This window comes from Micromonospora sp., assembly GCF_048594385.1.
Taxonomy (GTDB): domain Bacteria; phylum Actinomycetota; class Actinomycetes; order Mycobacteriales; family Micromonosporaceae; genus Micromonospora; species Micromonospora wenchangensis.
In genome coordinates this window covers 1-56,182 of the sequence record NZ_JBMDWU010000178.1, presented here as the reverse complement: position 1 = coordinate 56,182, position 56,182 = coordinate 1, and the positions used below count along the sequence as shown (strand labels likewise).

Genomic DNA, 56,182 nt, shown 5'->3' with positions numbered 1-56,182 from the left:
GGGGTTTCGTGTGGGCGGGGGGGGGGGGGGGGGGGGGGCGCGCGGCGGCGGCCCCCCCCGCCGCCACCTTCGCGGCCGCAGGTTTACGGGCTCGACGACCAGCGAGGCCCATCTGTTGCAACTCGGTCGCAGTCCATCCCGCCGCGGCAACCTTGTCGCGCGCGCGGTCGACCGCCGCGACCGCTTCCGCGTGCTTGCGCTGCGCCGCGGCGACAGCCTCAGCTGCTTTCAACTCGGCTTCCCGGGCCGACTTGAGGTCCTTGACGCCCTGCACGCGGGCGTTCCAGAGACGCTGGGCAACGTCCAGCGGATCGACAGTCTCAGTGCTCATGGCGCGCACAGTAGCCCGCCCCGCGTGTTGAACCCAAGGGTTCGGCTGCGATCGCAACCGCCCACTGACCGAAAGGCCCGAAATCAGCTTGAGTTCGGTGAGCAAGCTATAGCCTGGGGTAACCCCAGGCGCTTCGATGCTCGCCCTGCCGGGCGTCGCTGTGTGACACTTCGGGTGTCCCGGACCTCCCCGGGGGAGTCGCTGCGCTAGGCGAAGAACGGGCAACGAGAGAGAGACCGTCGTGACCGACCATCCGGACGAGGCCGGCGTCCGTCGCCTGCCCGGGTCAGGGTGGCGACGGGATCGGCAGGAGACTGGTCGGCGACCCAAGAGCATCCGGGTCGGTGTCACTACCGAGGAACACGCCGTCCTCGAGGTCCTGGCCGCCAACGCCGGCGTCAGCATCCCCAAGCTGCTGATCGAGTCAGCCCACGCCGCAGCCCGAGGCGGGCAGACCGTCAGCCAGCACCGCGAGCAGCTGTACGAGCTTGTCGCGATCCGCCGGCTGCTGGCCAACGTGGCCAACAACGTCAACCAGATCGCCAAGGCAGCCAACAGCGGGGGACTGGACGGCGTCGAGGACCAGGCCCGCGCCGTGTTCGCCACCGTCCGCCGGGTCGCCGACCGGATCATGGACGTCGTCGACGAGGGCACCGCCCGGTGATCCCGAACATCACCAAGGGCCAAGACTTCCGGCCCCTCATCCGGTACCTGGTCGGCCCGGGCCGCGCCAACGAGCACGTCATGCCCCACCTGGTCGGCGGCGACTCGGCGATCATGACCTGGTTCGGCACCGACGAACTGTCCGCCCGCGACGCCTCCAAGCTCGCCCGCGAGCTGGCCGTCCCCAGCCGGGTCCGCGGCGCCGCCCCCAAATCCGGGCCGGTATGGCACTGCTCCCTGTCGATCAAGGCCACCGACGGGGCCCTGACCGACGACGAGTGGTCCCGCCTGGCCGGCAGCTTCCTAGACAAGATGCAGTGGTCCGCGCAGGCATCCGGCCGCTCACCGATGCCATGGGTCGCCGTGCACCACGGGCGCAGCACCGCCGGCAACGACCACATCCACCTGGTCGTCAGCCTGGTCCGCGAAGACGGCACCTTCGTCAACACCCACAACGACTACAAGCGCGCCCAGACCGCGTGCCGCGAGCTGGAGAAGGAGTTCGGTCTGGCCGAAGTCCGCGGCCCCGGACTGGACATCGTCGAGCGCGGCGAGACCGCCGCCGAGCAGCGGCTCAGCGCCCGCACCGGCCGGGAACCGAGCCGGGTCACGCTGGAACGGGCGGTCCGGGCGGCCGCGACGACGGCCACCAGCGAAGCCGAGTTCGTCCGTGCCGTCCGCGCGATGGACCTGCGGATCGCCCCGTACTTCGCCGCCGGCCGCAACGACGTCGTCACCGGCTACAAGGTCGGGCTCAAGGGTCCGGACGAGCGCATGTTCGGCGGCGGGCACCTGGCCCGCGACCTCACCCTGCCCCGGCTGCGGCTGCGGTGGGCCGACACCCCCGAGGCAGCGATGGATGCTGCCGCGGAGTGGCGCAAGGTCAACCGCGACCCCGCGGCCCGGGCGACCCGCCCCGATCGCCCCTCGTTCGACGAGATCCGCGCCGACCGAATCAACCGACAGATGTGGGAGCTGCGGGAGCGGCTACGCACCGTCGATCCCAACGACCAGCACACGTGGGCTGAGATGGCCCACGAGACCGCCGGGATCCTGTCCGCCTGGTCCCGCGCCCGGGAGGGCGACCAGCCCGGCCCGCTCGCCGACGCTGCCCTTGCCGTCCGCCGCCTGGCCCAGACCCGCGTGTACGTGTCGACCCGCCGGGCGCCTCGACCGTCGACGACCGGCGCCGCGCTACTGGCCATGACCTTCGCCCACGGTGGCCGCGGCAAGGTTGCCGAGGCGATCTTCCTGCGTCAGATGCTCAACACCCTCAAGGCCATCCACGACGCCGCCGTCGCCCGGCGGGAGGCCTGCACCGCCGCCCGCATCCAGGAGAACGTCCGCGCCGAGCTCGTCGCGCTCGTCCGCGAGCTCCCCGTCATCCCCGAGGCGCTGCTTGCCGGCGCGCCTCCCACCGTCGCGGCCGCCGCCGCGGCTTCGAGTCCGCCGGCACCGCTCGGACCGCCCATCCCGAACCGGCTCGTGACCGCCGAACGACGCACCCAGGCCCAGCAGACCCCGTCCATCGAAAGGTGACCACCACACCATGACCTACCCCGGAGACGGAGACGGGTTCGACGAACTCATCGACGGCGTCCACCGCGCCACCGGCACCGCGGCCATGCGCGGCATCGAACACCTTGCCCGCTCCCGACAAGACGCCGCCTACCGCGACCGCACCGCCCAGGAACAAGCCACCCGGGCCTCGCTCGGCCAGGCCCGAGCGGAAGCCGTCCGCCGCGGAGCCGGTGCGCCACGAGCGGCTGAACCGGGCGCCGGGGGCGGCGAGTGGAACCCCGACGACCAGGGGGTGGGATCGCACCAGCCGGTGGCTGAGGGGCAGCAGGTACCCCAGAAGGAAGTCGAACGCTGGATGCGGGCGAACAAGCCCGAGGTGTACGACGCGCTGAACTACGAGGCGAGTGCGTCGGACAACCTCGGCGACGCCAGGCGAAGCGCTGAGCGGACGATGCGGTGGCACTACGACCAGGCTCACAAGCCGCCGGCTGCCCCCGGCAGCGACGAGTACATCGCCGACTGGACCAAGAAGAACCGACCCGCCGACTGGGAGCGGATCAGCCAGCAGTACGACGCCGACTTCCGGTCGGACGCCTTCGCCCAGTGGCCCGAGGAGAAGGCCGCCGCGGAGCGCCGGCGGCTCTACGACGAGGCGCGCCAGCAGGAAGACCTCGCCGTGATCGAACGGCGCGAGTCCGAGGAGGCCCGCCGCGTAGCCGGTCTGCCCGAGGTCGGCACCGACCGCCCCGGGAACCTGACCGCCGTCGACAACCAGATCCGGGATGCCGCCGGGTCAGGTCGCGAGCCGGGAGAACGGGACCGAACCCACGACCGCAACGCCGACCAGCTGTGGGACAGCCACGAAGCCCGCCTCGAACGCGCCCAGCGACTGAAGGACGCCGCCGGCCCCGAACCCGACCACGACACCATCCAGGCCGCCATGATGGCCGACCTCGCCTTCGGCACCGCCCCCCAGTCCTCCGTCGCCCCCAAGGACCCCAAGGCCCCCCGCCGTGCCGCTCCGGCCAAGACCCGTCGCCGCGGACCCCGCGCCGACCGGCAGCGGGACCAGGGCCTCACTCGTTGAGGGCAGCCACACATCGGTAGAGATAGGTCAAAGTGGCCAGATGACGATCTCGATCAGTACCGACCGTGCCTTGCGACGGCCAGGCGAGCTGCAGCAGTTGATCAACGCCGTCTTGCACGCAAACGCTGAAGACGAAAGCACCTGGATCGAGTGGAAATCCGAGGTCGATATCACTTCACCCGACGGGGCGTGCAAGGTCGCTCGCGCGATAATCGGTTTCGCGAATCGTCTGCCTGAAAGTTCCCGACGGATCTGCGATGGCCTGGCCTACCTCATCATTGGCGCCGCGCCTGGCAATCTCGCCGGTACCACAAGGATAGATGGAGCGATTCTCGAACCCAAAATACTGAGATATCTTGGTGATGAGCACCCGGTTTGGAGCTATCACTACATAGAGGTCGAAGATAAGAACATCCTGGTTATCCTTGTAGAGTCTCCGCAGACGGGTGACCCCATTTATTCCCTGGCAACGGAGTTCAGCAACTATAGATCGGGAACCGTCTATGTGAGAAACAAAGCAGATACCACGCAGGCCACCTATTCGCAGCTCCGACAATTACAACGACGTCTGGTGAGCGGGCGACGAGACGGGGCGACGACTGACCTCCGGGTTAGCTGCCGTGCGAGTCCGGAGGATGGCTTGCTGGTAATCGACCCCACGCCGGAAACAGTGGACGACTGGATCGCCGCCAGGCGACACCGACTGATAGAGCTGCACCAACAGTCATCGGCGCTAGTGGAGACGGGGCCGATCGACCAGTACCTCGAACAGTGCCGGAAGCACCTCAACGAGGCAACCAAGTTCCACCTATCCCAAAACGGCCTTGGCTTCATCTCGGTATGCCTCACTAATGAAGGCGACCTTCCCGTCGATGATATCGAGCTGACGCTGCGGTTCGACGAAGAACTCTGCGATGTTCTAAGTTCCTCGGAAGTAAAAACCCTCAAATCCTTCCCGCCGGCACCTAGGCCGCGTCGGGTGAGTTTCGATGGCAACAGACGGCCCTGGGGTGGTGTTGATCTGACGAGCCAGATCAGGCAGCAGGTTTCCATTGGCCCGGCGTTCGACCCATCCGACTTATATCCTAGTGATGTTGCTATGGAACAGAACGTTGTAGATATCAATTACAGAACTGTTCGCCAGGGAAAGACTGTGGAATCTGACAAGTTTTTTGTGTTCTTGAACCAGGCTCCTCCGTCCGGTTTCTTGACGGTTCCTTGGACTATGACCGCGCCGAAAGTACCGGGACAGTTGGAAGGTGAGCTGCAGATCCCTGTAGGCGAAAGACGGGGTGTTCTAGTGCCCGCGACGATCACCCTCCGAGCCCCGAAGTCTGCGCCTGGTTCCTAGCTGCGAGGGTCATCGAGCGCTTTCCGGGGCCGACAGCTCGGCTGCGGCGGCGGCCCAGGTTTTCGCGGTGCGCCGGGAGAGCGCGCCGCCGTAGCCGACGCCGGTGGCCTGCGGTTCCAGCGCGCGGATCGCGGCCAGGGTCCGGGCGGGGTCGGCGTTGCGGGCGACGGCGATGGTGACGCGGCCGCGGCTGCCTGAGCGCCAGGCGACCAGGCACGGCTTGCTGTCGTCGATGCGCAGTGAGGGGTCGGTGGTGACTGCGGTGTTGCGGGCGATGACCCACGGCAGCACCACCAGGAGGGCAAGGATGGCGACGGCGGCGGTGGCGAAGGCCACGAGGTAGGTCAAGGCCTCCGGCTGGTCCAGGTACCCGGTGAGTTCGATGGCCGCCGCAGTGCAGACCCCCGCACCGATCAGTCCCACGAAGCCCAGCGCCAGGCCCCCGTTCTGGAACCCGATCGAGAGGAGCTGACTTGCCGTGGGTCGCTGCGGATTGTTCAGGCTGCTGACGCGGGTCTGGGCGATGCGGTACAGCAGGAACCCGAGCCAGGTGAACCACAGGACCGCGGCGACGAGAACCCCCCAGGCGTTGTACGCCTGGGACAGCACGATGGTGGTGTCCATCAGGGTGTGCACGATGATCAGCGGGGCCAGGCGGCGCAGGTAGACGAAGGTCAGGAAGAACGTTCCACCCCAGATCAGCGCCCACGGCGCCGAGGCCCACCCGTGGTACAGGTGGAACGGCCATCTCATCAGCACCGAGAGGGCGAAGATCGCGGGCAGGGGCCAGCCGGCCCGCCGCAGCAGCAGCAGCAGCGCGACGATCACGATCTCCTCGACCACCCCGGCGTTCAGCGACCGTAGGACCCCCAGGAAGGCCCAGGCGTTGTCGACGGTGCCGCCGTGGTCAGTGAACCCGCCGTCGATGCCGGTCTTGACCGCGCCGGCGATCCCGAGGCCGTAGACCGCGGCGTACATGGCCAGCAGCGAGGGCACCGGATTGGCCCCCCGCGCGGGAATCCCGGTCATCGGCCGGCTGATCGACCAGAGCCGGGCCACCAGGTACAGCAGGACGCCGGCGACGACGATCTCCCCGATCCAGAGGGGGACCTGGGCGACGAAGCTCGCCGAGGCGTAGTCGTCGGCCGGCATCTGCCCGGTGCCAAGGATCTGGATCGCGCGGATCACCCCGCGGCCGAAGAACGCCAGGTAGGCGCCCAGGACGATCGTCAGCGCCAGCCACGGAGACAGTGAGGGGCCGGTGCGGTCGTCCTCGTCGAGGCCGGACAGAGCGCTGGGTGTGCGGCGCAGCTGGCGCATCACGGTGTCGAACATCAGGGGTGGGTCCTCGCTGTCGGGAGCGCTGTGCGGCTCCGGTTCCTGCTGGTCGTTGCTGTGTCGGTGATCGTCGACGTGCGGGGGGTCGGGCGCCCAGCTCGTCGACCGGAATGTGGACAACTCCGCCGGCTGTGCATACCGGGGGTCAGAGGAAGGCGGCCAGCTCGGGAGGTGGGGAGTGCACCGGCAGCGGTTCGAGTCGGTCGCCGCGGTGACCGGTCTCGATCGAGCAGCCCTCCAGGGGCCCCTTCTCGGCCAGGATCAGCGGCAGGTGGTGATCGAGGTGGTCACGCAGCCACGCAGACATCGCGGCGCCCGGTTCGAGGCGGGCAGCCTCAAACCCGCGCCATAGGGCGGACATGCGGACCAGTACCTCAGGGTGTCGCCACCATGCCGGGCACCAGGTGCCGCCGGACCCGCTGTCGCTGATCTTGCGGCGATAGGTGGGGATCAGCCACCCCTCCACCCATGCGGTCGCGGTGGCGAACAGCAGGGCCGGCGGGTCAGCCTTGTCGTCGCTCGACGATGTGGCCCACGCGGTGTCCTGGCGATCTTGTGCGGTCGACGGTGGCGGGACGAGGTCGGTCGGGTCGAAGATTGAGCCCCACTCGCCGGCTGCGGTCACCGCGCTGCCGGCAGGCTCGCCGGACCTGTGGCGGCGACGGTCGACTCGGCCGCCGACTGATCGGCGTCGGCCAGGGTCTCGCGCGCGGCCGGATCGAACCGGGCGATCGAGGCGCGGATCTGTTCGGCGTCCGGGCCGGTCATCCACGGCAGCGTCCGGCACAGTGCGGGCCGGGTGCCGGCGGCGATGACGACGGCCCGTCCCTTGGGCAGCGCAGCGAGGTCGGAGACGTCCATGATCCGTTCGCGGGACATCGACCGGGACCGGGAGACACCGCTCTTCGGAGCGGTCGAGGTGCTGATCGTCGGGGTCTCGTAGTCGCCGATAAGCGCGGACACCATCTGCAGGAAGGTGTCTCCGCTGACGCCGGAGCCGACGACCTTGACGGTCGCTGCGCCCCAGAGCTTTTCCATGCCGCCCTTGCCCCAGACCTCTTCGCCCTGGCTGTAGGACTGCAACCAGGTGCCGACGGCGATGCCACGAGATCCGAAGTGGGAGTAGAGGTTCGGCAACTCGGCCCACCGACAGACATTGGCGGCCTCGTCCAAGATGATGACCATCGGGACGCGGAGCCGTCCGCCGGGGCTGGCCGTGGCGAACCGTTCGGCGGCCTCGGTCACGGCGATGGTGAGCGCGGTAACGATCGGGCCGCTGCTGGCCGCGCCCTCCTTGGACAGCGCGTACAGGGTGCCGCCAGACCGCACGAACTCATCGGCCCGGAACCGTGGCCGCCGGTCGTCCTCCCCGGGCACGCACCAGCGCATCGCCGATCGGCTGGTCAGGAACCGCATGACCTCCTGCGCGGTGGAGTACACGCCGAGCCGCTGCTTCTCCGGTGTCTCCTGGATCGAGCGCAGCGCGGCGGCGTTGAGGTCGTAACCGGCGCGCTTGAGCAGCAGCACCGGTTCGTCGTCACGGGACTTGGTCAGCCACAGGTAGACGTCGGTGATGAGTCGGTTGGCGACGGCGGCGGCCAGCAGCAGGTTGGCCAGCAGGTTCTTACCGGCGGGCTCGAAGTAGCCGTCGGTCTTCGCGTCGGCGGCCCGACCGAAGGTGAAGAACAGCGCGGCCAGCTGGATCGACTTCTCGTCCATCCGGTCCGGGACGGCGGTGATGAAGTCGAGCAGGTTCCAGTACCAGTCCGGCGGTTCGTCGCAGACGCCCTGCATGTCGAAGACGTGCACCGGGCCCTTGCCCATGCGGACACCTCGGGTGGCGTCGACGATGTCCCGCTTGTTGCTGGTGACCACACAGCAGCCCGGGGCCTGCACGATCGCCGGGATGCACCGTGACGACGTCTTGCCCTGGCGCGGCCCCCAGATGTCCAGGGATACGTCCTCCCAGCCCTGGTAGAGCGTGCGGCCGCCGGCGACGGTGCACGCGATCTCTAGGCCAACGGAGCCGGTCACACCGAGTCGGGTGGCGGTGGCCTGCGCGGTCCGCTCGCTCAGCGGTTCGAGGTCCTGACCGCGGCCCATGAGCCGAGCGGCCTGATCGCCGCGTTTGGCCTTTCCGGCCCGCCGGAAGGCCACGACGAACCCAGCGACGACGACCAGGGCGAGGACGGCCAGCAGCGCCGCCAGTAGCCACGTCGCGGCTGCCGGCCAGGCGACGGTGCCTTTGATCAGGCCGAACAACAGCTTGACCGGGTTCGCCGGTGGCGGCTCCGCGGCGTCGTCCGACAGGCTCGCGCCGAGGTGGACGGCCCCGTACACGGCGCCGACCACCGCGAGGCCGGCCAGGATGGACAGCGGGCCCGCCCATTGGGATAGGCCGCCGCCGGCTCCGCCCGGGCGGCGCTTCGCACCAGATGCCATCAGATGTGCTCCCTGCTCATGGTCGGTCGTCGACGATCCGGGGTGGTGGGCGGAGGTGAGGTCACCGGCCGAGACCGCCGTCGCAGTCGGCGGGGCCCTGCGGGGCCCTACCGGCGGTCGGTCAGGCGGTGGTCTTGGCCCACCGCTTGTCGGTGTTGTGGATGCCCTTCTCGGCGTCGGTGAGGGCCACGCGGACCGGGATGCCCGGGCGGGTACCGACCTTGATGAGGAACCGCCCACGACCGGGCGGGTCGGCCTCACGGCCGAGCTTGGGGTCGAAGCTCGGCGGGGTCGACCAGCCGGTGACCATCAGCTGTTCGGCGTCCGAGAGCTGCACTCCGGCGCCGGAAAGCAGCGGCATTTCCCGCAGGGGTAGACCGGCCATGACGACCATGCCGGAGCGCTCGACGAACCCGGCGGCCTTCATCCGCTCGGCCTCGGTGGCCAGCGACATCATGTCGGTCATGGTGTGCGAGCACATCGCCTGACCGACGCCCTCGGAGCGGTTGAGGCGGGTGAGACCGTCGACTCTGTCGACCATTTCGGGCCCGGACCGCAGGGCCCGCCACAGCTCGTCGAGGACGATGAAATAGTTGCGGCGGGGTTCCAGGCCGGCGTCGGCGAGGATCTGAGAGTTGTTCACCGACGCGAATCCGTTGGACCAGCAGGCCAGCAGCGCGGCGGCCTGGAGGTCCCGCTCCCCGTCCCGGATGGAGTGCACGTCGTACACCGCCGGCCGGTCGCGGCGCAGCTGCACGGTGGTCGGCTTGGAGAAGATGTCGGACACCGGGCCTTCGGGCCGCATCATCGCCAGCAGCCCGGATTCCAGGTCGACTGTCGCGTCCTGGTACCGGTTGATATCGCCACGGTCGATGGCGACGAGGCGCAGATCGTCGGGTGCGTCCTTAATGAGCTGGAGCAGATCGGGCAGCACCGGCGGGGCGCCCTCGTCCGCGCGGTCGGACACCATCTGGATGGCGCGGCCCAGGATGTTGGACTCCTGCACCCGGATGGGCTGCTTGCGGACGATGGTCAACAGGGCCTTGACCATTTCAACCCGGCGGGACTGGGCGTCGGCCTCGACCTCTTTGCGGCGGGATCCGGTGAGGCGGGCGGCGATCTCGGCGGACTCGCCGGGGTCTAGGACGTTGATCCCGCCGCGGCCGCGGCCCACGGTGATGACCTGACCGCCCAGCGCCTGGATGAGGTCGACGTAGTCCGGCTTGAGGTCGGCCAGGATCAGCGGGATCACCCCGAAGCCCGTCAGTCCCAGGGCCATGCGCCTGATCAGCGTGGACTTGCCCAGACCGGGCAGCCCGAGCAGGAACATCGACGGGTTGGAGATCAGCGCTCCGCGCTGGAACCACGAGATCGGGTCCCCGCACACGGTGTCGCCGGTCTGGGTGTTCTGACCGAGCGGAACCCCGGTCATCGGGCTCCCGGATCCGGCCGAGAACGGCCACAAGCCGCACACCTGGACGGTGGTTCCGCGCCACTCATCGGGCGCGTCGATCAGTTCGGCGCGGCCGCCGCCCCGCCCTGACCAGCCACGCGGCCCGGGCCGTACGGGCCGATCCGGATCGACGGCCAACGCTGCGCGCTTGGCCTCGACCCACTGCCGGACCGTGCGCTTGGCCGGCGCGGCCTCCGGCTCTGCCCGGGTCTCCAGGGTCCGCAGCCGTACGGTGCCGTCCAGGCCCGCCGGCCGCTCCGGTGCAGTCGTCATGCCGCCGACCCCGGATCCCGATCGGTATCCGAGGCGCCGAACCGATCGACGTCGGGCGCGGTGGTCGGGTCGGTAGCGGCCGCTAGGTCCGGGCCTTCCGACGGTGCGGACTTCGCTACGTAGCCGAAGATGCCGACCTCGCCGCGAGCGTCGACCACAATGGGCCTGACCAGCGCGGACTTGCCGTATCCGACGCCGCCGAGAACGTACGCAGACGCAGCGTGGAAGGTGATCGGCTCGGCCGCGCCAGCGTCGATGAGCTGCTGGGCGCTGACCCCGGTCGGGGGTTGGTCGAAGTAGAACGTCATGTCGAGGGGTCTCCTAGATCATCGACCGCAGCGCGGCGGGAACCTTGAGGTGCGCGGGTAGGACCAGCCCGAGCGGCAGCGCCGCGGCGAACGCGGTGTCCTGCGAGCCGTAGGCGGGGCGCAGCAGGATCCGGGCGCTGGCCGACAGGCTCTCGACCGCGGCCCGGGCGGTCGGCAGGTTCTTGGGGTCGTCGACGGTCGCGGTCACGACCATCCCGAAGTTGACCAGCCCGGCGCCCCGGGCCTCCTCGGAGGCGGTCGCGGTGGCGGCGGCCTGTCCGGCCAGCGCCCGGGCGGACGGCCGAGTGGAGTTCTTGACGACGAAGTCGGCATTCCGCTTGTCGGCCTCGACGATGCCAGCGGACACCCCGGAGGGGATCGGCCGGTACAGCAGCGCGACCCGCTTGCGGGCGATGTCACGGTGCGGGGACAGCAGCCCGGTCAGACACGACGACAGGCTCAGACCCCGCGGCGCCTGGGACATGACCCACGACGTCGACAGCGCCCCGTCGTGCCGGTAGGAGACGTCGGTCGCGTCGTGCGCGGACGGGCCGACGTCCGACCAGTCCAGGTCGACCCGTTCACCGTCGGCGTGGGCCTGGTCGAACAGGGGCGCGGTGACCGGGTCGAACGCGATCCGGACGATCTCGCACAGGTCGTAGGCGTCGACGGTGTGGCTGGCGCCGGCCCCGGTGGCGCTCAACGTGGCGGTCAGGTGGGGCAGGCGGGACGCGAGTTCGCCGGCGACGGCTTCCGGCTTCTGCCGGTTCCCCGAGGCGTCGACCCCGCGGACGGTCAGGGTGATCCAGGCGCGGATGGCGGCCGATCCGCGCGGGTAGATGTCGACGACTTGCCGGAGCATCGACTTGGCCAGCAGCGGGGCGTCCTCACGCAGGTTCAGGTTGACCTCGCGGCGCAGCCGTGCCCCGGTATCCGGTGCGGTCTCGATGATCACGGCGGCCGCGGCGACGTTCGTCTCGTTGGCCAGGTTGGCCAACCAGTTGCCCCAGTGGGCCACCCACACGTCGATCTGGGCCTGGTCGACCAGCGCGCCGCCGTCGGGCTGAACCTCCAGCACGACCGCGTAGTGGTTCGTGGTCGGCATGTGAACGAGAGCGAATCGGCGGCCGTAGGAGTCGGTGTGTTCCGACAGCCGGGAACGCGCGGCCACCCCGGGTAGCTGGTGGCGTCCCCATGGAGTGCGACCCAGCGGCCCCGACCGGTAGACGTTGGCGCCGGCCTTACGGGCCTTACGCCAGGCCAACCGCGTCCCCAGGCGCTGGCCGAGGTTGCGGCCGTGCTTGTCGCGCATCAACAGCAGGCCTAGAACGATCAGGAACGGGATCACAACGATCGCCGCCGCGATGATGTTGAACAGCATCATCGTGATCAGCATCGTGAGCATGCCGGCGAAGATGACGAGCGTTCCGAGCAGGCCGAACGATCCGAGGCCGGCCGAGGCCGGCTTGCGCCAGTGCCCGTAGGTCCGGACCACTGGCTCAGTGGTGGTGCTCATGTGCGGGTCTCCTAGATCCGTGCGCCGCGCGGCTGGTCGTCGCTGTCGAGTTCGTCTTCCAACCGGGAGTCGCCACTGCGGGACGGTCGACGGTCGACGAACTGTCGGGCCGTGTTGGCCCACTGATTGGCTCCGCTCGCGCCGCCGGACGTCGTCCCGCCGCTGCTGGACGAGGAGCCGGTGCCGGTCGAGGTCGCCGAGGTGGACGAGCTCGAGGACGAGTCCTGGGTCGTCGACCCGCCGGTCTGGCTGGTGCTGCCGGTCGCGACCCCGGATCCGGCACCTGCGCCGTTGGAGTCGTCGGCGCCGCCCGAGGAGCTGCCCGTGGCCGGTGTCGTCGCGGCATCGACCGCGCCGCTACCGGAACCACCCCCGCCGTCACCACTGCCGCCGCCCTCGCCGCCGCCTTCCGCGGAGCCCGGGCCGGTTCCCATGGCGCTACCCGAAGGGCCGGCGTCAGCGCCTCCGCCACCGCCTCCGGTGGGTCCTCCGCCGCCGCCCCCAGTGGCTCCGCCGGCAAGGCCGCCTCCGCCGCCGCCCGCGCTACCGCCGGCCAGGCCGGCGCCGCTGGCGCCGCCTCCGGCGGCGCCTCCGCCGGCTCCGGCGGCTGCGCCGGCTCCACCGGTGGCCACCATGACCGCGCCGGTGGCCACGGCGCCGACCGCGCCGGCGGCCATCATCCCGGCCGACACCTTGCCGGCCACCGACGCGGTGGCCGGGACGGCGAGCTTCATCAGAGCGGGCAAAGCGAACAGGGCCAGCAGCATGAGCGTGACTCCGGCCAGCACCTTGATCAGGCCGTCACCGGAGTTGATCGACTGGTCGCCGATCAGTCGGAAGGCCAAGGCGTAGATGATCGAGGCGACCGGCTTGTAGAGGATGAACGCGACGATCCAGGCGACGATCTTCTGGAACTGCTGCTTACCCATCTCGGTGTTCGTGGCGGCGGCCGCGGTCGGCAGGAACCCAGCGAGCAGGATCAGGACCACGCTGCGCATCAGCATCAGGATGATCTGAATGCACGAGGCCAGGACGGCGATGATGCCCAGGATCACGACGATCAGCACACCGCCGCCGCCGATCGCGGCGAAGGCCAACAGCTCGGTGAGGTTGGCGCCGAAGTTGTCGCCGGTCGAGTCGCCGATGATCCAGTTCGAGAACTGGTCGGCCGCCTCAGTGGACGCCGCGATCACGGCGATCCCGAATCCGCAGACGCAGATGAACTGAACAAAGCTCCGCGCGGTGTCGACCCCGGGGTCGGCCTTGCGGGTCAGGGCCATGCGGCCGGCGCCGATCAGGATGGAGACGACCGCCAGGGCGACCGTGTACCAGCCCAGGCGCGAGACCAGCCAGCCGACAACGGAACTCGGATTGCCCGCCATGTCGCCGACGCTGATCGACGGGACGTTGACCCAGAACGTGCCCAGCGTCTTGACCACCGCCGACACCGCATCGGTGATGAGGCCGGTCAGCCACTCCACGAGGCCACCGAACACGGTCGAGAACGCCGAGGAGATCGCCTCGCCCACCCCGTCGACGATCTGCTGGCCGATGCACTTGACGCTGTCGACGGGGTGCAGAGCTGAGACTTCACAGGCCATGTCACGCCGCCCATGGCTTGTACTGCTTCTGCGAGATGATCGGGCTCATCGACCCCGCTGTCTGCAGCGAGTAGACCCACTTCCAGTCGCCGTCCTCCCAGACGACGACACCGGTCAGCATGGACGGCTGGTAGGTGCTGGTGCCGGGCTGGCCGATCCCGAGTGCGACCGCGATGGTCGCGCGATCCGGGGCGTAGTCGATGTACTGGTACCCCAGGACAGTCACCTTGTCGGTGGTCGAGGGGTCGGTCGGCATCTTGGACCCGGCTTCCGCGTCTTCCTTGGTGGCGTCGACCAGGACCTGGTCGTAGAGGTTGGTCCGGGATCCGCGCTGCTGCACGATCGCGACCTGCGAGAACTGGTCGGCCTTGGTGTTGGTCAGCACGACCGCGTTGACCAGCGCGAACAGCGCGCCGGTGGGGCTGTGTGCGTAGCAGTTGCCGATCCCGTCATCGCTGATCACCCCGGGCCCGTAGATGGGGCTATTGGGCGCGGCCATCGAGCCGACCGTCGCCCAGGACGCCGCGGGCGGGGTCACCGGAAGGGTCTGGTCCCCGTCGGGCAGACCGCAGATGCTCGGTCCGCCGGGAAGCTGCGTGGTCGCCGGGGCTGTGCTGGTGGTCGGAGCCGCGGAGGTGGTCGGCGGCCCCGACTCCGTGACCGGCGGGGTGCTGGTGGGCGTCGCTGCGGCCGCCGCGGGCGGCTGATCGGAGGGTCGACCCGTGATCAGCAGATACCCCAGGGCGGCCACCACGAGCGCCAGGAAGATCGCGGAGACCTTCCAGGCGGTCGACGAGAAGGGCGTGGAATCGTCGGCGGTGGACGGGTTCTGGTTGTTGGTCACGGGTCGACCTGCCGTCAGACCAGGGCGCCGACGAGCGCGCCGGCGGTGCCGCCAAGGATGCAGGCACCCATGACCCAGCCCAGGTTCGAGCCGTGCTCACCGCCGCCGCCCTGGCGATGCTGGATCGCCATCTTGGCTGCGCAGATCAGCAGGCCCACGACGCACGCGGCGAACACGATCCACGCCACCCAATTGACGACGGTGGTGATCTTGTCCGATCCGGGAGGGGCCTCGCCCTGACCCGGGTCCAGGACCGCCAGGTAGATGGCGGACTTGAGAGTGCTCATCGTGCAAAAGCTCCTTCACGGGTGGAGGGCGACGCCTGGTGGGGCGTCGGATTGGCGACGGCCCCGATGGCCGCCGCCAAGAACGGGTTCTCCTCGTCCTGTCCCAGCAGGTCCGGGTGGTCGACTCGGTCGTCCTGGTCGGGCTGGTCCGAGTGCTCGACCTGGTCGGGGAGCTCCAGGAGAGGTTCGATCTCGCCGAGGAAACGGCGGAACGGACGCGGCAAGCCCGCCGCATCGGTGGGGGCCGCGGAGCGCCAAGACGGCACCCACGGCAGTGACCACGTGCGGGGAACGCCGCCGGCGACGACCTTGATGAAGTCGCCCAGCAAAGGCGGGAGCTTGCCGGGGGCGTCGGCCAGCAGCACCAGACCGAGTAGGTCCACGTCGGGCAGCTCGCCGGCGGCCCACTGTGCGGCGGCTTCCTGTGCCCCGGTCAGCCCGTGCAGCGACGTCCGCGCGCACAGCAGAACCGGGTACTTCGGGCCGAGGGTGGCCAGCTCTGGCCATCGGTGGTCGGCAGCTCGGGCGCCGGGGATCAACGAGGCGATCGTCGATTCGCCGGCGCCGCCGGTTGCCCCGACGACTAAGAGGCGAGCCCACGGGCGAGGCGCCGTCGGCAACCCGCGCCGAGCGGGGAAGCCGACCGCGCTGCCTTGAACAGAAGTGACGCCCGTCACGGTTTGGGCATCGTCATCACGCTTCTGGGGCGCCTTCTTGCCCACTATCGTGCCTTTTCGGCCCAACATCGGTGACTCCTTGCGTTCGTTGGACAGCGCAGCGCGCGCGGCGAGACGTTAGCTGTCTTGTGCCTGATCGTCAACGAACTAGGAACTACATGGCAGATCGTGTCAAAACCGGGTGTTGTTAGGCGAACGTTGGTGCTCTACCGTCACGCTCGGCGCTTCTGGACCGCCGTTAACGCTGTGTGATTGGATCGCGCGGCGGCCAGTCGTTCGGCGTGGCCCGGATCTACGAGGGGTGACGACCGGTGGCTGACGGATCAGATGCGCTTGACCGCCTTTTCGCTGATCAGCCCGACTGGCTGACCATCCCGGAGGTCGCCCGGCTGGTCCGAGCGACCCCCAAGACGGTCTATCTGTGGATCAAGGCCGGGCATCTCACGGCCTACAAGCTGCCGGGCAAGCACATGGTGTTACGAGAGGACCTCATGCAGTGGCTGCGGTCGACCCGGCAGGAGCCGGGTGACGTCGTCGGCCCCGAAGGCGACGACGCCGACATCGGTACCGATGCCGATGGGTAACCAGCTCGGCAAGATCGCCATCGCCGGCGTCCTGGTCTTCACCGGCATGGTCGCCGCCCCGCTCGTCGTGGTCGGCGCGGTCATCGACAACTCCAAGAACATCCAGTCGCCCAGCATCCAGATCGCCCCGGGTGTCACCGACGGTTTCGGTGCGCTGAACACCGACGAGGTCCCCAAGGACTTCGTGCCCTGGTTGGCCAAGGCCGGTGCCCTCTGCCCCGAGATCCCGCAATCCCTGCTCGCCGCGCAGCTCTACCAAGAGTCCGGCTTCAAGGTGGACGCCAAGTCGGTCGACGTCCCCGGAATGCACTCCGGCGGCGCCGAAGGTCCCGCGCAGTTCATGCCCGGAACCTGGGCCGAGATCGGCCAGGACGACGACGGCAACGGAACCGCATCGCCCTACGACATCGGCGACGCCGTCATGGCCCAAGGGCGCTACATGTGCCAGCTCGTCGGCCAGGTCAAGCAGCTCATCGCCGCCGGCAAGCTCCCCGACGAGGACCCCGTCACCTTCGCCCTCGCCGGCTACAACGCCGGCCTTGACGCGGTCGAAAAGTACGGCGGGATCCCGCCTTTCGCCGAGACCCAGCAGTACGTCCCCCAGATCGCGCAGCTCGCGGCCACCAAGTTCACCGCCGTCGGCGGCGGCGCAACTACCCCGGGCACCGGCGGCGGCACCGTCCAGCCCGGCCCTGCCGGACCCCTGAACGCTGCGATCCTCAACGCCGCGCTGCCCTACGAGGGCTGGCCCTACGTCTGGGCCGGTGGCGGCGCGCAAGGCCCCGACGGCATCGACGACATCGACGGCCGTGGCCCTGGTTTCGACTGCTCCGGGCTCACCCAGTACGCGGTCTACAAGGCCACCGGAGGTCAGGTCCTGCTGCCCCGTGTCTCCCGCGACCAGGGGCGCGTCCAGCCCCACGTCGTCGCCGTCGCCGAGGCCGACCGGCAGCCCGGCGACCTGATCGCGTTCAAGTTCGACACCCGCAACGGCGGCGGACCCACCGACTGGGACCACATCGGCATCTACTCCGGGGACGGCAAGATGTTCAACGCACCCGAGAGCGGCAAGAACATCGGCTACGCCGATCTCACCCGGCCGTTCTACGCGGCCGCGCCGCACGCCTACTTCCGGATCGTGCTGTGATCGCCCGGCGAACCGCAGGACGACGCATCAGCGCCAGCATCCTGGCCGCCGGCCTGCTGCTCGCCGGCTGCGGCAGCACCACCCCGGGCAACGCATCAGCGGCCAGCGGACCAGCGACCGCCGCGGTCACCAGCAGCCCAGCCGGCACGGCCAACGAGACCCAGCCGAGGGCATCGACGACGGTCGCACCTCGAGGCGGCGTGATCGACCCCGCAACCGTCGACGAGAACAATCCCAACGCCATCGCCGTGGCTGCCGTTATCACCCTCTACCGGTGGGACAGCCGCACCGACTTGTCGCCGCTGGACGCCACCCAGCGCGCCGCCGCCTGGTTCACCCCCGACCTGGCCAGCGACTCCACCACCGGGCCGGCTCGCGGGAACGCCGCCTGGGTCGAGCTGGTCGACCACGACGGCTACACCACGGTCACTGCGGTCCCGGCCAACGAGTACGGCCAGCCGCCCAACACCGACACCCGGGCTCTGACCCAGGTCTCGTACACCGTGACCAGCATCGGCGCCGACGGATGGACCACCACCAGTGACCCCACCGTCCTGCGGGTCCGGCTCGCCCGAACATCCATCAGTGAGCCCTGGCGGGTCAGCGGCTTCGCCGTCTGACCGCCACCGAAGTGCAGGAGAACCCGATGACCGACACCGCCCGCACTGGCCGATGGGCCGCCCGGCTCGCCCGACCACTCGCGGCGGTCGCGATCGGTGCGCTCGCGGTCTGTGTCGTCGCAGCCGGCCGGCCGGGCAGCACCGTCGCCGGCGTCCCCAGAGTCGACGCCGAACAGATCGCCGAGGTGACCTTCCCGTGGCGGCATCTGACCGTCAGCAGTCCCTCCGACGGCCGCGTGCAAGCCGTGATCGACGACGGTTCCGGGCGGCCGACCTACACCCCCAGCATCGGGATCGAAGCCGACGCCAGTTCCTACACCGAGCTCGGCCCCAACTGTCCTGCTGGTAGTGCGTGCGACCTCACGTGGCGTATCGGCCGCGACCTGACGGTGGTCGTCACCGGCCCCTGGCACGGGTTCGAGTGCGCGCTCCGCGGCGGACCGGACACGCCGGCACAAGTCGACTGCGCGGACCCCGCGGTACCCGGGTGACCCGACTACGCACCCCTTTCGCCAGCAATCGGAATTCACCCGTTGAGCCCGTGGGGTAGCTCTAAAGAGTTATCGCGTCACACAGAGTGCCCTAGACGTTCGGGGTTCCTGGGCCGAGCGTGAGGACGGGAACACCCCTGAACACCCTGGGTGAGGGTGGCAAGTAGCCCAGATGTTTGCCGACTGTCGCTCCGACGATCAATCATTATTTAGGTTCCACAACCCAACGCATCCGAACGCAATCAGCCGGTATGCTCGGGCTCCGATCAGCAAGGGCCCCGTCCAACCAGGTCCGCTCAACCGATCCCGAAGGGCTGGGCATGGCGAGTGACGACGACGCGCAAGCGTTCCTCCTCCACCGGTACACCCGGCGGGAAGCGATCGCCGACGGATTCCTGATCGATGTCACCGACCAGGCCCGAGCCGAAGGCCTCGGCCTGCCGACCGCCGTCACCGTCGCCGTCTGGGAGGAATGCATCGAACCGGCACCCGAAGCCCGCAGAGGGTTCACGGCCAGCGACGAGGAACACCACGTCCGACTCACGACCGTCCTGACGGCCGCCGCCCAGGCCATGACCCCCGATCAGCAGGCACCGGCCCCCGCCGGCACCACCGGCTCGAGAACAGCCACATTCCAAGCCACCGCCGTGCAGGGGCCAACGATGGTCGAACTCCGCGTCGCCCTCACCATGGAAGGCGACAACGGCCAGCCAGTGCTCACGATCATGCGCAGCGATGAGGACTGACCCCATGACGTCCGAAGGGACTGGCGGCCACCACCGTGAGCCTCACCAGAGCTCGCTTCGGAACGGAGAGCCCGACGTGGCCGGCGACACCTTCTCCCTGCGACTGTCACCCGAGCTGCACCGGCAGTGCGTGGACCGTCAGATCCGCTGGGAGAAGCCCTCGCTCGCCGCCCTCGTCCGCGAGGACCTGGAAACCTTCCACGCCGCGCTACGGGCCGAGCTCGCCCGCATCCCCATGACCGTCAACACCGCCCGCACCCTCGCTGGAATCGTGCCGACCCGCGCCGACCAGCAAGTAGCTGGACCGCTGCTCATCGGTCTACTCGTCGACGAGCGATCCGCCGCCGCCCGACGGGGCGAGAACTGGGATAGCGACCACGACATCGACGGCGACCAGCTGGTCAACACCCTCGCCGCGCTCGGCCCCACCGCCGACCTCGCCCTGCGGGATGCGTTCCTGCGCTGGCACCAGACCGAAGGAGCCTCCCCGACCGCCGAGAGCTTCACCGCATGCGGCCTGCGCATCACCAACACCGACACGCCTGACCAAGGAGGGCCACCCGCGTGAATATCCTCGCGCCACAGACCCATCCCGAAGGCGCATCGGAGCCAACAGACCATGCCAGACCCACAGGACCGTCCCGGTCTCACCGAGCGACCTGTGCCCGGCCGGCCCCCCCTGCCCACCGGGCAGGCCAGGACCAAGCGCCTGAACATCTACGTCACCCCCGCCGACGCCGCCCGGTTCGAGGCCGCATGGGCCAACATGCCCTACCGCGAACGGCCCGCCAGCTTCTCCGCCTTCTGTGCCCAGGCCATCGAGACGCAGGTCAGGGCAGTGGAAACCGAGCACAACGGCGGGCAGCCCTATGTCGATGAGGCCACCACCGCGCAGTAGTCGCCGGGTCCTCTCCGGCACCGTGCAGCCACGACGTCCCCGCAGTCCGGCGGCGGAACTGATGACCCGTCATCCGGTAGCACTGACCGCCTCAGCCGGCCCCGGGACGGGCGCCTTCGCCCCGGTCACCGGTCCGATCCGACCTACCCGCGGAACTCACCGGCCCTGCGCAACACGGTTCTGGCCCGCCGGCGCGTCGTAGCAGGCCACCACCCGACCTCCCCGCACCCATCGCCCACTCCGACAAGGAGCCATCACCCGTGGTCAGTCGTAGCTCAAGCACGCCCTCGACCGGGCTCACCGCCCGCGTCACCCAGCCAGGAACCGCCGTTCTGACTAGCCAGCAGGGCGAGCGCAGCTTCACCGCCGCCACCACGAAGACGGCGATCGGTGACCTGCTGCGCTACGTGGCCGCCGAAGTCGCCAATGACGGCAGACCGATCCGAGTCGAGACCTACGACGAAGCCGGCGATCAAGTGCCGCTCCTTGTTCACCACGACGGCACTGTCCAGCAGGCACCGGCCGATCTCATCAACTCCTCCGTCGGCGGACCTGCCGACGACCAGCCAGCATCCGCTACCTCCGAGCCCATCGCCGCCGTGGCGACGTCGCCGGCCGGTGGCGGCCAGGCTGCGATCGAGCTTGCCTCACCCACCCAGGACAGTCCGGCCCCGTCCGCCATCCGCTCGCCGGCGACACCCGACATCCACCGGCCCCGGCCGGCCGCACCCAAGCTCGGCGTCCAAGGCCTGATCCACCGGGCCACCAAGGTCAACCTGGGCCTGTCCAAGCGCGAACGGACGTACAACCAGCTCGTCGCACGCATCCGCACCCCATTGCCGCAGCTCCACCGGTGCGCGTTCATCAGCCTGAAGGGCGGTATCGGCAAGACCACGTCCGCCGCAGGGTTCGGGCACACCTTCGCCCACTACCGGCCCGACTCCGTCTTCGTCGCCGACATGAACCCCGACGCCGGCACCCTGGCCAAGCGCACGGTCGGTGCGCCCCTAGCCGGGGTCAAACCGCTCCTGGCCGCCATTCAGGCCGGCCAGGTCAACAGCCTCACCGACCTGTCCCGGTACACCCGCGCCGCCGGCCGGCTCACCGTTCTGCCCGGAGACCCCGACCCGCAGGCCGGCCAAGCGATGGACGCCGACGACTTCCGCACCGTCATGGACGTCGTACAGCGCTACTACTCGCTCATCCTCATCGACACCGGCGACGGCGTCACCCGACCCATCACCCCCGGCATCCTCGACGGAGTCGACTCCGTCGTCGTCGCCGCCACCCACAGCAAGGACGGCGCCGAAGCGGCCATCGAGACCCTGGACTGGCTCAGCGGGCACGGCTACGAAGCGCTCGCCAACTCCGCCGTGGTGACTCTGTCGGCCAAGGACCGGGTGTCGAAGGAGATCGACAAGGCCGCCGTCGCCAAGATCCTCGACGCCCGCGCCGCCGCTCTCATCACCATCCCGCCGGACAGCCACCTCGCCGACGCCGGCGCCATCGACCGCGACCGCCTCGCCCCCGCCACCCGGCGCGTACTCATGGAAGGCGCCGCCGCCGTCGCCAGCCACTGGGCCGACATCGACCAGTACCCCGGCCACTGACCAGCCAGGAAGGAGCACCCCATGCGCTGGCCCCTACACCGCCGCACCGCCGCACCGCCGAGCCCACGGCCGGAACCGTCGGCGAACGGCGGGCTGGACTCTCGTACGCCGGAGGAGCTGCGAGCCGAGTTCCACGCGCTTTGCTCGGCCGACCAGGCGCTACTCGCCGATGTTCGCGTCGGGTGCGGGGCCCGCGACATGCCCCTCCAACAGCTGGCTGACCTAATCCGGGCCGTCAGGGATCGTCCGTCTGCAACCGCCTCCACCGGGCTGCCTGACCAGGCCCAACCGGCCGACACCTGAGCGGTGCAGAGACACATGCGAATGCCCAGGCGAGCTGGACTAAAACGAGACGATCTCGGCGTGTCGCCTTGTTTCTGTAACACCGCACGCTTGGATAAGCCCATGGCGATGAAGACCGGTCGTCCCAGCAAGGGGCAGCGAGACGCGTTCATAGTGCGTCCGCCGACTTCGCTCGGCAACGAGATCCGCGCGGCCGCTGACAGCCAGGGCATGACCTACCAGGACTACCTGCTGACCCTCGTCGCTGTGGCCATGGGAATGCCGGAATACGCGCCCGCGACTCCGCCGCGGGCCGAGCAGATCAGCTTGCCGTTCAACGACCGCTTGACCGCTTGACCGAGTAGCCGGCCGGGACAACCTGGCCGGAGATACAGCAAAGCCCCACACCCAGAAACTTTGGCCGGTGTCTGGTGTAGGGCTCTGCTTCGACGTACTGAGGAGAGTCTACTTGACGCCCCGACGATGGGGCACGGCACTGACGGCCGCGATTCTCGCGCGCCCGGGTGACGTGTACCTGCACCCTGCTACCGCGAGTGGCCGCCGCATCACCGACCGGTGACCGCGGCCGGCGGCTACGCCGCCGCCTGGGATCTCACGCGTGTTCTGTCGCCCCGCCCGCGGGTACGGCTCGCCGACGTCGACGAGCGCGACGGCCGACCACTGAACCGTTACGGGACCGAGCTGCCGACATCGGCGTCGGCGCCGGACCGGCCTTGGGCGATGTATCTCACCGATCGACAGGGCCGCTACCGGCTGCTCGCGTTCGACCTCGACACGTCCCGGGGATCGGTGGAGGCCGACGCGGCCGCGTTGACCGAGATCCTGGCTCGGGCCGGGATCCGCGCCGTGCGATGCATCAGCGGTCCCGGCGGCGGCCGCCACCTGTGGGTGGGTCTGGCCGATCCCGTGGCCGCCACGGTGGTCCGACGGATCGCTGAGGCCCTGAGCGCGCTGCTCCCCACCCTGGATCACGGCCTGCTGGTCAACCCGCGCACGGGCTGCGTCCGGCCGCCCGGTGCGCCGCATCGCAGCGGCACTGAGTCGATGGTGATCGCCGGCGACATCGCCGATCTGACCGACCCAGCCCGCCGCGTACCGGCGGCCTGGGTCCTGCGCCTGGCCGATCTCGTTGAGGAAATGGCCGGTGTCACCGCGGCCGAGACCGCCGCGCGCACCGGCCGCGTCGTCACGGCCGCGGTGGCCACCGACCACACCCCTACTGACCTGCAGCGACGTGTCGCCCTGGACGACGATGGTCAGCCGTTTCTTCCCGGTGCTCGCCGCCCGATGGCGGCCGTCTCAGCCGCCGCTCTCCGCGAGCCGGTCCCGGCGGGCGCGGATGCATCCCGCGTGTTGGCCCGGATCCTGGCCGGAGCCGCGGCCGCGCACTGGCGCCTGGCCGATCTCGTTCCGCTCGTGGCCACGGCACCGGGCATGGAGCACGTCCGCACCGGCCGGGCCGGCGGCCGGCGGCAACCGCGGCCCCCGGGCCAACAGGTCCAGGTCCTTCGTGCCCAGTGGAACCGGCAGGTCGAGCACGTCGCCAGCCAGCCGCGCCGCGCAGGTGCGGCCGCCGGCGACCCGACGTTCGAGGCTCGTGAGCTGGCAGCCATCACGGCGGTCATGACCGTCCAGCGGCGCGCGGACTCGGCGCCCGGTCGGTGGGCTCGTCCGGGGGGACCCACTGACCGCCGGGTCCTGGACGCACTCTGCGACCAGATCCTCGCGGCCGTGGCCACCGACATCGAGGCCGACTGTCGCCGCCTGGCCATCCTCACCGGCATCGCCAAGTCCACGGCCACGGTGGCGCTGGGGCGACTCGTGGCCGATGGCTGGATCACCCGCACCGGGGAGTCGGAGGGCCGGGCTGCGGCGCGCTGGGCCATCCCCACAGTCGTCGAAAGACCTCAAGCTGAGTTGTCCACAGGCGATCCGTGTCTACCCCGGTCACAAGCGGTCACGCGCCGCCCCGCGCCCCCCTCACGGGCTTCCGTGCGCGCCGCTCTCGGCCGACGCCTGACCGACCAGGCCCACGATGTCTGGACTCCAGCAGGTCTGGGCCACCACCACGCACGCACCCACACAGCCCTGACCAGCACCGCCCAGACCATCAGCGACGTCATGGCCATCACCGGGTACAGCCGCTCACGCACGATGCGGCACCTCGACGATCTCGCCGGCCACCGTCTGGCCTCGGTCGACCGCGCCGGCCGCTGGCGACGCCCAGGCCGCGACCACCGCAGACGCGCCGCCCGCGATTTCGGCATCGACGGGACCCTGGCCGCCAGGGCAGCCAGGTACGCGATCGAGCGCGAAGCGTGGTGGTGGTGGCTCGATGAACTGGCCTGGCGCCGAGCCGGCAAGCGCCAGCAGCGCCTATCCCCCGGAGCCGGTCAGATGCAGCTTGTCGCGGCCGGCGGCCAACTGATCCGAGAACACCACGGACCCCACCCCACCAGCGGCGGCCGCGCCGACTTCACCGCCGCCCGTACGTACCTGACGAGCGCGGCCTCATCCCGACGCCGTGCCAGCTGATGGAAGAGAGAATCGAACCGTGCGTCGATCCGAGACGGTGTTCGCGTTCCTACACGTGTTGGTGATCGCCGCCGGCCTGGCTCTGTTCGTTCTCGCGACGTGGACCCTGAGCCGCGTCGCGGGGGCCGTTCTCGCGCTCACCGGCCTGTGGGGCATCGCCTGGACGATCGTCGAGAGCCGGCGGCGTCGACGGCGAGACACATCGTCCGCCGCGGACGCCGCGCCGCCGGCCAAGTAGCCAAGTCGGCGCGGGATCCCCATTCATCGACTCGCGCGGCCGCTGCACGTCTTCGTCGTCGAGGTGCTGTCGAGCACCGCCGCGACCGCCTTCTGGACTGCGTTCCACAGGTCGACCTGCGCCGCGAGCAGTGCCCGTCCATCGTCGGTCAGCGCGTACGTCCGGCGCTGACGACCGTCGACCCACTGTTCATCACGAGTCACATATCCGGACCGATACAAGCGATGAAGCGCCGGATAAACCGTGCCTTCCGGAAGCTCGATCACCCCGTCGGAGCGGTCCCGCAAACCTCGGATCAGGCCGTAGCCGTAGACATCACCGGCGCCGATCGCCGTCAGCAGCAGCATGTCGAGATGTCCCCGAAGCGCGTCCCCGTCCATTTCCTCCACGGTACGAATCGAGGGTCGAACACCATTAAGTATCGGCGGATGAAAGACCGAACCAGCCAATCGGGGCTTACCGAACCGTCACCGTGACGCAGTCCGTCGGGACGACGGCTCGGCCCTGACGCCGCTCGCACGGCGGGCCGCCAGCCCGGTGGGTCGACGTGGTCACCTTGGGGTCCGTCAGAGGGCGCGAAGCCTACGGGCGTGGGGGCCCCGACCAGTCAAGGGACGCGAGAGCCGGCCCGCCGATCCGCCTGGGCCGACCCCACCCCAGAGGGGACCCCGAGGTCGACACCACCCGGACCAGCGAACCGCCCCCCGCTCGAAGCCCTTGACTGCCCACCCGCACACCCGTGATCGCTTTCCGCCTCAGCCGAACGAGCAGGGGCAGGAAGGCATGACGCCATGTCCCAGCACAACCATCCGCGCCAGCCCCAGCAGGTCCTCACCACCGTCTGGGCCGCCGGCTCGCAAGACATCGCCATCAGCAGCCACGACGACAAGCAGAACTCCTGGGTCGCCGTCCGGGTCGGCCAGGTCGTCACCTACGCCGTCGGTCTCGAAGCGCCGGCGAGCATCGCCCGGATCTGGACCGTCGCCGAGGACCTGGCCGCCGCCCTACTCCCACCGACCTCGCCCACGCTTCCGCACGTCGACGGGCCGAGCGTCGTCGTCCGCCTCACCGGCCACCAGCCCACCCGGGACAAGGCCTTCCCGTACGACGGACGGGCCGGCTCCGGGTACATCGTGGTCGGCGGCATCCTGTGGCGCCCGGTCGATCGCGCCGCCCTCAGCGGCATCGCCGCCGCCTGGCGCCGCGCCGGCGCCATCGCTCGAGTCCTCACCAGCGGCTGACCGACACGTCCGGGCGGGAGCTCTCCCCAGCTCCCGCCCGGGCCGGCCATCCGTCCACACCAAGCGGAGCTGTCCACAATTCAGCCGACGATCTGGGATCCCGCAGATCCGGCATTTCACGATGCATCCCGAACAGCTCGCACCAGTGAGAAGGGATCCAAGCCATGTACGGCTTCACCATCACCCACACCGACATCGACCAGCGCTACAACAACGCACCCGACGCCCTCGACGCACTGTTCGACTACCTCCGCGGCCAGCTCGTCGGCGCCGCCAACCCACGCAGTATCGACTGGGTGTTCCACGACCCCGCCGGTCCCCGCCTGGACGGCACCTGCGGCAGTGGCGGCCCGCGGGACACCCTCGTCGAGGCCAACCTCGCCGCGCTGCACCACGGCATCGCCAGCGACTTAGCTTCCGAGCTGTACGAAGCAAGTCGACTCCCGGCCCCCTGAACGCTTGGTGCGCTTCGCAAGTCAGTCGATGGGTGGCACTACAGTTCGCCCGGCGGCAGCTCTTCCGGCTCCGGCCAGCTCACAAGATGAACGAACTCAGCCGACTCGACCGGTTCGCCGCCGTCGCTGCGGATCAATAGCGCAACCATTCGAAACTGCCCCTCCGACACGCGTCTCGGCTCCTCACCGCTGTTCCGGTCGATCCAGACCGAGAACACCCACTTGCGCTCAGCTCCAGTGTCGAGAACCACGTGCATGTCAAACGGATCCCAGTCCCAGCCCTGGCTGACAGGCGCCGACCGGGCATCAAAACCTAGACCAGCCAGCCGTTCAACGTGGGACAGCCCGGCAGGGCCCGCACCCAGGTTGTAGCGCTGCCGATCGTCCGCGTCGGCGAACCCAAGCGACACCGAGCTGACGCCAATCGGGCCCTTCTCGGCCTGGACGGTCACCACCGGGTACCAGACGTTCAGCGGAGCACCCTGGGTCGGATACGCAGCGACGCTGTCGCTGACCAGCAACCGGACACGAGGTGCGTCCGCCTTCCGCTTGGCCCGGGCCGAGAGAATGTTCCAACCGAGATTGGCCACGCCCAGGGCGAACCCCAGCAGGCCCAGCACGACCGTCCATCCCATCTGGTGCAACCCCCTACCGTGCGTGGGCGAGCGGGGTACGTCCCCCGCTTCACCACCGAGGAGCGGCCTGCGGCCGCGCTGTCCGGCCGGCCCCAACCGCGGGGGCCGACCGCCTCTTCGGCGGCCCGACAAGTCGGAGGCTACGGGCCCGCTCCAGGGCTACGGGCCCGATGAACCCGGCCAATCCGTCCGGGCGAACCGTTCCCCCGCTCCGCTCCTCCACGGTCCGTTCGCTACGCCCCGCACGGACCAGCCGGAACCCCCGGACCGCCGGCTCCGCCGGCCCCCTCCGACGGTCCCCCGATCACTACGCGATCGGGCCGCCGAAAGAACGGGGGCCCAAGAAGACGGGAGTCACCACCATGAGCGAAGTCGCCAAGGTCCCCACACCGCACCGACAGACCGCGATGCTGTCGCGGTGAACTTCTTCCTCTCACCCGGGTTCGGAGGACTCTGCGCCGTCATCGGCGCCGCGATCGCCTACCTCGCAGCACGAATCGCTACCCGACAGAAGGCCCGCACCGACACCGACCAACGCCGCCACGCCGAGGTCGACCGCGCCTGGGACCGCTTCGTCTGGGTCATGGACCACCGCACCGAATTCACACCCAGCCTCATCGCCAACCTGCTCGCCCAGACCATCACCAGCGCCGAACGCCTCAACGACAACAACCTCGTCGACATGGCCGGCCAAGTCGCCGCGGAACTCCTCGCCGCCGGCGACCCCACCCCCGCGATCGGTCCATCGACAACAACGCCCATAGCAGCGGACAATGAACCCGACGACCAGGAAGGGACGTGACCCCGATGTCTGCACCGGCCAAGGTCCGCAACCCATTCGACGGCCTAACCCGTGAACAGCACGAGGACGCCATGCGCAAGCTGGCCGAGGTCGTCGACCAGGCCAAGACCATCCTGGGCGAACCCACCCCCGAGCTGGCCAAGCAGTACCTCACGCCGGCCGCCCGAGAACGGGCCCGCTCACGCGACTGAGGTCGACCACCGATCTACCCCACGATGTCCCCGCGCACAGCGCGGGGACATCGTCTATCCGAGCACCCCGTAGCTCTGCGGATACAACGCGAACGTTAGAACAGTCCAACGTTCCGCCATCACAACGTCACCGGCGCTTACGTCCCGGGCCTGACCCGGTCGGCTGAGACGCCAACAGGTCCCGCACCTGCTCAGGCGTCATCTCCTGCTGCAGCCGTCGCAATGCGAGCCGTACGACGGCGCTCTTGGACACATCCACCCGTGGACGGCTCACTAGTCCGGCGATCCGAGCGGACTCCAGGTAGTCCAGTTGCTCATCGCCAAGGTGAACCGTCGTCGGGCGAGCCACACCCCCCGCGACCGACGCCGAAGCTGCCGAACCTTGCTCGGACGCCCCCGATGTGACCTCCGCCGCCGGCCGGGCATTGGACTCGGCGTTCTGCGCACCCGGCGGCGCGACGGGATCCGCAGTTGGACCCTCCGACTCGCTCGCCTTCCCAGCCTCTGCTGGAGCCGCTACCGGGTGCCTGGGCGGCGGCATCGTGCGCCGAACCCGCCGGCTCTCCCGAGCCTGCGACAGACTGGCCAGACCATCCGGAAGCTCAGGCATCGGTACGCACCTTGATGTAGGAGACGAGACTGTGCAGGGCAGCGACGAACTCGCTGTTGGCCTTCGTCGGCGGATCCTCAGACGTGATGGCCACCCGCTTCTTGCGGGTCTCAATCCCCCGCACGTACGGCACCGGCTCCGCCACCACCACCGGTGTGCCCTGCACGATCGAGCCGATCCGTCGGATCTCTGCCGCACCCGGGACTCGAGGCACCATGCTCGGCACCAAGATCAGCGGGTAGTCCGGCATCTCCCGAACCATGCCCTCCGTAGCGTTCAGATCCTTGGTCTTCAACGGCGTCGGAACCACCACCGCGGCCGCGGCCGCAAGAGCCCCATCGCCCGACGGCGACCCGCCGCCATGCGTGTCGACGACCACGTACTCGGTCCCCCACTCCTGCGCCCAGCGGGTGAGAGTGTCGGCCATCTCCTCCGCCGGCGGCTGATTCAGCTGAAAGTCCGGATGACAGGGCACCAGATCCGGCTTGTGATAGCCCGAGATCGGCCTCGGTGTCGTCCCCCGCTCCAAGGCATCCAACAGGGGAGCCCGCATCCGATCCTCGTGTCGGTAGCCCCACATACGCGTAGCGGACCCGTCATCAAACTCGAGATCCACCAGCGGCGCACCCAACAACCAGGCCACCTCGTAGGCCAGCGTCGTCTTGCCCACCCCACCCTTGCGAGCAGCGACAGTCACAATCCGCGTCTTCACGCAGACATTCCAACACCACAACGTTCTGGACGAGGAACGCCACGCCGTAACTGCACCACAACGCCGAGAAGGTGAGGCGTTCCAACATCAGAACGTTGGAAACATCTGATGACCGGTGCTGCAGATCGAAGCGCCCAGTCCGCCGGCGAGGCTACGAGCAGACGAGCAGCTGCCATCACAACATCCGAACATATTACGGGTTGAACGTTGTGATGGTGGAACGTTGCCACGTAGTGATGTTGTGAGGGACAGACGGATGTCTCGACGAAGGCGCCACAAGCTCACGATGTTCCAACATTCACAAGCCAGAACATCAGATTGCGAACGCGCTCGAGTATCGCCGCGACGATCTTCGACTGAAGGGGACTCTGTCACATGACGTAATCAAGAGTGCCTGGCATGACGGTCTACGGCTGAGCCAGCCCACAGAGAAGCACCAAGCCGGTCACCGGCCGGGTTACGCCTGTCCCGCAAAACCCCCGATCACCGGGACACATCACCGAGACAGGTATACGAGACAGCATCGGTGGTCCCTGACCAGCGACGAGAAGCCCACTTGCGGGTCAGCTAGATCTCTCGGTAGACGATCGGCTTGCGGGACATCCGATCCGTTACCAGGACCTCACCGACTCGCGCCGAGAGGCTGCGTATTGAGGTTGCGCGGATCCACCGCAGCGGAACGCATGACGATCGACCCGTTCTGGGGTACCTGCACCTCAGCGGTCCCGTCATGAAAGACGGTCAGTACGTACTGGCCCACCTGGACTCTCCCGAAGCTGGCGCTCGGTTCACTGGCCAGGTACCCCGGCAAGTCGCGAAGCTCCATCAAGCACAGCGGATTCTTCCGCGCCCGCTGAGGCGAGGGGTGTCCCACCAACCGGTTTGCGTCGGAGTCGACCCTTGTGTCGAACATGCAGCGATGCAGCGTGCGGCCAGCAGGGGCGATCCACGGTTTCACTGACCGGCCGACAACCGACCAAGCCCCAACCACCACATCCTGCGAGACCGCGACCAGAACTTGGACGTTTTGCGCCTTTGCTGCCGACATCGTCCACGGACCGCGAGACACGATCTCCCAGGAAACGTCCCCGGCAGCGACCTCTCGTGCGGCCGCTTGGCCTGGCCAGACGACTAGGGCAAGGCCGGTCGACGGACGATAGACATCAGTTGTATCGGGCGTCATACATGTAAGTATGCGCACAACACCGACGTCGTGGTGGGCAGTTCGGAACGATCTGCCTGCCGCCACCTGCTGGCGCCGGCGTCTCGTTGGTCGATCGTCCAACGGGACGGCTGCGTTCGAATCGTTGGCCCGTGGAGCCATAGCCCGTCGGGCCGCTCGACAGCGTGTCGGAGGTGTCGCGGACTGACCAGGTCCGCTGGCCTCGAACTACCTGCGGACTTGCGTTCGATAGACGTTGACGATGGCCACCGCAAAGAACACAAGGCCGCCAGCAGCAACTAGTGGATGGCCACCGTTGACGATGGACAAGGTGATGGCTACGACCGCGGAGACCGCGACGATTGTCAACACCGTGATCAAGGCACGATTCCGTAAGCGGTCTTTAGGTCGCATCGGTCGGTGCCTGCTCGACGGTCGGACAATCTTGTCGGCGTCGATGCCGGGCGCCGAGGGCGATCACGACAATCCCGGCCAAGCCACCAACCATCATCAACGACGCACCGACCTGACCAAGCGCGCTGGACGTCACGAACAACGTCAAGACCGCTCAGGCACAGCGAGGACGGCGGCCACTACCAAGCGCCTTGGCATTGGCGCGACGCGATCCCGCAAGTTCGCCAGCGGCCGGGACAGGTCAGGATCTCGCGGCATACGAGAACGATGCCACGACTATCGGCGCCTGACCATGAGCTGCCCCCGCGCGACTCGCCAGTCCCGTATGTCGATCGCCATCCGGGACGGGACGCGGCGGTCCAGCTCGCCGCTGACTAGCAGAGGTGACTACTCGGTCGGTGCCTGCTCGACGGACGGCATCTCTCGTCGGCGTCGATGCCGGGCGTCGAGGGCTATTACGACAATCCCGGTCAGGCCACCAGCGATGACGAACGACGCACCGACCCGACCAAGCACGCTGGACGTCACAAACAACATGAAGACCGCCCACGCAACAGCGAGGGCGGCAAGGACGGCGGCCACGATCAAGCGTCTTGGCATCGGCGCGATGCGATCTCGCGAGTTCGTCATCGGCCGGGGCGGGTCATCATCGCGCGGCATACGAGAACGATGCCACGACTACCGACGCCTGCCGTTGAGCTGCCCGGAGCAGCTCGCCAGTCCCGTATGGCGATTGGCTAACGGGACGGCCGTCGGCAGCTCGAGCAGCCCTTCCTGCACCGGTTCGAGAGGGAGGGTTACAGCACCGTCGCCTGCGCCGCGGCTGCTGCGATCGCTGCGCCATCTATCGGCACCGTCGTCGGCATCAGACCAAGGTCAGGACCATCGAGGACGACGATCACAGCGCCGGGTGGGGGAAGCGCGTCAACCAGTAGTCGAGGTCGGCCGCCAATGGCCCGTCGCCGCGACCTCCCAGGAACACGAGGATGGCCGTACCCGGATGAAGCGCGTCCTCTTGGTGGAGGAAGTGCAGCTGTTCGGTGGCGACGAGTCGCCGCCCGTCGGCCAAGACGACGCCCACCTTGAGCTTCTGGTCGCTCAAGGAGAACGGGCCTGACATGCGTTCGGCGTGGCGTCGAAGGCCCACCACTGGGTTGGCTGGGAACTGAGTGGGCCGGCGGGCTAAACGCACCGAGATGGTGAAACGGACGCCTGTCCTGAAGGCTTCGACTCTCAGGCCTACGGCCAGATTCTCGTGTCGGTAGAGGACGGCGGGCGCATCGACCGGCGCCGGGAGCTGGTTCTGAGGCGGCATCCGATCTCTCAGGGCCCGCACGCGGGACCCTCGTCCGTGACGGCCTTCCTCGCCGGCTGGGAACATGCCGTCAGTGTGTCTGCAGGACATGTGCGCACAACAGCCGCGCTACGCCGACGAGTCCCGCAGAACTATCCGCATACGGGACGGGGTTGACGTCGCCCAGGTGCAGCTTGGCCGGGACGGGGGACCGGAGTGCGAGTCAGAAGTCGCTGAGGGTTGGCCCCTGGCCCCGCGTGCGGAGCGCGTAGAGGACGTGCAGACAACTGACGATCACCGTGATGATTGCGATGCCGAAGACGAGGCCGAGCCCGAGATTGGCCCCGCCCCCGGCGATAGAGCCGTAGATCGTCAGCCCAATGATCACGACAGTTCCAAGAACGAGACATACGACGCTCACGATCATGCGAGTTCGCAACAGTCCACCCCTCTTGACGGGCCTTAGGCAGGCAACTGGCGGTGAGCTGCAAGGCGTGGTTGATGCTGCCTCACGATGCCACGCCAGGCTCAACCAGCAAACGGTCCCGGTAGGGGATCGGTATATGGGACGAAAGTGACCTTGCCGGGTACGGCGTGGCCGGGACGGGTTACCGGGGGGCTCAAGTCAGAAATCGTCGAGGGTCGGGCCTTGGTCCCGCGTGCGGAGCGCGTAGAGGATGTGCAGACAGCTGACGATCACCGTGATGATGGCGACGCCGAAGACAAGGCCGAGCCCGAGATTGGCCCCGCCCCCGGCGATAGAGCCGTAGATCGTGAGCCCGACGATCACGACAGTTCCAAGAACAAGACCTACGACGCTCACGATCATGCGAGTTCGCAACGGGACCCCCTCTCTGAAGGCCTCAGGCAGGCGGGTGGCAATGATCTAGGGCTCGATGGCCCGCCGACGGGTGACCACCGTACGGAGCCCGAAGGTCAGCCCCGCGACCAAGATCCAACCTGCGAAGACCCCGACGAGGGCGATCATGGCTCCGACCGGCCACAGTCCCGTTGGGTCGGTAGCGCTGGCATGTACCGACCACGCCGCCGTGAACGCGAGTGTTCCGATCAGGGCTCCAAGCGCCGGATGCAGGAACAGCGACGCCACCACAGCGATGACGATCAACGAGATGGCGCACCCGGCTATTTGTGCAGGGGAGTCGTTCTTACCTGGGCCTTGCCCAATCCAGAACCAGCTGGCGACGTAGGTCAGGGCCGCTAGCGCGACGCTGGCCACGACCATCCTCATCTGGGAGCCGGTCCGCGATGAGTGATCTTCATACCGACATCATCGGGGACGGGGTCTCAACCAGCGCTGCGAACTGATGGCGTCCGCGCTAGCTGAAGCACACGATCAACCCCTGCCCGATGAGCCTGCTCACGAGTCTCGACAGCCGATCCCCGACAGGAACATCGGGCGGTGCCGCTGCGCGGTCCGCTGCACATGCTGTGTACTACGAGGCGTGCATCAAGACGTGGGTCGGCAGAACGGACCCGCCGCACGCTTGAGCACCGGGGGGAGGGTCTGCTGATGAGCAGTCCGAAGGCAGGTCCGCCCACCCCGAGTAGCCACGTCATCTGCCAACTGCCCGGCTGGGTCGGCGACGGTCCGAAGGTGTTCCTTGAAGGAGCCGAGTTTCGGGTTACCGAGGTGTCCACCGACCGGTACGGGCTGCAAACCAACGAGAACTACCTGCGCCAGCGTCCCGCGCTGGTCTCCAAGGCAGACATCGCCGGATCCGACGTACCGGTTCCGCAATTGACTCAGCTCCAGGCGTACCTAGCGTCAGAACCGGCCGCCTCCATGCCCAACGAAGACCCGACCTACCTCCAGGAAACGAGACAGCGGCTCGAGGAGCGGACTCGCAACGGAGATGCCGCGGCCCTGGCTTCCAGCTTCTTCCTCGACATCAGCACAGCAGACGCCGCCGACGTCCCCGCTCTGCTGACCGAGGTCTGCGAGCAGATGACGAACGGGGGATTCCCAGCCAGCAGCGCCCATGTTGTTCATCGACACTCCGCGCTGCTGATCCGAATGGCCCTGCCCAAACTGCTGTTGCGGGTACGGCAGGACCCACACCTGAGGGACGGACGGATCACCGACGCGGTAGACGCGCGCGACGGGGGGCTGGTCTTCACGACCGCCGGCGGTCTATCCGAGGGGGTCGGCCTGTTCGACGCCTACGTCGGGCCACTCATCGGCTGCCTGTCTCCACACCTGTGGAGTTTTCAATCGATCCGCCTGGGCGGGGTCTACATCCTGCTGCTGGGCCGCCTTCTACGCGGCCTCCCATCTGAACCGCGCAACCTCATCGACACCCTGCCAGCGGAGCGGTGGGGGCACGTCGAGACCCCCAGCTTCGATGCCGGCGCCGGGCGGGCCGCCCTAGCTTGGTGGACCGTGCGGCTCAACGACCTCTTCGGCTGGCTGAGCGACCCAGCCATCTTCCAAGACGAGCATGGCGACTACGACCCGGACGCACACCTGAACTATCAGCTCTCGGTCGAGCAGGTCTTCCGACGCGTCGGGGCCCTGCAACGCAGCTACGACGACCCGGCTGCCCGACGCACGCTCATGTTCTCAGTCCTGGACACCCTGGAAACGCGCTTGACCGGCCGACCCCTCGTCGAGATGGCGACGAAGGCCTGCGCCGTCCGCACACTGGAGCGCCTGCGGGAGACCATCCCACCAGACGCTCAGCCTGTGTTGCTTGAGGGAGCGGAACGTGCAGTCGCAGCTCTCGACGAGCTCCACGCCGGCTTCGACATCCCCCAGGACGCCGAGACCATCGGCCTCTATCTCACGGACGGCACCATCCAGAACGTCTCACGAGACAGAGCAGGCAGCCTGTACGTCGATCTGCTGCGTAACGCCACCCACGGATTCGGGTCAAAGACCGACGTCAAGAACAAGGGCCGGGACAGTGCCCTGCTGGTGCACCACACTGGCGACGTCCCACATGAACTCGCAACCCTGGCCTATCTATACCTCCTCGACTTGCTCAGTAGACCCAAGGACGTCGCGCGCTTTGTCAGTGGAAGCGTCCGAACACGGCAACGATGACTCGTCGAACCGCTCGCAGCGCCTCATCGACCATCAACTCCGAGCGGCCGATGCGGTGGTCACCGCGGCGTCCGGCGACGGGATGCACTGGACGGTCACCGACCCGTCGGCAAGTAGTTCGTCGGGGTCGATTCCAGCCGGGTACGGCTCGCACCACTCGCCGATGCGGTTGCGGACCCAGGTCTGCCCGTCGGAGTCGGTGACCACCGCGGCCACCGGCAACGCCTCGAGCTCGTCGACCGTGCCCACCTGGCCGGCCGGGGGTCGCCAGCCGGAGGCCAGCACCGCCCGGATCTGCCCCTCGAGCTCCCGGGCGGCGAAGAACACCCCGACCGGATCGTCCAGCACCTCAAGGTCCCACTGGGCGGCCCGGGCCAGCTGCTGCGCCAGCGGCCGCAGCTCGGGCCGGGTCACCCACAGCGGCGGCTCGGGATCCCCGACGGTGTGGATCCACGAATTATCTGGCGTAGTTTGCTCGCGCTATGTGGCGCTGATGAGGCGTCGATACCTGGCGGTTCAGTCCGATTTGTCCGATTCCGACGCCGGTGGCTCGGCAGCCAGGCCACGACTACGTCAGATAAGTCGAGGAAACTACGCCAACTAGCGCGTGGAACGGCAGCCTAACCTCCCACCGCCCGCGCTTATCTGCGGACGGCGGCGACATGGGCCTACCGGCGCCTCGTCGGTGCGATGTGGGCCGGTGCCGGTCGAGGAGGCGGAGCAGCGGCAGTGACCAGCTGCTTGATGCGGATGTCGCTCGACAGCTTGTCGGAGAAACGCCAGGCGACGAGTGCTGGGCCAACTGCCGCGTACACCACCGATCCGTCGATCACCGCAGCATTGACGCGCGACAGCGTTGGAATGCATGACGTCTCCAGCGAGTGCTGGTTCCAGATTCGAAGGGTGTTACGCAGTCCTCCGGTAACGATGGCGTTGCGGTCGCCAAGCGTTCCGATGGCGATGGCGATGACCGGGTCGTCGCCCTTGTGGGTGTTGCCGATGGGTTGGCCGTCGGGATCCCAGATCCGCGCGGTTTCGTTGCTGCCGGTGACGATGACGTGCTGCTCGCCCAGCGTTCCGATCGCGACGGCGTCGACCCAACTGTCGTGGCCGGCCAGGGGTGCGCCGACGGGTTTGCCGCTGGCGTCCCAGATCCGCGCGGTGCCATCGCGGCTGCCGGTGACGATGATGTGCTGCTCGCCCAGCGTTCCGATGGCGACGGCCCTGATCTCGTCGGCGTGGCCGGTGAGGGTGCCCAGGGGTTGGCCGTCTAGATCCCAGATCCGCGTGGTGCCATCGCTGCTGCCGGTGACGATGACGTTCTGCTCGCCCAGCGTTCCGATGGCGACGGCGGTAGTCCAGTTGTCGCTGCCGTCGTGGACGGTGAGGGGTGCGCCGACGGGTTGGCCGTCGAGATCCCAGACCCGGACGGTTCCATCGTGGCTGCCCGTGACGATGACGTTCTGCTCGCCCAGCGTTCCGATGGCGACGACTTGACCGGTGAGGGGTGCGCCGACGGGTTGGCCGTCGAGATCCCAGATCCGCGCGGTTTCGTTGCTGCCGGTGACGATGACGTGCTGCTCGCCTACCGTTCCGATCGCGACGGCGTTGATCCAACCGTCGTGGCCGGCCAGGGGTGCGCCCACGGGTTGGCCGTCGAGATCCCAGATACGCACGGTGTCATCGGTGCTGCCGGTGACGATGACGTTCTGCTCGCCCAGCGCCCGGATGGCGACGGCGAAAATGGGTCCGTCGTGGCCGGCCAGGGTGCCGAGGTGGTGGCCGTCGGCGTCCCAGATCCGCGCGGTGTAATCATGGCTGCCGGTGACGATGACGTGCTGCTCGCCCAGCGTTCCGATCGCGACGGCGTCGACCCAACTGTCGTGGCCGGCCAGGGGTGCGCCGACGGGTTTGCCGCTGGCGTCCCAGATCCGCGCGGTGCCATCGTGGCTGCCGGTGACGATGATGTGCTGCTCGCCCAGCGTTCCGATGGCGACGGCCCTGATCTCGCCGTCGTGGCCGGTGAGGGTGGCCAGGTGGTGGCCGTCGGCGTCCCAGATCCGCGCGGTGCCATCGTGGTTGCCGGTGACGACGGCGTTCTGTTCACCCAGCGTTCCGATGGCGACGGCGGTAATGGGCCCGTCGTGGCCGGCCAGGGTGACCAGGTGGTGGCCGTCGGCGTCCCAGATCCGCGCGGTGCCATCGTGGCTGCCGGTGACGACGACGTTCTGTTCACCCAGCGTTCCGATGGCGACGGCGGCAATGGGCCCGTCGTGGCCGGTGAGGGTGACCATAGGTTGGCCGTCTAGATCCCAGATCCGCGCGGTGCCATCGCGGCTGCCGGTGACAACGACGTGCTGCTCGCCCAGCGCCCCGATGGCTACGGCGTTGATCCAGCTTTCGTGGCCCATCAGGGGGGCGCCGACGGGTTTGCCGTCGAGATCCCAGATCCCCACGGTGCCGTCTATGCCGCCGCTGACAATGACGTTGCGGTCGCCCAGCATTCCGATGGCAACGGCGTAAGTCGAGACGAGGCCGCCGAGGGTTTCGTGCATGGTTTTGGACCGGGCCTGCGCCCAAAGCAGTGTGGGGCCACCCAGCGCCACGGCTCGTTCGGTGAAGGCATCTTGCCAGGTGGCAAGCCCCAGGTGGGCTGCTGCCTGGGCGAGTAATAGCACCCGCTCGAGCTGGTTGAGCCCGTCTGTCCGGTGGGCGCAGGTCCGCAAGATCGTCGCGATCTCGCGGAGTTCGCCGGTGGGCTTGGCGGGCAGGGTCGGCAGGACGCGGGTGAGGTCGGCGACGGCGAGGTACCCGGGTTGCAGCAGCAGGCTAAGGAGCTCACCGGCGGCGGCGGCGTGGTCAGCCAAGTAGCGCCGCATGTAGGGGCTGGCCGTCGACCATCCGTCAGGGTCGGTGGGGGTGAGCCGTCGGAAGATACGGCGCGCGTCGTCGGGCTCGGCGTAGTTATCGGGTTCGTCCTGGTTGAGCAGCTGATCGATCAGGGCTTGGTGATACAGGCGGGTACGAACTGCCAGGCCGTGCTGGTCGGGTTCGGTTTCCAGTAGGTAGTCCGCGACTGGTGAGCGGCGCAACAACTGAATGTCCTCGCCGGGGGCGGCCAGTCCGAGGGCGTCGGCGAAGAGCAGCCAGGTGTCGTCGTCCAGGCCTGGGCCTTGGGCGAAGGCCAGCGCGGTCAGCAGGCGCCCGGTCCGGAAGCGTTGGCGTTCGTCGGGGATGGTGTCGAAGTACTTGGTGAACGCCTCCGCCACGCTGGAGGGGATGAGCGTGTCGTCGAATCCCGGGGCGGCCGGGTCCAGTACCTCGCGCATGGTGGACAGAGAGTGGGCGGCGAAGGCGGCGACCAGGAAGTTGCGGTCCGCGCGGCGGGCAATGACCGCCGCGAGGCGGTCGGTCAGGGCGCGGTCGGTGCGGTACCGCGTCCAGGCGTCCTCCGACCGTCCCGGATAGTTGTCGGCGGTGGCTTGGGTGAGGTGCCTGGTCGCAACCTGTCTCAGGTCAGCGGGGTCGAAATAGGTGTCGCTGTCCAGGTCGACCAGGTTGGCGGCGTCGCCGTCCCGGATCCCGAGGTGGCGCAGCAGTTGGTTACCGCGGCCGCGGCGGGTGGCGACGACAACCCGGAGCGCGGGCTCGGTGGCGACCGTGGTCAGCAACTGGCTGATCCGAGTGATCTCAGAGCTGCTGATCGCTTCGTCGAGCGCGTCGACAACCACCAGCAGCGGCTGCTGGCCACCGGCGGTCCGCCCTCGCAGGTGCGAGAGCCACCCTTCGGTGTCGGTGATGGTCGGATCCCCGGCTAGGGTCTGGACGGCGGCGAGCATCTCGTCGCTGGTGGTCCCGCGGGCGTGGAAGAACACACCGCCGGCAACACCGGAAGTCTCTAGGTCGCGGGCCGCGCGGGCCACCACCGAGGACTTGCCCGCGCCGGGCTGCCCCGTCACTACCAGCGGCAGTCCCGGCCCGGTCGCTGCGGTCAGCCAGCCTTTGACCCGGTCGACCGCCACGGATCGGCCAGTGAACAAGTCGCCGCTGTGCCCACCACCGGGACGGCGACCCGCCGCCCGCATGGCGACATGGTCGCGAGGTCTGTCCCCACCCAGAACCCACGGGGCCGATGTTCCGATGAGTCCAACGAGTTCCTGGGCCCGACGCTGCTGCTCTTCGGTGGCATTCAGTGCCTTGGCGATCCGCCTGACCGTGTCAAGGGAAGGGGAATCCCCTACCCCCCGCAAGGTCTCCGAGACCCTCGACGGGACCACAAACGCTAGGCCGGCGATCGCGCGCTGCGTCATTCCCGTCGCTTTGAACAACCCGCCCAACAACTCGGCCAACTCCCGACGGTATGGGTCAGCGATCGCCGCCGGGTCCGCGCGCTTCCCACCACCGCGGCGCCCAGCCCGCTGCCGAGCGGCGACCGCGTCCGCTTCTGGCCCTTGATCACTGGGGGGTTGCTGCATCCGTCACCTCGCCGAGTACCGCCGAGCCCCCTTCGGGAACGTTCGGCACGGTACCGCACTCCGTATCCGTTTCCGCAGCTCCCAGGCTTGCACAGGACTCCGAAGGAAGGCCGAAGGTCCCGAAGGGTCCGGGCGCGCATTCCGGTCTCAGGCTGGTCGTACCGAGCCGGCCGGCTGGCTGACCAGAACGCCCCACCGCAAGATCGGAGACACCGCCATGACCACCACCAACGACGCGGGGCGCGCCCCGGCCCGACCGGCCACTCCCCGCCGCCGCACCGCGATACTGCTGACCATCCTGCTGGTCGTAACGATCCCGTCGATCACCATCGCCGTCATCTACCCGGCTTACGGCGCCGGCTGCGCGATCACCGTCGGCACCCTGATTAGCGTCCTGCAGAACGTCCACGACCGGCACCACCGCACCTGAGCTCGCCACCGGTGCCGGGCCGGCCAGTCCCCGCCAGCCCGGTACCGGTGCCCCAGCAGACGTCCGCGTTCTACGCGGCGCCCCGGCCCCGCCCGCCCAAACTGACGCCTTGACCAGCACCGTTCCGCCTGAATCGGACAATTCCAGGATGTCTCGGGGATCTCCGGGCCCCGGGCCTAGTCAGCGCACATGGGGCATATCTAGCCCGGCATAATCGAACGTTATGCTAGGTAGAAACCGAGGCCTCCGGTAACGTCCCGACCGTGACCCAGCCCGCCCCAGAGCCCACAGACGCATCATCGTGGCCGTTGGTCGCGGGCGCCGCGCCGCTGGTCACGGTGCTGGCCGGGCCCGGAGCGTCACCGTGACGCTGACCCCGATACCGGCGACAGAGCTGGCGATCGACGACGCCGGGCGGGGACAGGTGCGCCCGGAGCTGTGGGAGCAGGTCCTTGAGACGGTGGCCGGGTCGACCGCCGAGGCGACGCAGGATGCCTATCGGCGGGACTGGGCCCGGTTCGCCGCGTGGGCGGCGGGGGAGGGGTACATCCCGCTGCCGGCGGCACCAGCGGTGGTGGCCGGGTACCTGACCGCGGCGGCCGCCGAGTTCGACGCCGACGACCAGCCCCGGTACAAGACCGCCACCCTCATCCGGTGGGTCGCCTCGATCAACCAGATCCACCGGGCCGCCGGCCACCCCGGGCCCGGGCGCAGCGAGCGGGTCCGCCGCACCCTGGGCGGCATCAAACGCCAGCACGGCACCCGCCCGTCCCGGCGGGACCCGCTGCTGCTGACCGATCTGCGGGCCCTGCTCGGCCCTCTGTCGCAGTCTTTCGGGGCGTGGCCGGCCGGGATCGCCGCCCGCCGCGACACCGCGCTGCTGCTGCTCGGGTTCACCCTGGCCGCCCGCCGCAGCGAACTCACCACCCTGACCCTGGGCAATCTGACCCTTCACGGCGACGACGGCCTGCACGTGCTGCTCCGCCGGTCCAAGACCGACCAGGAAGGCCGCGGCCAGATCAAGGCCGCCCCCCGCGGCCGGAACCTCGCCACCTGCACCCCCTGCGCCATCACACGGTGGGTGCAACTCGTCCATGCCGCCGACCATGCCGCCGACAAGGCCGCCGACACCGCACAGCCAACCCCGGACGGTCGGGATGGGCAACGCCTCGCGGTCATGCCGGTGCTGCGCCGGCAGACCCGCCCCGTCCCCGGTGATGGCCACGTCTGCCGCGACCCCCTCCCGGTCCCGGCCGACCCGACCGCCCCGGTGTTCCGGGTCGTGCACCGCACCGGCCGCATCTACCCCCGCGCAATGGGCGGGGACGCGGTCAACCAGGTCATCGCCCGCCGCGCGGCGGCCGCCGGCTGGCCCCCGGAGAAGATCGCCCTCCTCGGCGGGCATTCCCTACGCTCAGGGTTCATCACCGAAGGGTTCCGGGCCGGAGGAGACCCGGCCGCGATCATGCGGCAGACCGGGCACCGCAACCCCGCCCAACTGGAGACCTACCGCCGCGAACACTCCCCGCTGGTCGGCAACATCGTCCAACAACTTGACCTATGACCGATTCACTACCGCACGCGCCGGCGCCGGCGGCGCCGCTGGGGGAGCGGCTTGGCGGGCTGTCGCCGGCCTACCGGGCGGCGTGGGAGCTGTTCGTCGACTGGTGCACCATCGCCGGCCACCCCCCACTCCCGACCAGCTCGAGCGCGGTGATCGCGTTCCTGCACGACTGCCCGGCCGCCCCCGCGACCCAGGGCGTCCGGGTCCGGGCCATCACCACCGCCCACACCCGCGCCGGCCACACCGCCCCGCCGCGCACCCCCGAGATCCTCGACGTCCTGCGCGGACGACCCCGGCGACCCGACCCGCGGATCCCGCTACCGCCCGGGCACGTCGACCGGCTCCTGACCGACCTTCCCATCCACGGGTGGACGCAAGGGTGGTTCGGCCGCCGCGACCGCGCCCTACTCGTTCTGGCCGATACCGGGCTGACCTACAGGGGGATCGCCGAGCTCGCCGTTTGCGACGTGTACTTCGCACCCACCGGGACCACTCTCCACAGGGGGAACAAGACCATCGAGCTGCTGACCGGACCGGACCCAACCCGGTGCCGGCCCTGCGCCCTCGCTTTTTGGATCTCGGCTCTGCAGCTCGCCGCGGCCAGCGCCACCGTGCGGGTCGCCCGCGCCGTCGACCGTGCCGCCCCGCTCACCTCCGACCGGCCGCACCGCTGCCAACAGCCCGTCACCATCACCGACGTCACCCTGCCGCTGCTACCTGTCAGCAGCGCCTGGGCCCAACTCGACCTCGACCCCGCGCCGCTCACTCGTCGGACCATGTCCCGACTCGCCCGTGCTCGAGGGCACCGAACCCACCGTCACCATCCGCCACCGGCCGGGGCGACACCGTCTCTTCCGTCAGCAACCTCGCCAGCGGCCGCACCACTGGAGCCGATCGACCCAGAAAAGGCCGCCGTTGTCCGGCACGCCACCGCGGCCGTACTTAAGCCGCTGACCGCCACTCTTGATGCCCTCGACGTAGCCGCAGCTGACTTAGAGCGCCGGACAGCCGCGCTCCTGTCAAGCCTGTAAGAGAACACGGGCTGGAATCAGGAGATGGGCTGCCCGCAATAGCCAGCCCACATCTTGTAGTTGCCGGTGGTGGTGTCGAGGAACGCGCCGATGTACCGGTAGGGGTTGCCGATGGTGCCGCCGTCGGTGTTCTTGTAGGTGTTGCCGTACGGCAGGTACCCGTACTCGGCGGCCTCGCCCTGGGTGCTGTTGGTGAGCAGCAGGACGGAGTCCTGTCGGTCGGTGACCACGTAGTAGGTGCCGGTGGCGCTGGCGGGGTCTTTCTGCTAGGCGATGAGCTTGCCGTCAGGGTCGCGAATGGCTCGCTGGGTGGTGCTGCCGGCACCGTGCTGGACGACGTTGTTGCCCAGGATGGCGCTGGTGTAGGAGACGCCGTTGGCCGCCAGGCGCTGGGTGTTGGTGGTGCCCAGGTAGTCGTAGGCGACGGATCCGGTGGTGGTGGCCTGCTGGTTGAGCGCCGTGTAGGTCGCGCCGGTGGTCTGGTTGCCGTTCGCGTCGTAGGACAACGTCGTGGCTCCGGACGGTGCGGTGCAGGAGGAGCTTGGTCTCATCGACGGCCGTGCGCCCTCTGGTCGTTCGACAGCAGCAGTTGTGTTTCGTGATGATGGAATCGTCCTGTTGTGCCTGTCGAGGTGAAGGGTCGTGGGGATGGCGTCGGATCCGGTGGTGGGGCTGGGAGAGGCCATCCAGGCGCTGCGTGAGCAGCTGGCTCTGGCCCGGCGGGACGGCTGGTTTCACGAGCTGGGGTTCCACGTCGCCCCGGTAGAGCTGACGATCCAGGCGGTGGTCGAGAAGGGCGCGGACGGCAAGATCGGGTGGGGTGTGTTGAGCGTGGGTGGGGACTACAAGTCCTCGACGACGCAGACATTGAAATTGACCCTCACGCCGGGTCTGCGCCGACCAGACGGCACCTTGGATACGGACTTCGAGATCGGGAATCAGCAGACCGTCGAGCCACGTTTCGGTGGTCAGGTTCCCGGTGCGCAGCCCGACCCAGCGGCTGGCGCCTGACCCCGTGATGACGGGTGCGCCGACGGTCGCAGGTGTGCCGACCGACCGCGTGGTTTCGGTGGTTGCGGTGCTGTCGAACGGCAAATTTCAGGTCGGATCGGGGTATCTGATCACCGGTCGGTTCGTGTTGACCGCCGGACACTGCACCCGGGACAAGACGGCGGCCGCTTCGGTCGATGAGCTGCGAGTCTTTAGGGCGTCGGACGGCTCGCCGACGTCTGGGGTCACCGTGGTGGCGGAATCACCGCGAGCAACCGGGTTGGATCTGGCGGTGCTGAGGTTGGGCTCAGCTCCGTGGGTCGAAGACCTCCCCGCGCCGGTGTACGCCCGGGTCGATCGCTCGCAGAGTGGGGTGCTGCACGATTGCCAGGCGCTCGGCTACCCGTTGTTCCAAGATGCCGGCCACGGTGACCGACAGATCGCCGAGCTCCACGGGGTCATTTATCAGGCTGAGCTGGCCGGGACCGGACGGTTGGTGCTGCGGGAACCCCTCCTTGAAACAGTCACCAGCCCTCCCGACGTCGATGGGACGGCGTGGGGTGGACTGTCAGGGGCCGTGGTGTTCCACCACGGCCAGGCCCTGGGCGTAGTGATCGAACACCACCCCCGGCAGGGGGCGTCCGCGGTCCAGCTGGCCGCATTCGACCACCTGCAGCAGTTGATCCCGCATCGTGCTGACGTCGCAGCGGTGGCCGCCGAGCTGGGCATCACCACGGACCGGCCGCTCCCGGTGGCCGCCGCCCGACCGGTCGCCCCGCTCGCCGGGCTGGTGGAACTCGTCGCGGACGGAGACCTGCCTCGGGTTGAGGCGCTCGATCCGTATCGGCTCGGCGCTTCGGAGTCCAATTACGGCGGGCAGGGCCGCTACGGCGAAGCGGATCCATACGTTCCCCGCACCCACAACGACGTCGACCAGCGGCTAGCCGACGCACTGGTGCAGGATCGGCTGGTGGTCGTGACCGGCCCTTCGAAGGCGGGAAAATCGCGCACCGCATTCGAAGCGCTCCGACAACGCTGGGCCGCAGCCCACATCGTTGCGCCGCAGGTGGGCCTGGCCTGGAATGAGCTGGCCGAGCATCCACGTCTGCGGGTCTCTACCGACCCGCTGGTCATCTGGTTGGACGACCTGCACCGATTCCTGATCGGCGCGGACCCGCTCACCCTCGGCAGGATCACTGCCCTGACCGACCGACCAGGCCCTACCGTGCTGTTGGCGACGCTACGGACCGACCGGTTGTCGGAGCTGCGTGACAGCACTGGTGAACTCGGTCGGGACACCCGCGTGCTACTGGATTCAGGCACCATCATCGAGCTGGCCAGCACCCGTCACAGCGATCAGGAACAGGCCGCCGCCCGGGCGGCGTACCCCGACCAGCATCTGGATTCTGGTCTAGGCGAGGAACTCGCCCACGCCCCCCAACTTCTCGCGAAGTACCGTGAAAGCAGAGACGCAGCCGACCCGCTGCGGTATCTCATCGTGCGCTGCGTCGTCGACTGGGCCCGAGTAGGGCATGACCGTGCCATCTCCGAACCGGACCTGTATGCCCTGGTCCGCGCCATGGCTTGGACCGAACGCCCCGACCTCGACATCACCGACGCTGACCTTGCAGAAGGCGTGCAATGGGCGAGGACGGCTCTGCCAGCGGCGCCGACCGCTGCCCTGCTGATCACTCACCCCCTGCCGGACAAGGTGCGTGGATACCGCCCTTTCGACTATCTGGTCGCCTCCGACAACGGACCACCAGGCCGTAGTCGATCGGTGCCGGACGACTATTGGTTTCACGTATTGGATCACTCCAGCCCGAACGAAGCCTTCGCGATCGGGGTCGCCGCCTACTTCCGCGACGCCATCACAGCGTCAATACGGGCCAGTCAGAAGGCCGCCGCTGCCGGCCACGTCGGCGCCATGTTCAACCTCGGCGTCCTGCTGGTCGATCAAGACCCGCCGGATCTGGCTGGTGCGCGGCGGTGGTACGAGAAGGCGGCCGCCGCCGGTCACACCGGCGCCATGTCTAACCTCGGCGTCCTGCTGGCCGAGCAGTGGGATCCGCCCGATGTGCCCGGTGCGCGGGGGTGGTACGAGAAGGCGGCCGCCGCCGGTCACACCGGCGCCATGTCTAACCTCGGCGTCCTGCTGGCAAGACGGCTGGATCCGCCGGATCTGGCCGGTGCGCGGCGGTGGTACGAGAAGGCGGCCGCCGCTGCCGGCCACGTCGGCGCCATGTTCAACCTCGGCGTCCTGCTGGCCGAGCAGTGGGATCCGCCCGATGTGCCCGGTGCGCGGGGGTGGTTCGAGAAGGCGGCCGACGCCGGTCACACCGCCGCCATGTTCAACCTCGGCGTCCTGCTGGCCAGACGGCTGTATCCGCCGGATCTGGCCGGTGCGCGGCGGTGGTACGAGAAGGCGGCCGAAGCCGGCGATACCGACGCCATGTACAACCTCGGCGTCCTGCTGGCCGACCGGCTGGATCCGCCGGATGTGCCCGGTGCGCGGGGGTGGTTCGAGAAGGCGGCCGAAGCCGGCGATACCGACGCCATGATCGCCCTCGGCAACCTACCCGCCACCCCGGCTTCGTAACTGTTCCGCTGGTTGCCCACGTGAGTCGGCGCCGGTGATTAGAAGCCCGCTAACCACGTTGTTAGTAATCGATCATTTGTGAGACATCGCCGGCCGTGGGATGTCGTTGCAGGTCATTAGTGTCTTAAAACTCGTGTCGCCCGCTATGTCTCGGTAACCTTTGTAAACGGTACGTTGAGAGGGGTGAGAATCGGGTACTGCCGAGTGTCGACACGGGATCAGCACCCGGAGGCGCAGCGCGACGCGCTCGCCGAGGCCAACTGCGACCAACTGTTCCTTGACAAGGCGTCCGGGAAGCTGACCCGGCGGCCGGAGCTGGACAACGCGCTTCGCATGGCCCGTGCGGGAGACCAGCTGGTCGTCACCAAGCTCGACCGGCTCGGCCGGTCACTCGAGCACCTGATCCAGATCGGACGAAATCTCGACGAGCGGGGGATCGCCCTGGTCGTACTCAGTCAAGGCATCGACACCTCGACCCCAGCAGGGCGCATGTTCTTCCACGTCATCGGCGCTGTCGCCGAGTTTGAGCACGCCCTGATCGTCGAACGCACCAAGGACGGACTCGCGGCCGCCCGCGCCCGCGGCCGAGTCGGCGGCCGCAAACGCAAGCTCGGCCCCAAGCAGGTCACCATCGCTCGAGCCATGCTCGACGAGACCGACCCCGATGGGTTCCCTCGCTACACCGTCGCCCAGATCGCCGCCGAGTTCGGCGTCGCCCGGGCGACGATCTACCGCTACCTCGACCAGCTGGATCGCATGGCATGACCGGATCCGAACTGATCGGTCCAGGCACGCGAGCAGCTGTGCGCCCGCTCTTGCACGGCGAACGACCGAGCCTGGCCACGATCGACGATCTGTGGCAAGGACTGGGGTTTAGCCCCCCGGCTCCCGATCTCGATTCGGCGGGGTATGGCGCGCGCTTCCATGCGGTCTCCCGTCGCTTTCAGGGGTATATGGATGGGGTCAACTGGAGCAGCCCGAGTCAAGTTGGACGAGCGCTCAGGGTCTTCGAGTCCACGCTGGGGATGGTCGCGCGGTACCGCTCCGGGATTACCGGATCGTCTGGCTGGAAGCAGCTACGCCTACTGCTCGAAAATGACGGCTATGCGCTGGCCGCTGACGGTCGCATCACCAGCTTGCCCAGAGAGGTCGCCGGCGCCGGTTCCCTGCTGAAAGTGGACCTCACCGAAGATCAGCGGAATGTCCTCGCGGGTCTGTACTGGAGTGTGACGAGGGACGAGCATCCCTCGAGCCTGTCGTGGCCCATCTGGAACTTCGTCCGGTCGGCGATGGCAAAAGGCGGCGTGAGCGAACGACGCGCGGACGACGCGATCATGACGCTACCCGAAGTAGATGCGGGATCAACTCGCCGGCCCTACTCGCTCATCTGGCGATCAGCAGCCCTCGGTGGCCGTATACAGCCCAGTGAGACTGTTGGCCTGAGCTTAGCCGGTGTAGCGCGCGTCCGGATTGCCGCAGCAGACGCTCTAGCCAGTCTCGTGCAAGCTGCGGCCGACCGCGAAGCGGCTCTACCAGTCGACCCGTACCAGTTGCCGTCCGGACAGTGGGACTTGGACGAGCCCATACGACACTTCATGGAGGGGAGCAGTGGTCATACAGTCGGGCGAAAGCCCATGAACGTTCCAACTGTCGCCCACCTGCTTATGCATGAACCAATCCCGCTCGCCGAACCCGAGCAGCGGGACAATCCGTTCGATGACCCGCACTACAGCGTGGAACTTGGAGCCCGCCTCGGATTGTTCCGGGACATCTCCAACGCCTCCGACTACCTACGAGCCCTAGACACGCTCGTAACGCCGACCACGCAACAACCTGGGGACCGTGCGATCGTCGAGTCCCCGCGAGAAAGCACCCAGAAGGAGAGCGGTACCGCCATGACCTCCGCAGAGCGTCCTGAGGCCGTTCAACCACCTGGCGAACGACGCAGGGTCTTCCTCGTCCACGGCCGCAACGACAGGGCCAAGGACGCGATGGTCGAGTTCTTGCGCTCACTGGAGTTGTCCGTCATCGGCTGGGGGGAGGCGAAAACCGAGGCGGATCGGACTACCGAGCTCCCGCCCAGCACGCTCCAGATCGTCTCGGCCGGTCTGCAGATGGCACACGCAGTCGTCGTGCTCTTCACCCCGGACGACCTGGTTTGCCTAGACCCCAGGGTCTCCGCCGGTGAGACAGATCTGCAGGGCCAGCCGCGCCCGAACGTCATCCTTGAAGCCGGGATGGTCTTGGGCATGGCCCCCAAGAAGGCGGCGTTCGTGCGCATGGGCGCACAACGCGAAATCTCAGACATCGCCGGGATGCACTTCCACAACCTTGGTGACTCCCTCGAGCAACGCAGGGAACTTGTCCGGCTTCTCCGAGATAGCCGGGGGCTGGCAGTGGTTGACGATGTGGTTCGGTGGTCAGTTGCCGGCAAGTTCGACGAGGCGCTCGCATACCTCTCGGAGCCGCGCCCTTTCGCGAAGTAGCCCCGGCATCGACTGCAGTGCCCTCGCCGGAGCTAATCGCGGGGGTGGCGAAGACGCAAGCAGAGCAGCGCGAGCTGCTTACCCGCGAGTTGGCGTCGATCGCAAGCAGCGCAGTCGCCCAAGGCTGGGACGTTGTCAACAACTCGAACAGGGTGTTTCGTTTGCGAAGTCGACGCGGACAGGTCCACGAATTCTTCCGGAGGCCAGATCCGGTTGACAACCGAGGTCGTCTTCGGCAGTTCGCCCACGAACTGCGCGCGGCGGGTCTTCGGGTGAACAGGACGGTGCGCAAACCAATCGACAACCGCGACTGATCAACGACACCTGATGTGAGGTGGAGGCCCCCCTGCGTCGACCGTTCCGGCTGTCAGCAGAAGGGCCGGTGACTCCAACCCGACTTCATCGAGAGCTCCTCGGCCAACTTGTTAGCAGAGGCACGCCGTACCTGCCCGAACCGACCTCTCCGGCGTCTCAGGTTGGGCCACCGCCTGGGTGAACCCAGCGATCGGTTCCAGACCGTTCGCACCTAAGAGACCAGATGTCTGGTTCGCGGCGAAGTCTAGCTGCGGCGACGAGGAAACCTAGGCCGCTCAGGTTCTAGGGCCAGCAGCGAGTGGTATCGGAACCTCGCGCAATGCGTTGGCCAGATACCGGGCCCTCACCGGGACATCCCTGCGGGTCAGGTATCTGGGACTGGCCCACCCACAGCCAACCTTCGCCTAGCCCGATCGCCGACCCGCTGTCCGGGTGTCCCACCTGGGGAACGCCTAATGGGACAGGCGCCACCGCTCGCGGAAGTCCGTTGACCTTCTTGCGGTCAGGTCTCAGGGAACAAGGATTGCTGGATCGGACGAGGTGTGGATGTTGCGGGATCGTTCGTGCCATCAGGGCGGGTGACCTCTCCGACGGCCATTGTCTCCCTGAACCCCGGGTCTTCGGAGAACGTCGCGCCTTCGAACCCGGCATCCCCGGAGAACGTTGCACCTCCGAACTGGGCGTTCCCGGAGAACGTCGCGCCCTCGAACTCGGCGTTCCCGGAGAACGTCGCGCCCCGACTTCGGCGTTCCCGGCGAACGTTGCATCCTTGAACCAGGCGTACTTGGAGAACGTCGCACCGCCGAACCCGGCGTCCTCGGAGAACGTCGCGCCCCTGAACCAGGCGTTCCCGGAGAACGTTGCGCCCCCGAACTCGGCGTTCCCGGAGAACGTCGCGCCCCCGAACTCGGCGTGCCCGGAGAACGTTGCGCTCGCAAACCAGGCGTTCCCGGAGAACGTCGCGCTCACGAACCAGGCGTTCCTGGAGAACGTCGCGCCGAGGAACCCGGCGTGCCCGGAGAACGTCGCGCCCTCGAACCCGGTGTCCTCGGAGAACGTCGCGCCCTCAAATTCGGCGTCCTCGGAGAACGTCGCGCCACGCGCATCAAATTTCCCGGAGAACGTCGCGCCCAGGAACCCGGCGTGCCCGGAGATCGTCGCGCCACGCGCATCGAATGTCCCGCTGAGGCGTGCCATGACGAACTGACATTCAGGTAAGCGCTCTGCGCCGCGGAGATCGAAGTCATTGCGCCACCAGGCAGTTTCCGGGTTGCGGTCGCGATGCAAGTGGTCCGCAGCAACCCGGAGGATGGTTGCTCGGACCTGAGTTTCCTCGGATGCCTCGCGGTGGTCGGTCGGTGGCCGGGGTGGGGGTGGTGCAGGGGGGTGTCCGGCTAGCCGCCGGCCGGTCGAGCGGGTAGGTCGGGTGGGGGGTACGGCGAGCGGGGTAGGCCAGGGCATTCGGAGGTAAGCGCATAGCACGTCGATGCAAACCTGTCGTTGGTCGGGTTCGGTGCGGCCCCATTCGTCGGCGAGCTGGGCTAGGGCGTACACGCCGGCGAGGCGGATGGCGGCCTTTTCGCTGCCGAGCTGGCCGGAGGCGGCGGCGTACCGGTCGCGGTAGTCCTTGGCGTCGGCGCGGGTGTTGGCTTCGATGAGTTCGTCGCGGCGGCGCTGCTCCTTGTCGATGGCCTCGTGGCGTTCGGCCTCGGTGGTCTGCTGTTTGCGGTACGCGACGTATCCGGCGGGCACTGCTGCGACAGCGCCGGCGGCCAGGACGGCGGATCGGATGACGTCTGCCCATTCGTCTTGACCGTATGGGCGTGCGATGACCCACCCGGCGGTGATTGCAACGGCCACGATGATCAGGCCGGCTATCAGGGACCAGAAGATGTGGTGGCCGCGGAGGTGACCACGAGGCCCGCTGGTGACCGGGGTTGGTGCCGGTTCGCGCGGTTCGGGGACAGTCATGACCGGATTGTGTGGGTCAGCAGCGGTCCTGCGTAAATGTCGCGGTGCGGGTCACCACGACTCCGGGCCGGTTCAGGCGGATCGGCGGCGCATGACGGAGACGTCGTCGATGGTGAGGTCGGGTCGGAGACGGCCCCAGCGAGCGAGGTGTCGCCAGACGCCCTGGTCCTGGGCGGGGTCGACCACGACCTCGGCGACCAGGACCGGGTCGACCCGCACCAGCGTGGCCCGCTCGACGCCGAACCGGGTGCTGGCCAAGGTGTGCGGCCAGGGATGCCCAGCGCCGGCCGGGGTCAGGACGTCGGAGAGCTCGGCGGCCGCCGCCGCGGATAGAGGAGCGCTGCGCGCGACGATCCGCAGCCGGCCGGCGGTGTCGTACCGGCCGACCACGACACTGGTCGGTCGATGCCAGGCGCCGATCAGGCCGCCGACCACGACGTCGACCATGTCGCGGTGCTTGGTTTTCACCCACTGCCGAGATCCCGGGATGTACGGGTCGGCCATGGCCTTGCTGACGATGCCCTCGACGCCGACGTTCGCCCAGCTGGTCATCCAGTCGACCGCGATCGCGTGGTCGGTGGTCGACGGGCACAGCCGTAGCGGCGGGGCCCAGTCGGCGGCCAGTTCCTCGAGGAGCTGGTGCCGGGTGCGGAGCGGCTGCGGCCGGACGTCGACCCCGGCCACGGCGAGCAGGTCGAACCCGACCCAGGAGGCGGGGTGCGCGCGGCGCTCGGCCGCGACCGTGCGGGGTCCGGCGCCCAGCCGGCGACCGAGCAGGCGAAAGTCGGTGCGGCCCTGTGTGGGGTCGAGGATGACGACCTCGCCGTCCAGGACGCACCCGGGTGGGATTTCGCGGACCGCGGCCTCGGCGACCTCGGGGAACGCCGCGGTCAGGTCCACGCCCTGCCGGGACCAGATCCGGGCGGTCCGGGTGCCCCGTACAACCGCGGCGCGGTAGCCGTCGAACTTGAGCCCGAACAGGACATCGCCGCCGCCGATGCGCTGCGGGATGGTGTCCGCCGCGCGGGCCAGGGCGACGTCGACCGGGCCAGTCAGCCGGCCCGCCCGCGACCCGCCGTCCCGTCTGCTGCCCGTGCTCACCCGTCCATCATCCTCGCCGCCGATGGTCCATCATGGACAAGTGTTCGACGGGCTGGCGGGGCGGGGTGAACCGCTGAACAGCGTCACGCCCGACCGCGTCCCGAACGGCAGCACCGGCACCATCCCAGTCATCGCCCGCCTGGTCTGGGAGGACTGCGAAGAGTGGTGGCCCGCCCGCGCGGTCCGCTGGACCGACACCGCAGTCTTGGTCAGCATCCAACTCGACCCGCCGGACCCGCTCAAGAACAAGACGGTGTGGCTCGCCGTCGACGACGTCAAGCGCCGCCACCGGCAACCCCACTGGTCAGCCGCCGACACCCGCCGCCACGGCCGGCCGCGACCGGGGACAGGCTCAGTCGACGTCAGCCGGCGGGCTGGCCGGTAGCTCCGTCAGGCTGGCCGCGGTCCGGGCATAGGCCCGCTCGATGTACTCCTCCAACTTGACCCGCTCAACCCGCCACTGCGCGCGTCCACCGATCTGAATCCCGACCAGATCCCCGGACCGCACCACCGCGTACACCTGGGCCTGCGACACGTTCAGCTCTTCCCCGACGTCCACGAGGGTCAGGAATCTCGGCCCTGCCGGCGGCTTGGAAGGCGACACCGAGCGACCGTAACTGGGTCGCCGCGGCCAACGGTCGCCTGCCCGGATGGTTCCAACCAACGGCACCGCTAGCTGTAGGTCGCACGGAACGTGAAGTTTGGCTCGGCGACGGCGTGGCGGTTCCACGCCCGCATAACCGGGTGTTTGCTGAGTGAACGACGAGGTGGCGACCGTGACCTGCTGGCCGAGATCGAGGCCGGTGCGCTCAAGTTAGGGAAGCGGCCCCCGCTGCAACGGGGACCGCCTCGTCCCGGTATCGGATCGCTGGATCGAGAGAGGGACAGCATGACCGTAACGCCAACCGGTTCGCCGACGCACGAGGCGACACCGGAACCACCGAGTCGGCGCTGGCCGCTGATCGTCGCGCTCATCTGTGCGGGCGTCGCCGGCTCGGTCGCCGTTGTCCTGTGGCCGCTCTACGGCACGGCCGCGGCGGTGCTGGTGAGCGTCGCGGTAGGGATCGTCGGGGTCCTTCGGAACTGAGTTTGGCGCTGCTTCTCGGTCAGCGGTGGCGGCCGCGGGGCGCCGGGGTTGCGCCGTCCCAGGTCGGTAGATCGGGCTGGGCGGTGCAGCCGGGCCAGATCCATTCACGGTCGCAGCGTCGGCACCGCCACGAGCGGTGCGCGCGTTGGCCGTGGGTCTGGGACAGGCACATGCAGGGGATGTTGCCGACCAGGACCTGGTCGCCGCCGAGCGGATGCCCCTGCGGGCACTGCGACGGCGCGTGCTCGACGAGTTCGCCGGCGGGTCCGAACCGGTAGTGGCTCGCGTCGATCCGGTACCGCCGTATGTGCTCTATGTTCCCCACATCGGGAATGTACATCTGTTCTACTAGCGTTCCAATCCGGCTGGCACGAGGTAGTTCGGGCTCCGTTCTCGGTCGGTCCTCGCCGCCGACGACAACCGCGGGGGAGTGGGCAGTCCGAGAGCGACCGACGTCGGAGGAGTGACACCGGCAAGGTCATAGGCCAGGCGTACGGCGGCCGTGGTCTCGGTCGACGGTGGGAACCGCTCGTCCAGCAGGCGCGCGGTCGTGGTGGCGGCGTGGACGCGGCCCTCGATGGTTCGAAGGTCACGGTGGCTGCGGACGTAGACCTCGGCGGCCAGGTGGTGCACCGACCGGCACCGGCGAGCATCGAGCCAGTCCAGCACCTTCTGGCCGTGCAGGTCGGCGATCTGTGCGGGGTCCATTCCGTGCCCGTCGCGGGGTGTGCGGACCAGCCACCCGGCGTTGACGAGTGCGATACCGGCGTCCACCGCGGCTCGCCGGCCGGCCTCGTCGTCGTCCATTGCGACGATGATGCGACGCCGGTCGGCCGGCACCGCGGCGGCCAGGGCCTCGATGTGTGCCGCGGTGAACGCCGTGCCGGTGACGGCGACCGGGACCACGTCCCCGCCGTATTGACCGATGGCCAGCGCGTCGACGGGTCCCTCGACGAGGACCGGTGTGCAGCCGGCGGCCAGTCGTTCGGCGCCCTCGCTGAGTCCCAGCAGGAGCCGGCTCTTGTCGAAGGCGTCGGTGGCCCGCGTGTTGAGCCACCGCGGTTCGACGTCGTCCCGCAGTGCCCGGCCGGCGTACCCGGCGATGTGCTGGCCGTCGCGGATGGCGACGATGACCCGGTCGCGGAACACGTCGCGGATCTGGCCGTCGCCGGCCACGCGGGCCAGGCCGGCGGCGATCGCGGCCTCGTTGCTGATCCCGCGCATGTGCAGCCAGGCGGCGATCCCTCCGCCGACGGGTCCGTAGCCGACGGTGTACCCGTCGGCTATCGCCCGGACTCCGCGGTCGGCGAGGTACCGGGCGGCGAGCTCGGCGCGGCCGAAGTCCTGGAACCACTGGGTGGCCGTCATGTTGATCCGGTGAAGGTCAGCCGTAGTGAAGACCGGCTCAGGGGCCACGGTGACTGCGGCCGGCGTCGCTGGCGCAGCTGCCGGCTCGGAGGTGTGGACCGCGGCCGCCGCGGCGTGCTGGGCGCGTTCGAGCAGGGCGTCCGTATCGACCGTGGTGGTCTCGGGGTTCAGTCGCTCGATGACTTGGTGCGCGGCCTTGATCACGCGGTTCGCGGTGTCGCGGACGACCTGGATCGCGGCGTCTGGGTCGTTGCCCTGGGCGGCCCAGGATGCGACGTAGGGGAACGAGTAGTCATCGGTGGTGATGCCCTGGCTGCCCAACACGAGCGCAGCGAACGATTCGGCCTCAACCTCGACGGTGCCGCGGCAGTCAGGTCGACCGGAGGCTTGGTCGACGGGATCGTGCAGGACAACGTGCCCCAGTTCGTGCGCCAGGGTCTTGACCGCTTGTAGCTCGGCGACGTCGTCGCGCACGCGGACGATCCGTTCCGCCCACTGCGTCCGGCCGTTCGCGCCGCCGCAGTCGCTCCGCTCGATGGTGAACCCGCAGCCCTGGATCTGCCGGGCCAGGCCGGACCACAGCTCGGCAGGTGCGGCTCCGGTCAGCTCAATCGGGCGCACCAGGGGGAGCTCTTCCCCCGGCACGATCGGGTCGGTCTGCCTGACGTCGAACACCGACGCCGTCCGCACGCCCACCATCCGACGCCCGGGCTCGCTCGACTCGCCCGCCGGCTCAGCCAAAGCCTGAGCGGTGGGCTGTGCAGCGTCCTCCGGAGTCCGGCGGGCCATGACCGGCGCCAGGATGGTGATCCCGCGCTCGCCCTTACGCACCTGCCGGCCGACCGACTTCCAGGTCTCGTAGCCGGCGACGTACGTCGCGTCCGGAGCCTGCTTGAGGATCGAAATCGTGTTGTTGAACGAGTAGTTATGGAACCTCGCAGCGAACCGCAGGTACCGCGCCCAGTCCTCGCCGGTGATCAGCTCCCGGACGCCGTCGACGATCCGATCGTGCGCGGCCACGAGCTTGTCGGCGGCCGCCTGACGGCGGCGCTCCAACTCTGCGGGCGAGGACTTACGCCGCGACGTCGCCATTGTCAGACCCCCGACCGGCCGCGTGTCGTGCGCAGACTGGCGACCTCGCTGCGCAGCTGCGCGATCTCCTCGTCCTGCGCCGCCTGCCGCTCGACCATCCGCTCGATGGCCTCCTGTTGGGCTTCCAGGATCGGCATCACGTCCACCGGCGTCGCGACAGGCCGGGGGGTCGTCACGCCGGATTCTCCTTCTCGCTGCTGTCGGGGGGGGGGAATCCCGGCGGCGGGGC

58 protein-coding genes and 1 pseudogene are annotated in these 56,182 nt (G+C 68.7%); 29 read left to right on the top strand and 30 right to left on the bottom strand.

Annotation, left to right across the window (positions count from 1 at the left end; genetic code table 11):
• A partial coding sequence (locus ACOJTC_RS09585) for a hypothetical protein (RefSeq protein ID WP_420116591.1) occupies positions 1-331 on the bottom strand: 331 nt, incomplete at its 3' end.
• Between the two features lie 241 nt (positions 332-572).
• Here ACOJTC_RS09585 and ACOJTC_RS09580 point away from each other — a divergent pair.
• The 4 genes from ACOJTC_RS09580 to ACOJTC_RS09565 are packed head-to-tail and all read left to right on the top strand — an operon-like array spanning position 573 to position 4,953.
• Positions 573-995: a plasmid mobilization protein gene (locus tag ACOJTC_RS09580; protein WP_420116590.1), complete on the top strand. Its 423-nt coding sequence runs from the start codon at positions 573-575 to the stop codon at positions 993-995.
• A complete protein-coding gene (locus ACOJTC_RS09575; RefSeq protein ID WP_420116589.1) occupies positions 992-2,533 on the top strand; it encodes a relaxase/mobilization nuclease domain-containing protein in 1,542 nt (513 codons plus the stop codon). The genes ACOJTC_RS09580 and ACOJTC_RS09575 overlap by 4 nt, the downstream gene beginning before the upstream one ends.
• 10 nt (positions 2,534-2,543) lie before the next feature.
• On the top strand, positions 2,544-3,602 hold the full coding sequence (locus ACOJTC_RS09570) for a hypothetical protein (protein ID WP_420116588.1): 1,059 nt from the start codon (positions 2,544-2,546) through the stop codon (positions 3,600-3,602).
• A 40-nt stretch (positions 3,603-3,642) separates the two neighbouring features.
• A complete protein-coding gene (locus ACOJTC_RS09565; protein WP_420116587.1) occupies positions 3,643-4,953 on the top strand; it encodes a helix-turn-helix domain-containing protein in 1,311 nt (436 codons plus the stop codon).
• A gap of 9 nt (positions 4,954-4,962) precedes the next feature.
• Here the strand turns inward: ACOJTC_RS09565 and ACOJTC_RS09560 are convergent, their stop codons facing one another.
• The 10 genes from ACOJTC_RS09560 to ACOJTC_RS09515 form a co-directional block, all read right to left on the bottom strand.
• Complete coding sequence (locus tag ACOJTC_RS09560; RefSeq protein ID WP_420116586.1) at positions 4,963-6,288, bottom strand: type II CAAX prenyl endopeptidase Rce1 family protein; 1,326 nt, start codon at positions 6,286-6,288, stop codon at positions 4,963-4,965.
• A 148-nt stretch (positions 6,289-6,436) separates the two neighbouring features.
• Positions 6,437-6,916: a DUF4913 domain-containing protein gene (locus tag ACOJTC_RS09555; RefSeq protein ID WP_420116585.1), complete on the bottom strand. Its 480-nt coding sequence runs from the start codon at positions 6,914-6,916 to the stop codon at positions 6,437-6,439.
• Positions 6,913-8,733 carry a type IV secretory system conjugative DNA transfer family protein gene (locus ACOJTC_RS09550; protein WP_420116584.1) on the bottom strand — a complete coding sequence of 607 codons (1,821 nt, stop codon included), beginning with the start codon at positions 8,731-8,733 and terminating at the stop codon, positions 6,913-6,915. Before ACOJTC_RS09550 ends, ACOJTC_RS09555 begins: the two co-directional genes overlap by 4 nt.
• A gap of 121 nt (positions 8,734-8,854) precedes the next feature.
• Entirely contained in the window at positions 8,855-10,459 is a 1,605-nt protein-coding gene (locus ACOJTC_RS09545) for an ATP/GTP-binding protein (RefSeq protein WP_420116583.1), read from the bottom strand.
• Positions 10,456-10,767 carry a hypothetical protein gene (locus ACOJTC_RS09540; protein WP_420116582.1) on the bottom strand — a complete coding sequence of 104 codons (312 nt, stop codon included), beginning with the start codon at positions 10,765-10,767 and terminating at the stop codon, positions 10,456-10,458. The genes ACOJTC_RS09545 and ACOJTC_RS09540 overlap by 4 nt, the downstream gene beginning before the upstream one ends.
• A gap of 13 nt (positions 10,768-10,780) precedes the next feature.
• On the bottom strand, positions 10,781-12,283 hold the full coding sequence (locus ACOJTC_RS09535) for an SCO6880 family protein (protein WP_420116581.1): 1,503 nt from the start codon (positions 12,281-12,283) through the stop codon (positions 10,781-10,783).
• A gap of 11 nt (positions 12,284-12,294) precedes the next feature.
• Positions 12,295-13,884, bottom strand: a complete 1,590-nt coding sequence (locus ACOJTC_RS09530; RefSeq protein ID WP_420116580.1) for a hypothetical protein — start codon at positions 13,882-13,884, stop codon at positions 12,295-12,297.
• Position 13,885: 1 nt separating this feature from the next.
• Positions 13,886-14,728, bottom strand: a complete 843-nt coding sequence (locus ACOJTC_RS09525; RefSeq protein WP_420116579.1) for a hypothetical protein — start codon at positions 14,726-14,728, stop codon at positions 13,886-13,888.
• A gap of 14 nt (positions 14,729-14,742) precedes the next feature.
• The gene (locus ACOJTC_RS09520) at positions 14,743-15,015 is read right to left on the bottom strand and encodes a hypothetical protein (protein WP_420116578.1); all 273 of its coding nucleotides are present in this window, start codon (positions 15,013-15,015) and stop codon (positions 14,743-14,745) included.
• Positions 15,012-15,761 (bottom strand): DUF6668 family protein, encoded by a 750-nt coding sequence (locus ACOJTC_RS09515; protein ID WP_420116577.1) that lies wholly within the window; start codon positions 15,759-15,761, stop codon positions 15,012-15,014. The genes ACOJTC_RS09520 and ACOJTC_RS09515 overlap by 4 nt, the downstream gene beginning before the upstream one ends.
• A gap of 242 nt (positions 15,762-16,003) precedes the next feature.
• On the opposite strand from ACOJTC_RS09515, the gene ACOJTC_RS09510 reads away from it, so the two are divergent.
• The 11 genes from ACOJTC_RS09510 to ACOJTC_RS09460 all read left to right on the top strand — a co-directional run bounded on the left by ACOJTC_RS09510 (position 16,004) and on the right by ACOJTC_RS09460 (position 24,864).
• Complete coding sequence (locus ACOJTC_RS09510) at positions 16,004-16,276, top strand: helix-turn-helix domain-containing protein (protein ID WP_420116576.1); 273 nt, start codon at positions 16,004-16,006, stop codon at positions 16,274-16,276.
• Entirely contained in the window at positions 16,263-17,423 is a 1,161-nt protein-coding gene (locus tag ACOJTC_RS09505; protein WP_420116575.1) for an NlpC/P60 family protein, read from the top strand. The genes ACOJTC_RS09510 and ACOJTC_RS09505 overlap by 14 nt, the downstream gene beginning before the upstream one ends.
• Positions 17,420-18,043, top strand: a complete 624-nt coding sequence (locus ACOJTC_RS09500) for a hypothetical protein (protein WP_420116574.1) — start codon at positions 17,420-17,422, stop codon at positions 18,041-18,043. Before ACOJTC_RS09505 ends, ACOJTC_RS09500 begins: the two co-directional genes overlap by 4 nt.
• A 26-nt stretch (positions 18,044-18,069) precedes the next feature.
• Complete coding sequence (locus ACOJTC_RS09495) at positions 18,070-18,534, top strand: hypothetical protein (RefSeq protein WP_420116573.1); 465 nt, start codon at positions 18,070-18,072, stop codon at positions 18,532-18,534.
• A gap of 320 nt (positions 18,535-18,854) precedes the next feature.
• On the top strand, positions 18,855-19,280 hold the full coding sequence (locus ACOJTC_RS09490) for a DUF6573 family protein (protein WP_420116572.1): 426 nt from the start codon (positions 18,855-18,857) through the stop codon (positions 19,278-19,280).
• Between the two features lie 76 nt (positions 19,281-19,356).
• Positions 19,357-19,848 (top strand): hypothetical protein, encoded by a 492-nt coding sequence (locus tag ACOJTC_RS09485; RefSeq protein WP_420116571.1) that lies wholly within the window; start codon positions 19,357-19,359, stop codon positions 19,846-19,848.
• Between the two features lie 51 nt (positions 19,849-19,899).
• Positions 19,900-20,178 carry a hypothetical protein gene (locus ACOJTC_RS09480; protein ID WP_420116570.1) on the top strand — a complete coding sequence of 93 codons (279 nt, stop codon included), beginning with the start codon at positions 19,900-19,902 and terminating at the stop codon, positions 20,176-20,178.
• Between the two features lie 260 nt (positions 20,179-20,438).
• Positions 20,439-21,788 (top strand): MinD/ParA family ATP-binding protein, encoded by a 1,350-nt coding sequence (locus ACOJTC_RS09475; protein ID WP_420116569.1) that lies wholly within the window; start codon positions 20,439-20,441, stop codon positions 21,786-21,788.
• A gap of 405 nt (positions 21,789-22,193) precedes the next feature.
• Positions 22,194-22,427 carry a hypothetical protein gene (locus tag ACOJTC_RS09470; RefSeq protein ID WP_420116568.1) on the top strand — a complete coding sequence of 78 codons (234 nt, stop codon included), beginning with the start codon at positions 22,194-22,196 and terminating at the stop codon, positions 22,425-22,427.
• A gap of 219 nt (positions 22,428-22,646) precedes the next feature.
• The gene (locus ACOJTC_RS09465; protein ID WP_420116567.1) at positions 22,647-24,626 is read left to right on the top strand and encodes a TOTE conflict system archaeo-eukaryotic primase domain-containing protein; all 1,980 of its coding nucleotides are present in this window, start codon (positions 22,647-22,649) and stop codon (positions 24,624-24,626) included.
• A gap of 19 nt (positions 24,627-24,645) precedes the next feature.
• Complete coding sequence (locus tag ACOJTC_RS09460) at positions 24,646-24,864, top strand: hypothetical protein (RefSeq protein WP_420116566.1); 219 nt, start codon at positions 24,646-24,648, stop codon at positions 24,862-24,864.
• A 23-nt stretch (positions 24,865-24,887) separates the two neighbouring features.
• Here ACOJTC_RS09460 and ACOJTC_RS09455 read toward each other — a convergent pair whose 3' ends face one another.
• Positions 24,888-25,244 carry a PadR family transcriptional regulator gene (locus tag ACOJTC_RS09455; RefSeq protein ID WP_420116565.1) on the bottom strand — a complete coding sequence of 119 codons (357 nt, stop codon included), beginning with the start codon at positions 25,242-25,244 and terminating at the stop codon, positions 24,888-24,890.
• A 411-nt stretch (positions 25,245-25,655) separates the two neighbouring features.
• Here ACOJTC_RS09455 and ACOJTC_RS09450 point away from each other — a divergent pair, with 411 nt between their 5' ends.
• Entirely contained in the window at positions 25,656-26,105 is a 450-nt protein-coding gene (locus tag ACOJTC_RS09450) for a hypothetical protein (protein ID WP_420116564.1), read from the top strand.
• 164 nt (positions 26,106-26,269) lie between these two features.
• On the top strand, positions 26,270-26,560 hold the full coding sequence (locus ACOJTC_RS09445; RefSeq protein WP_420116563.1) for a hypothetical protein: 291 nt from the start codon (positions 26,270-26,272) through the stop codon (positions 26,558-26,560).
• A 38-nt stretch (positions 26,561-26,598) separates the two neighbouring features.
• Here ACOJTC_RS09445 and ACOJTC_RS09440 read toward each other — a convergent pair whose 3' ends face one another.
• Entirely contained in the window at positions 26,599-27,180 is a 582-nt protein-coding gene (locus tag ACOJTC_RS09440; RefSeq protein WP_420116562.1) for a hypothetical protein, read from the bottom strand.
• A gap of 433 nt (positions 27,181-27,613) precedes the next feature.
• On the opposite strand from ACOJTC_RS09440, the gene ACOJTC_RS09435 reads away from it, so the two are divergent.
• Complete coding sequence (locus ACOJTC_RS09435) at positions 27,614-27,997, top strand: hypothetical protein (protein WP_420116561.1); 384 nt, start codon at positions 27,614-27,616, stop codon at positions 27,995-27,997.
• A complete protein-coding gene (locus ACOJTC_RS09430; protein WP_420116560.1) occupies positions 27,994-28,188 on the top strand; it encodes a hypothetical protein in 195 nt (64 codons plus the stop codon). Before ACOJTC_RS09435 ends, ACOJTC_RS09430 begins: the two co-directional genes overlap by 4 nt.
• Positions 28,189-28,790: 602 nt before the next feature.
• Here ACOJTC_RS09430 and ACOJTC_RS09425 read toward each other — a convergent pair.
• The 6 genes from ACOJTC_RS09425 to ACOJTC_RS09400 all read right to left on the bottom strand — a co-directional run bounded on the left by ACOJTC_RS09425 (position 28,791) and on the right by ACOJTC_RS09400 (position 33,617).
• The gene (locus tag ACOJTC_RS09425; RefSeq protein WP_420116559.1) at positions 28,791-29,510 is read right to left on the bottom strand and encodes a ParA family protein; all 720 of its coding nucleotides are present in this window, start codon (positions 29,508-29,510) and stop codon (positions 28,791-28,793) included.
• A gap of 1,963 nt (positions 29,511-31,473) precedes the next feature.
• The gene (locus tag ACOJTC_RS09420; protein ID WP_420116558.1) at positions 31,474-31,746 is read right to left on the bottom strand and encodes a hypothetical protein; all 273 of its coding nucleotides are present in this window, start codon (positions 31,744-31,746) and stop codon (positions 31,474-31,476) included.
• Positions 31,747-31,984: 238 nt separating this feature from the next.
• The gene (locus ACOJTC_RS09415; protein ID WP_420116557.1) at positions 31,985-32,401 is read right to left on the bottom strand and encodes a hypothetical protein; all 417 of its coding nucleotides are present in this window, start codon (positions 32,399-32,401) and stop codon (positions 31,985-31,987) included.
• A gap of 202 nt (positions 32,402-32,603) precedes the next feature.
• Positions 32,604-32,768, bottom strand: a complete 165-nt coding sequence (locus tag ACOJTC_RS09410; RefSeq protein ID WP_420116556.1) for a hypothetical protein — start codon at positions 32,766-32,768, stop codon at positions 32,604-32,606.
• A 237-nt stretch (positions 32,769-33,005) separates the two neighbouring features.
• The gene (locus ACOJTC_RS09405; RefSeq protein ID WP_420116555.1) at positions 33,006-33,170 is read right to left on the bottom strand and encodes a hypothetical protein; all 165 of its coding nucleotides are present in this window, start codon (positions 33,168-33,170) and stop codon (positions 33,006-33,008) included.
• Between the two features lie 96 nt (positions 33,171-33,266).
• A complete protein-coding gene (locus tag ACOJTC_RS09400; RefSeq protein ID WP_420116554.1) occupies positions 33,267-33,617 on the bottom strand; it encodes a hypothetical protein in 351 nt (116 codons plus the stop codon).
• 294 nt (positions 33,618-33,911) lie between these two features.
• Between ACOJTC_RS09400 and ACOJTC_RS09395 the strand changes: the two genes are divergently transcribed.
• Positions 33,912-35,444 carry a hypothetical protein gene (locus ACOJTC_RS09395; protein WP_420116553.1) on the top strand — a complete coding sequence of 511 codons (1,533 nt, stop codon included), beginning with the start codon at positions 33,912-33,914 and terminating at the stop codon, positions 35,442-35,444.
• A 33-nt stretch (positions 35,445-35,477) separates the two neighbouring features.
• Here ACOJTC_RS09395 and ACOJTC_RS09390 read toward each other — a convergent pair whose 3' ends face one another.
• Both ACOJTC_RS09390 and ACOJTC_RS09385 read right to left on the bottom strand, forming a co-directional pair.
• On the bottom strand, positions 35,478-35,858 hold the full coding sequence (locus ACOJTC_RS09390; RefSeq protein WP_420116552.1) for a hypothetical protein: 381 nt from the start codon (positions 35,856-35,858) through the stop codon (positions 35,478-35,480).
• 254 nt (positions 35,859-36,112) lie between these two features.
• Positions 36,113-39,793 (bottom strand): hypothetical protein, encoded by a 3,681-nt coding sequence (locus ACOJTC_RS09385; RefSeq protein ID WP_420116551.1) that lies wholly within the window; start codon positions 39,791-39,793, stop codon positions 36,113-36,115.
• A gap of 343 nt (positions 39,794-40,136) precedes the next feature.
• Between ACOJTC_RS09385 and ACOJTC_RS09380 the strand changes: the two genes are divergently transcribed.
• The 3 genes from ACOJTC_RS09380 (at position 40,137) to ACOJTC_RS09370 (ending at position 42,944) form a co-directional block, all read left to right on the top strand.
• Positions 40,137-40,349 (top strand): hypothetical protein, encoded by a 213-nt coding sequence (locus tag ACOJTC_RS09380; RefSeq protein ID WP_420116550.1) that lies wholly within the window; start codon positions 40,137-40,139, stop codon positions 40,347-40,349.
• Positions 40,350-40,713: 364 nt separating this feature from the next.
• Positions 40,714-41,913, top strand: coding sequence for a hypothetical protein (locus ACOJTC_RS09375; RefSeq protein WP_420116549.1), 1,200 nt, complete (start codon positions 40,714-40,716; stop codon positions 41,911-41,913).
• Positions 41,910-42,944, top strand: coding sequence for a hypothetical protein (locus ACOJTC_RS09370; RefSeq protein ID WP_420116548.1), 1,035 nt, complete (start codon positions 41,910-41,912; stop codon positions 42,942-42,944). The genes ACOJTC_RS09375 and ACOJTC_RS09370 overlap by 4 nt, the downstream gene beginning before the upstream one ends.
• 17 nt (positions 42,945-42,961) lie before the next feature.
• Here ACOJTC_RS09370 and ACOJTC_RS09365 read toward each other — a convergent pair whose 3' ends face one another.
• Together ACOJTC_RS09365 and ACOJTC_RS09360 are read right to left on the bottom strand one after the other, a co-directional pair.
• Positions 42,962-43,174: a hypothetical protein gene (locus ACOJTC_RS09365; protein ID WP_420116547.1), complete on the bottom strand. Its 213-nt coding sequence runs from the start codon at positions 43,172-43,174 to the stop codon at positions 42,962-42,964.
• A gap of 36 nt (positions 43,175-43,210) precedes the next feature.
• Entirely contained in the window at positions 43,211-43,450 is a 240-nt protein-coding gene (locus ACOJTC_RS09360; RefSeq protein WP_420116546.1) for a hypothetical protein, read from the bottom strand.
• Between the two features lie 142 nt (positions 43,451-43,592).
• On the opposite strand from ACOJTC_RS09360, the gene ACOJTC_RS09355 reads away from it, so the two are divergent.
• From ACOJTC_RS09355 to ACOJTC_RS09340, 4 genes are all read left to right on the top strand, one after another.
• Positions 43,593-43,955: a trypco2 family protein gene (locus ACOJTC_RS09355; RefSeq protein WP_420116593.1), complete on the top strand. Its 363-nt coding sequence runs from the start codon at positions 43,593-43,595 to the stop codon at positions 43,953-43,955.
• Positions 43,924-46,533 carry a trypsin-like serine protease gene (locus tag ACOJTC_RS09350; RefSeq protein WP_420116545.1) on the top strand — a complete coding sequence of 870 codons (2,610 nt, stop codon included), beginning with the start codon at positions 43,924-43,926 and terminating at the stop codon, positions 46,531-46,533. Before ACOJTC_RS09355 ends, ACOJTC_RS09350 begins: the two co-directional genes overlap by 32 nt.
• A 183-nt stretch (positions 46,534-46,716) precedes the next feature.
• Positions 46,717-47,298 (top strand): recombinase family protein, encoded by a 582-nt coding sequence (locus ACOJTC_RS09345; protein ID WP_420116544.1) that lies wholly within the window; start codon positions 46,717-46,719, stop codon positions 47,296-47,298.
• 260 nt (positions 47,299-47,558) lie between these two features.
• The gene (locus ACOJTC_RS09340) at positions 47,559-49,019 is read left to right on the top strand and encodes a TIR domain-containing protein (protein WP_420116543.1); all 1,461 of its coding nucleotides are present in this window, start codon (positions 47,559-47,561) and stop codon (positions 49,017-49,019) included.
• Positions 49,020-49,836: 817 nt separating this feature from the next.
• Here the strand turns inward: ACOJTC_RS09340 and ACOJTC_RS09335 are convergent.
• From ACOJTC_RS09335 to ACOJTC_RS09325, 3 genes and pseudogenes are all read right to left on the bottom strand, one after another.
• Positions 49,837-50,112 carry a pentapeptide repeat-containing protein gene (locus tag ACOJTC_RS09335; RefSeq protein ID WP_420116592.1) on the bottom strand — a complete coding sequence of 92 codons (276 nt, stop codon included), beginning with the start codon at positions 50,110-50,112 and terminating at the stop codon, positions 49,837-49,839.
• A pseudogene (locus tag ACOJTC_RS09330) lies at positions 50,088-50,531 on the bottom strand (pentapeptide repeat-containing protein); the annotation flags it as partial. The pseudogene ACOJTC_RS09330 and the gene ACOJTC_RS09335, both read right to left, overlap by 25 nt.
• Positions 50,532-51,377: 846 nt before the next feature.
• Complete coding sequence (locus tag ACOJTC_RS09325) at positions 51,378-52,406, bottom strand: ATP-dependent DNA ligase (protein ID WP_420116542.1); 1,029 nt, start codon at positions 52,404-52,406, stop codon at positions 51,378-51,380.
• A 40-nt stretch (positions 52,407-52,446) separates the two neighbouring features.
• Between ACOJTC_RS09325 and ACOJTC_RS09320 the strand changes: the two genes are divergently transcribed.
• Positions 52,447-52,791, top strand: coding sequence for a hypothetical protein (locus ACOJTC_RS09320; protein ID WP_420116541.1), 345 nt, complete (start codon positions 52,447-52,449; stop codon positions 52,789-52,791).
• Here ACOJTC_RS09320 and ACOJTC_RS09315 read toward each other — a convergent pair.
• Entirely contained in the window at positions 52,759-53,010 is a 252-nt protein-coding gene (locus ACOJTC_RS09315) for a helix-turn-helix domain-containing protein (RefSeq protein ID WP_420116540.1), read from the bottom strand. The two genes, ACOJTC_RS09320 and ACOJTC_RS09315, sit on opposite strands and share 33 nt — an antisense overlap.
• 285 nt (positions 53,011-53,295) lie before the next feature.
• Between ACOJTC_RS09315 and ACOJTC_RS09310 the strand changes: the two genes are divergently transcribed.
• Complete coding sequence (locus tag ACOJTC_RS09310) at positions 53,296-53,493, top strand: hypothetical protein (RefSeq protein WP_420116539.1); 198 nt, start codon at positions 53,296-53,298, stop codon at positions 53,491-53,493.
• Between the two features lie 19 nt (positions 53,494-53,512).
• Here the strand turns inward: ACOJTC_RS09310 and ACOJTC_RS09305 are convergent, their stop codons facing one another.
• The 3 genes from ACOJTC_RS09305 to ACOJTC_RS09295 form a co-directional block, all read right to left on the bottom strand.
• Entirely contained in the window at positions 53,513-53,833 is a 321-nt protein-coding gene (locus tag ACOJTC_RS09305) for a hypothetical protein (RefSeq protein ID WP_420116538.1), read from the bottom strand.
• 8 nt (positions 53,834-53,841) lie between these two features.
• Complete coding sequence (locus ACOJTC_RS09300; protein ID WP_420116537.1) at positions 53,842-55,953, bottom strand: ArdC-like ssDNA-binding domain-containing protein; 2,112 nt, start codon at positions 55,951-55,953, stop codon at positions 53,842-53,844.
• A 2-nt stretch (positions 55,954-55,955) separates the two neighbouring features.
• On the bottom strand, positions 55,956-56,182 hold a 227-nt coding region (locus ACOJTC_RS09295), incomplete at its 5' end, for a hypothetical protein (protein WP_420116536.1).

Coding starts and splice junctions, on each gene's coding strand:
- ACOJTC_RS09570 (WP_420116588.1), top strand. CDS start 2,544: ATGACCTACCCCGGAGACGGAGACGGGTTCGACGAACTCATCGACGGC.
- ACOJTC_RS09565 (WP_420116587.1), top strand. CDS start 3,643: ATGACGATCTCGATCAGTACCGACCGTGCCTTGCGACGGCCAGGCGAG.
- ACOJTC_RS09560 (WP_420116586.1), bottom strand. CDS start 6,288: ATGTTCGACACCGTGATGCGCCAGCTGCGCCGCACACCCAGCGCTCTG.
- ACOJTC_RS09550 (WP_420116584.1), bottom strand. CDS start 8,733: ATGGCATCTGGTGCGAAGCGCCGCCCGGGCGGAGCCGGCGGCGGCCTA.
- ACOJTC_RS09545 (WP_420116583.1), bottom strand. CDS start 10,459: ATGACGACTGCACCGGAGCGGCCGGCGGGCCTGGACGGCACCGTACGG.
- ACOJTC_RS09540 (WP_420116582.1), bottom strand. CDS start 10,767: ATGACGTTCTACTTCGACCAACCCCCGACCGGGGTCAGCGCCCAGCAG.
- ACOJTC_RS09535 (WP_420116581.1), bottom strand. CDS start 12,283: ATGAGCACCACCACTGAGCCAGTGGTCCGGACCTACGGGCACTGGCGC.
- ACOJTC_RS09530 (WP_420116580.1), bottom strand. CDS start 13,884: ATGGCCTGTGAAGTCTCAGCTCTGCACCCCGTCGACAGCGTCAAGTGC.
- ACOJTC_RS09520 (WP_420116578.1), bottom strand. CDS start 15,015: ATGAGCACTCTCAAGTCCGCCATCTACCTGGCGGTCCTGGACCCGGGT.
- ACOJTC_RS09515 (WP_420116577.1), bottom strand. CDS start 15,761: ATGTTGGGCCGAAAAGGCACGATAGTGGGCAAGAAGGCGCCCCAGAAG.
- ACOJTC_RS09505 (WP_420116575.1), top strand. CDS start 16,263: ATGCCGATGGGTAACCAGCTCGGCAAGATCGCCATCGCCGGCGTCCTG.
- ACOJTC_RS09495 (WP_420116573.1), top strand. CDS start 18,070: ATGACCGACACCGCCCGCACTGGCCGATGGGCCGCCCGGCTCGCCCGA.
- ACOJTC_RS09490 (WP_420116572.1), top strand. CDS start 18,855: ATGGCGAGTGACGACGACGCGCAAGCGTTCCTCCTCCACCGGTACACC.
- ACOJTC_RS09480 (WP_420116570.1), top strand. CDS start 19,900: ATGCCAGACCCACAGGACCGTCCCGGTCTCACCGAGCGACCTGTGCCC.
- ACOJTC_RS09470 (WP_420116568.1), top strand. CDS start 22,194: ATGGCGATGAAGACCGGTCGTCCCAGCAAGGGGCAGCGAGACGCGTTC.
- ACOJTC_RS09455 (WP_420116565.1), bottom strand. CDS start 25,244: ATGGACGGGGACGCGCTTCGGGGACATCTCGACATGCTGCTGCTGACG.
- ACOJTC_RS09450 (WP_420116564.1), top strand. CDS start 25,656: ATGTCCCAGCACAACCATCCGCGCCAGCCCCAGCAGGTCCTCACCACC.
- ACOJTC_RS09445 (WP_420116563.1), top strand. CDS start 26,270: ATGTACGGCTTCACCATCACCCACACCGACATCGACCAGCGCTACAAC.
- ACOJTC_RS09420 (WP_420116558.1), bottom strand. CDS start 31,746: ATGCCGCGCGATGATGACCCGCCCCGGCCGATGACGAACTCGCGAGAT.
- ACOJTC_RS09415 (WP_420116557.1), bottom strand. CDS start 32,401: ATGCCGCCTCAGAACCAGCTCCCGGCGCCGGTCGATGCGCCCGCCGTC.
- ACOJTC_RS09395 (WP_420116553.1), top strand. CDS start 33,912: ATGAGCAGTCCGAAGGCAGGTCCGCCCACCCCGAGTAGCCACGTCATC.
- ACOJTC_RS09380 (WP_420116550.1), top strand. CDS start 40,137: ATGACCACCACCAACGACGCGGGGCGCGCCCCGGCCCGACCGGCCACT.
- ACOJTC_RS09370 (WP_420116548.1), top strand. CDS start 41,910: ATGACCGATTCACTACCGCACGCGCCGGCGCCGGCGGCGCCGCTGGGG.
- ACOJTC_RS09355 (WP_420116593.1), top strand. CDS start 43,593: ATGGCGTCGGATCCGGTGGTGGGGCTGGGAGAGGCCATCCAGGCGCTG.
- ACOJTC_RS09340 (WP_420116543.1), top strand. CDS start 47,559: ATGGTCGCGCGGTACCGCTCCGGGATTACCGGATCGTCTGGCTGGAAG.
- ACOJTC_RS09310 (WP_420116539.1), top strand. CDS start 53,296: ATGACCGTAACGCCAACCGGTTCGCCGACGCACGAGGCGACACCGGAA.
- ACOJTC_RS09305 (WP_420116538.1), bottom strand. CDS start 53,833: ATGTACATTCCCGATGTGGGGAACATAGAGCACATACGGCGGTACCGG.
- ACOJTC_RS09300 (WP_420116537.1), bottom strand. CDS start 55,953: ATGGCGACGTCGCGGCGTAAGTCCTCGCCCGCAGAGTTGGAGCGCCGC.